Source organism: Sneathiella sp. HT1-7 (genome assembly GCF_020731145.1).
Classification (GTDB): Bacteria; Pseudomonadota; Alphaproteobacteria; order Sneathiellales; family Sneathiellaceae; genus Sneathiella.
This window is the reverse complement of sequence record NZ_JAJFZN010000001.1, coordinates 1-57,671: the sequence shown is the minus strand read 5'-3', so window position 1 is coordinate 57,671 and position 57,671 is coordinate 1. Positions and strand designations below refer to the sequence as shown.

The 57,671-nt window shown below is 51.2% G+C and carries 51 protein-coding genes (1 of these 51 running past the window's edge); 30 read left to right on the top strand and 21 right to left on the bottom strand.

Annotated elements, in window-relative coordinates; translation table 11 throughout:
* Nucleotides 1-561, top strand: the 3' end of a protein-coding gene (locus tag LKE13_RS00255; protein ID WP_227947677.1) for an acyl-CoA synthetase. Its footprint begins 981 nt before the window's first position; 561 of the gene's 1,542 nt are visible here — the last part of the coding sequence; its start codon lies beyond the left edge, outside the window; its stop codon occupies nt 559-561.
* A gap of 69 nt (nt 562-630) precedes the next feature.
* Here LKE13_RS00255 and LKE13_RS00250 read toward each other — a convergent pair whose 3' ends face one another.
* Together LKE13_RS00250 and LKE13_RS00245 are read right to left on the bottom strand one after the other, a co-directional pair.
* Entirely contained in the window at nt 631-1,836 is a 1,206-nt protein-coding gene (locus LKE13_RS00250) for an acetyl-CoA acetyltransferase (RefSeq protein WP_227947676.1), read from the bottom strand.
* A 2-nt stretch (nt 1,837-1,838) separates the two neighbouring features.
* Nucleotides 1,839-3,308: a hydroxymethylglutaryl-CoA synthase family protein gene (locus LKE13_RS00245; protein ID WP_227947675.1), complete on the bottom strand. Its 1,470-nt coding sequence runs from the start codon at nt 3,306-3,308 to the stop codon at nt 1,839-1,841.
* Between the two features lie 226 nt (nt 3,309-3,534).
* On the opposite strand from LKE13_RS00245, the gene LKE13_RS00240 reads away from it, so the two are divergent.
* From LKE13_RS00240 to LKE13_RS00225, 4 genes are read left to right on the top strand one after another with little or no spacing between them, the layout of a single operon-like run.
* Complete coding sequence (locus LKE13_RS00240) at nt 3,535-5,157, top strand: acyl-CoA carboxylase subunit beta (protein ID WP_227947674.1); 1,623 nt, start codon at nt 3,535-3,537, stop codon at nt 5,155-5,157.
* Between the two features lie 53 nt (nt 5,158-5,210).
* Nucleotides 5,211-7,202 carry an acetyl/propionyl/methylcrotonyl-CoA carboxylase subunit alpha gene (locus LKE13_RS00235; protein ID WP_227947673.1) on the top strand — a complete coding sequence of 664 codons (1,992 nt, stop codon included), beginning with the start codon at nt 5,211-5,213 and terminating at the stop codon, nt 7,200-7,202.
* Between the two features lie 28 nt (nt 7,203-7,230).
* The gene (locus LKE13_RS00230) at nt 7,231-8,025 is read left to right on the top strand and encodes a TIGR03084 family metal-binding protein (RefSeq protein WP_227947672.1); all 795 of its coding nucleotides are present in this window, start codon (nt 7,231-7,233) and stop codon (nt 8,023-8,025) included.
* 24 nt (nt 8,026-8,049) lie between these two features.
* Nucleotides 8,050-10,083, top strand: a complete 2,034-nt coding sequence (locus LKE13_RS00225) for an NADPH-dependent 2,4-dienoyl-CoA reductase (RefSeq protein WP_227947671.1) — start codon at nt 8,050-8,052, stop codon at nt 10,081-10,083.
* On the opposite strand, the gene LKE13_RS00220 is transcribed toward LKE13_RS00225, so the two are convergent.
* A complete protein-coding gene (locus tag LKE13_RS00220) occupies nt 10,080-11,225 on the bottom strand; it encodes an acyl-CoA dehydrogenase family protein (protein ID WP_227947670.1) in 1,146 nt (381 codons plus the stop codon). The genes LKE13_RS00225 and LKE13_RS00220 overlap by 4 nt on opposite strands.
* 154 nt (nt 11,226-11,379) lie before the next feature.
* On the opposite strand from LKE13_RS00220, the gene LKE13_RS00215 reads away from it, so the two are divergent.
* The 8 genes from LKE13_RS00215 (at nt 11,380) to LKE13_RS00180 (ending at nt 20,003) form a co-directional block, all read left to right on the top strand.
* Complete coding sequence (locus tag LKE13_RS00215; protein WP_227947669.1) at nt 11,380-12,036, top strand: TetR/AcrR family transcriptional regulator; 657 nt, start codon at nt 11,380-11,382, stop codon at nt 12,034-12,036.
* Between the two features lie 36 nt (nt 12,037-12,072).
* Entirely contained in the window at nt 12,073-12,900 is an 828-nt protein-coding gene (locus tag LKE13_RS00210; protein WP_227947668.1) for an enoyl-CoA hydratase/isomerase family protein, read from the top strand.
* Nucleotides 12,901-12,905: 5 nt separating this feature from the next.
* Nucleotides 12,906-14,717: an acyclic terpene utilization AtuA family protein gene (locus LKE13_RS00205; protein ID WP_227947667.1), complete on the top strand. Its 1,812-nt coding sequence runs from the start codon at nt 12,906-12,908 to the stop codon at nt 14,715-14,717.
* Between the two features lie 34 nt (nt 14,718-14,751).
* Nucleotides 14,752-16,848, top strand: coding sequence for an acetate--CoA ligase family protein (locus LKE13_RS00200; protein WP_227947666.1), 2,097 nt, complete (start codon nt 14,752-14,754; stop codon nt 16,846-16,848).
* A complete protein-coding gene (locus LKE13_RS00195) occupies nt 16,845-18,053 on the top strand; it encodes a CaiB/BaiF CoA transferase family protein (protein ID WP_227947665.1) in 1,209 nt (402 codons plus the stop codon). The genes LKE13_RS00200 and LKE13_RS00195 overlap by 4 nt, the downstream gene beginning before the upstream one ends.
* Before the next feature lie 49 nt (nt 18,054-18,102).
* Nucleotides 18,103-18,738 (top strand): glutathione S-transferase family protein, encoded by a 636-nt coding sequence (locus tag LKE13_RS00190; RefSeq protein ID WP_227947664.1) that lies wholly within the window; start codon nt 18,103-18,105, stop codon nt 18,736-18,738.
* A 20-nt stretch (nt 18,739-18,758) separates the two neighbouring features.
* The gene (locus LKE13_RS00185) at nt 18,759-19,421 is read left to right on the top strand and encodes a rhomboid family intramembrane serine protease (RefSeq protein ID WP_227947663.1); all 663 of its coding nucleotides are present in this window, start codon (nt 18,759-18,761) and stop codon (nt 19,419-19,421) included.
* Between the two features lie 105 nt (nt 19,422-19,526).
* Nucleotides 19,527-20,003: a YHS domain-containing (seleno)protein gene (locus LKE13_RS00180; protein ID WP_227947662.1), complete on the top strand. Its 477-nt coding sequence runs from the start codon at nt 19,527-19,529 to the stop codon at nt 20,001-20,003.
* 81 nt (nt 20,004-20,084) lie between these two features.
* On the opposite strand, the gene LKE13_RS00175 is transcribed toward LKE13_RS00180, so the two are convergent.
* The 4 genes from LKE13_RS00175 to LKE13_RS00160 all read right to left on the bottom strand — a co-directional run bounded on the left by LKE13_RS00175 (nt 20,085) and on the right by LKE13_RS00160 (nt 23,441).
* Nucleotides 20,085-20,579 carry a DUF934 domain-containing protein gene (locus LKE13_RS00175; protein ID WP_227947661.1) on the bottom strand — a complete coding sequence of 165 codons (495 nt, stop codon included), beginning with the start codon at nt 20,577-20,579 and terminating at the stop codon, nt 20,085-20,087.
* Nucleotides 20,572-22,227 (bottom strand): nitrite/sulfite reductase, encoded by a 1,656-nt coding sequence (locus tag LKE13_RS00170; protein ID WP_227947660.1) that lies wholly within the window; start codon nt 22,225-22,227, stop codon nt 20,572-20,574. Before LKE13_RS00170 ends, LKE13_RS00175 begins: the two co-directional genes overlap by 8 nt.
* 15 nt (nt 22,228-22,242) lie before the next feature.
* On the bottom strand, nt 22,243-22,557 hold the full coding sequence (locus LKE13_RS00165) for a DUF2849 domain-containing protein (protein ID WP_227947659.1): 315 nt from the start codon (nt 22,555-22,557) through the stop codon (nt 22,243-22,245).
* Nucleotides 22,558-22,691: 134 nt separating this feature from the next.
* Entirely contained in the window at nt 22,692-23,441 is a 750-nt protein-coding gene (locus LKE13_RS00160) for a phosphoadenylyl-sulfate reductase (protein ID WP_227947658.1), read from the bottom strand.
* Between the two features lie 183 nt (nt 23,442-23,624).
* Here LKE13_RS00160 and LKE13_RS00155 point away from each other — a divergent pair, with 183 nt between their 5' ends.
* Entirely contained in the window at nt 23,625-24,404 is a 780-nt protein-coding gene (locus tag LKE13_RS00155) for a thermonuclease family protein (protein ID WP_227947657.1), read from the top strand.
* Between the two features lie 7 nt (nt 24,405-24,411).
* On the top strand, nt 24,412-25,905 hold the full coding sequence (locus LKE13_RS00150) for a M48 family metalloprotease (RefSeq protein WP_227947656.1): 1,494 nt from the start codon (nt 24,412-24,414) through the stop codon (nt 25,903-25,905).
* 11 nt (nt 25,906-25,916) lie between these two features.
* On the opposite strand, the gene LKE13_RS00145 is transcribed toward LKE13_RS00150, so the two are convergent.
* Nucleotides 25,917-26,636, bottom strand: a complete 720-nt coding sequence (locus LKE13_RS00145) for a hypothetical protein (RefSeq protein WP_227947655.1) — start codon at nt 26,634-26,636, stop codon at nt 25,917-25,919.
* A 31-nt stretch (nt 26,637-26,667) separates the two neighbouring features.
* Between LKE13_RS00145 and LKE13_RS00140 the strand changes: the two genes are divergently transcribed.
* Nucleotides 26,668-26,880, top strand: coding sequence for a hypothetical protein (locus LKE13_RS00140; protein WP_227947654.1), 213 nt, complete (start codon nt 26,668-26,670; stop codon nt 26,878-26,880).
* Here LKE13_RS00140 and LKE13_RS00135 read toward each other — a convergent pair.
* The 4 genes from LKE13_RS00135 to secA form a co-directional block, all read right to left on the bottom strand.
* Nucleotides 26,856-27,353, bottom strand: coding sequence for a CarD family transcriptional regulator (locus LKE13_RS00135; RefSeq protein ID WP_227947653.1), 498 nt, complete (start codon nt 27,351-27,353; stop codon nt 26,856-26,858). The two genes, LKE13_RS00140 and LKE13_RS00135, sit on opposite strands and share 25 nt — an antisense overlap.
* A gap of 273 nt (nt 27,354-27,626) precedes the next feature.
* Nucleotides 27,627-27,965 carry a ferredoxin FdxA gene (gene fdxA, locus LKE13_RS00130; RefSeq protein ID WP_227947652.1) on the bottom strand — a complete coding sequence of 113 codons (339 nt, stop codon included), beginning with the start codon at nt 27,963-27,965 and terminating at the stop codon, nt 27,627-27,629.
* Nucleotides 27,966-28,082: 117 nt separating this feature from the next.
* Nucleotides 28,083-28,541 carry a TerB family tellurite resistance protein gene (locus tag LKE13_RS00125; RefSeq protein WP_227947651.1) on the bottom strand — a complete coding sequence of 153 codons (459 nt, stop codon included), beginning with the start codon at nt 28,539-28,541 and terminating at the stop codon, nt 28,083-28,085.
* A gap of 34 nt (nt 28,542-28,575) precedes the next feature.
* Nucleotides 28,576-31,257, bottom strand: coding sequence for a preprotein translocase subunit SecA (gene secA / locus LKE13_RS00120; RefSeq protein ID WP_227947650.1), 2,682 nt, complete (start codon nt 31,255-31,257; stop codon nt 28,576-28,578).
* Between the two features lie 325 nt (nt 31,258-31,582).
* Between secA and LKE13_RS00115 the strand changes: the two genes are divergently transcribed.
* Complete coding sequence (locus LKE13_RS00115) at nt 31,583-32,539, top strand: peptidylprolyl isomerase (RefSeq protein WP_227947649.1); 957 nt, start codon at nt 31,583-31,585, stop codon at nt 32,537-32,539.
* Between the two features lie 76 nt (nt 32,540-32,615).
* Here the strand turns inward: LKE13_RS00115 and LKE13_RS00110 are convergent, their stop codons facing one another.
* A complete protein-coding gene (locus tag LKE13_RS00110) occupies nt 32,616-33,065 on the bottom strand; it encodes a DUF1178 family protein (protein ID WP_227947648.1) in 450 nt (149 codons plus the stop codon).
* A gap of 98 nt (nt 33,066-33,163) precedes the next feature.
* On the opposite strand from LKE13_RS00110, the gene LKE13_RS00105 reads away from it, so the two are divergent.
* Nucleotides 33,164-33,676: a class I SAM-dependent methyltransferase gene (locus LKE13_RS00105; RefSeq protein WP_227947647.1), complete on the top strand. Its 513-nt coding sequence runs from the start codon at nt 33,164-33,166 to the stop codon at nt 33,674-33,676.
* Between the two features lie 2 nt (nt 33,677-33,678).
* Here LKE13_RS00105 and LKE13_RS00100 read toward each other — a convergent pair whose 3' ends face one another.
* From LKE13_RS00100 to LKE13_RS00090, 3 genes are read right to left on the bottom strand one after another with little or no spacing between them, the layout of a single operon-like run.
* A complete protein-coding gene (locus LKE13_RS00100; RefSeq protein WP_227947646.1) occupies nt 33,679-34,533 on the bottom strand; it encodes a carbon-nitrogen hydrolase family protein in 855 nt (284 codons plus the stop codon).
* An 18-nt stretch (nt 34,534-34,551) separates the two neighbouring features.
* Nucleotides 34,552-34,812, bottom strand: coding sequence for a glutaredoxin 3 (gene grxC, locus LKE13_RS00095; protein WP_227947645.1), 261 nt, complete (start codon nt 34,810-34,812; stop codon nt 34,552-34,554).
* Between the two features lie 45 nt (nt 34,813-34,857).
* Entirely contained in the window at nt 34,858-35,622 is a 765-nt protein-coding gene (locus LKE13_RS00090) for a ComF family protein (RefSeq protein ID WP_227947644.1), read from the bottom strand.
* Between the two features lie 112 nt (nt 35,623-35,734).
* Between LKE13_RS00090 and LKE13_RS00085 the strand changes: the two genes are divergently transcribed.
* Both LKE13_RS00085 and LKE13_RS00080 read left to right on the top strand, forming a co-directional pair.
* Nucleotides 35,735-36,631, top strand: a complete 897-nt coding sequence (locus LKE13_RS00085; protein WP_227947643.1) for a methyltransferase domain-containing protein — start codon at nt 35,735-35,737, stop codon at nt 36,629-36,631.
* A gap of 117 nt (nt 36,632-36,748) precedes the next feature.
* Nucleotides 36,749-37,159 carry a hypothetical protein gene (locus LKE13_RS00080; RefSeq protein ID WP_227947642.1) on the top strand — a complete coding sequence of 137 codons (411 nt, stop codon included), beginning with the start codon at nt 36,749-36,751 and terminating at the stop codon, nt 37,157-37,159.
* 213 nt (nt 37,160-37,372) lie between these two features.
* Here LKE13_RS00080 and mutT read toward each other — a convergent pair whose 3' ends face one another.
* From mutT to ubiG, 3 genes are all read right to left on the bottom strand, one after another.
* Complete coding sequence (gene mutT, locus LKE13_RS00075) at nt 37,373-37,783, bottom strand: 8-oxo-dGTP diphosphatase MutT (RefSeq protein WP_227947641.1); 411 nt, start codon at nt 37,781-37,783, stop codon at nt 37,373-37,375.
* Between the two features lie 4 nt (nt 37,784-37,787).
* A complete protein-coding gene (argJ, locus tag LKE13_RS00070) occupies nt 37,788-39,020 on the bottom strand; it encodes a bifunctional glutamate N-acetyltransferase/amino-acid acetyltransferase ArgJ (RefSeq protein WP_227947640.1) in 1,233 nt (410 codons plus the stop codon).
* A 78-nt stretch (nt 39,021-39,098) separates the two neighbouring features.
* A complete protein-coding gene (gene ubiG / locus LKE13_RS00065) occupies nt 39,099-39,857 on the bottom strand; it encodes a bifunctional 2-polyprenyl-6-hydroxyphenol methylase/3-demethylubiquinol 3-O-methyltransferase UbiG (RefSeq protein WP_227947639.1) in 759 nt (252 codons plus the stop codon).
* A 180-nt stretch (nt 39,858-40,037) separates the two neighbouring features.
* Between ubiG and LKE13_RS00060 the strand changes: the two genes are divergently transcribed.
* The 10 genes from LKE13_RS00060 (at nt 40,038) to clpB (ending at nt 54,296) form a co-directional block, all read left to right on the top strand.
* Nucleotides 40,038-41,258 carry an aspartate kinase gene (locus LKE13_RS00060; RefSeq protein WP_227947638.1) on the top strand — a complete coding sequence of 407 codons (1,221 nt, stop codon included), beginning with the start codon at nt 40,038-40,040 and terminating at the stop codon, nt 41,256-41,258.
* Nucleotide 41,259: 1 nt separating this feature from the next.
* On the top strand, nt 41,260-42,303 hold the full coding sequence (locus LKE13_RS00055) for an NAD(P)H-dependent flavin oxidoreductase (protein WP_227947637.1): 1,044 nt from the start codon (nt 41,260-41,262) through the stop codon (nt 42,301-42,303).
* Nucleotides 42,304-44,568 carry a phosphoenolpyruvate--protein phosphotransferase gene (ptsP, locus tag LKE13_RS00050; RefSeq protein WP_227947636.1) on the top strand — a complete coding sequence of 755 codons (2,265 nt, stop codon included), beginning with the start codon at nt 42,304-42,306 and terminating at the stop codon, nt 44,566-44,568.
* 82 nt (nt 44,569-44,650) lie between these two features.
* Entirely contained in the window at nt 44,651-46,069 is a 1,419-nt protein-coding gene (locus LKE13_RS00045; protein ID WP_227947635.1) for a helix-turn-helix domain-containing protein, read from the top strand.
* Between the two features lie 124 nt (nt 46,070-46,193).
* A complete protein-coding gene (gene ispG / locus LKE13_RS00040) occupies nt 46,194-47,339 on the top strand; it encodes a flavodoxin-dependent (E)-4-hydroxy-3-methylbut-2-enyl-diphosphate synthase (RefSeq protein ID WP_227947634.1) in 1,146 nt (381 codons plus the stop codon).
* Nucleotides 47,340-47,376: 37 nt separating this feature from the next.
* Entirely contained in the window at nt 47,377-48,621 is a 1,245-nt protein-coding gene (gene hisS / locus LKE13_RS00035) for a histidine--tRNA ligase (protein WP_227947633.1), read from the top strand.
* A 9-nt stretch (nt 48,622-48,630) separates the two neighbouring features.
* Complete coding sequence (gene prfA, locus LKE13_RS00030) at nt 48,631-49,719, top strand: peptide chain release factor 1 (protein ID WP_227947632.1); 1,089 nt, start codon at nt 48,631-48,633, stop codon at nt 49,717-49,719.
* 4 nt (nt 49,720-49,723) lie between these two features.
* A complete protein-coding gene (prmC, locus tag LKE13_RS00025; RefSeq protein ID WP_227947631.1) occupies nt 49,724-50,578 on the top strand; it encodes a peptide chain release factor N(5)-glutamine methyltransferase in 855 nt (284 codons plus the stop codon).
* Nucleotides 50,579-50,825: 247 nt separating this feature from the next.
* Nucleotides 50,826-51,461 carry a DUF4167 domain-containing protein gene (locus tag LKE13_RS00020; protein ID WP_227947630.1) on the top strand — a complete coding sequence of 212 codons (636 nt, stop codon included), beginning with the start codon at nt 50,826-50,828 and terminating at the stop codon, nt 51,459-51,461.
* A 246-nt stretch (nt 51,462-51,707) separates the two neighbouring features.
* Nucleotides 51,708-54,296 (top strand): ATP-dependent chaperone ClpB, encoded by a 2,589-nt coding sequence (clpB, locus tag LKE13_RS00015; RefSeq protein WP_227947629.1) that lies wholly within the window; start codon nt 51,708-51,710, stop codon nt 54,294-54,296.
* 76 nt (nt 54,297-54,372) lie between these two features.
* Here clpB and LKE13_RS00010 read toward each other — a convergent pair whose 3' ends face one another.
* Both LKE13_RS00010 and LKE13_RS00005 read right to left on the bottom strand, forming a co-directional pair.
* Nucleotides 54,373-55,605 carry an MFS transporter gene (locus LKE13_RS00010; protein ID WP_227947628.1) on the bottom strand — a complete coding sequence of 411 codons (1,233 nt, stop codon included), beginning with the start codon at nt 55,603-55,605 and terminating at the stop codon, nt 54,373-54,375.
* An 88-nt stretch (nt 55,606-55,693) separates the two neighbouring features.
* Nucleotides 55,694-57,142 (bottom strand): M23 family metallopeptidase, encoded by a 1,449-nt coding sequence (locus LKE13_RS00005; RefSeq protein ID WP_227947627.1) that lies wholly within the window; start codon nt 57,140-57,142, stop codon nt 55,694-55,696.
* Between the last annotated feature and the right edge of the window lie 529 nt (nt 57,143-57,671).

Genomic DNA, 57,671 nt, shown 5'->3' with positions numbered 1-57,671 from the left:
AAACCGGGCTCTGCGGGGAAACTTGCCTTGAATGCGGAGGCGCGCGTTGTCGATAAAAATGGCGAGGACGTTCGACAAGGAGAAACCGGAGAGCTATGGGTGAAGGGGCCGAACATCACTCCCGGATATTGGAACCGACCCGACGCTAATGCCGAAACAATAACGAATGGATGGCTGCATACCGGCGACGCCTGCAGAGTGGATGAGGAAGGGCATTACTTCATCGTTGATCGCTGGAAAGATATGTATATCTCCGGCGGAGAGAATGTGTACCCGGCGGAAATCGAGAGTACCTTGTTCAAAATGCCGGAAATCGCTGATCTGGCGGTCATTGGTGTCCCGGATGATCGTTGGGATGAAGTAGGATGTGCCGTCATCGTTATCGCGCCGGACAAGCAACTATCCGCAGACGACGTAATCCACTATTGTCAGGATAAACTCGCCCGATACAAAATCCCGAAGCATGTTGTCTTTATGGAGGAACTGCCGCGTAATGCGACCGGGAAGGTTCTGAAACGGGTTCTGAAGGACGAAATCGGCGACCTTCGCGTTCCCATCTGAAATCATACTCAAATAATCTTCAGGCCGCCCGGGAGTAGAAGGCGGCCTGAAGGGGTCCGGAGAAAGAGCTTAAGCGCCTTCTTTTCCGACAATGGTGATGGAGCAGACATTCTGATGCGGGAAGCCGCCGAGGTTATGTGTCATGCCAACCACGGGCTCTTCCTTTCTCTGACGATCTCCTGCGCGGCCCTGCATCTGCAGATACATCTCGTAAATCATGCGCAGGCCCGATGCGCCAATCGGATGGCCGAAGCATTTAAGCCCGCCGTCGATTTGGCAAGGGATCTTGCCGTCAGCATCATAGAAGCCATCCATGATATCGTTGACGGCATTACCTTCTTCGGAGATGAAAAGATCTTCCATGGTGACAAATTCCGTTATGGAAAAGCAGTCATGTACTTCGAACAGGCTGATCTGATCCCGCGGCTTGGTAATCCCCGCTTCCTTATAGGCGCGATTAGCAGCTGCGCGGGTGGTCACGAAATGACTGCCATCCCAGGAGTTATGCTGCGCTTCCCGACCGTTAGAGGCCGCGAGTTGCATAGCTTTGACCGTTATCAGATCCGATTTTCCCAGTGATTTCGCAATTTCTGGGGTCGTGACAATGGCACAGGCCGATCCATCGCTTACACCGCAGCAATCGAAGAGGCCGAGGGGCTCTGCAATCATTGGGGCGTTCATCACCTTATCTTCGTTGATTTTATTACGAAGATGCGCCTTTGGATTTTTGGATCCGTTGTCATGGCTCTTGACGGAGATATGGGCCATCGCCCGCTTCATGTCATCTTTATTGACGCCATGCTTCGCAGAATAAGCCGAAGCCAACTGCGCAAAAGAGCCGGGAGCCGACGCATTCGCCCAGAAGAGGTCATTGACGGATCCGCGGTTACGTTGCGGCAGGCCGCCATATCCTGTGTCCTTCAATTTCTCGACACCAAGGGCGAGCGCGATATCGCACGCGCCGGAGGCAACAGCATAGACGGCACCACGGAAAGCTTCTGAACCACTGGCGCAGTAGTTTTCAACACGGGTAACGGGGATGTTGGGAAGCCTTAGCGCCATGGAAAGCGGTACGGCGGATTTGCCCACATGCTCTTCCTCGATACCGGTGCCAAACCAGGCGGCGTCAATCGAGCTCTTCTCGATCCCCGCGTCTGCCAGCGCCTCGACATAGGCCTCGATCATCAAATCTTCTGCGTTGTCATTCCAGCGTTCGCCAAATCGTGAACAACCCATACCCAAAATAGCAACTTTATCTTTAATCCCTGCAGCCATTTTTATTCTCCTTTATTTGAAGCGTCCGCGGGGGTCGCTTTCCAGAAATAACGCCTGAACCCGCGCTTGTTGTCATAGTCTTTGACCCTAAACATCATCCGCATGGGCATTCCTACCTTGATATCCGTTTCAGGCGAGATATCGGTAAAGTCACTCATCAGGCGACCGCCTTCTTCGAACTGGATCATGCCGTAATAGGCGGGCGGATCCGGTGAATAGGTAAGCCGGTCCGCGGTAAAGGAGTTCACTTTTGAAATTCTCTCCGCGAAGGGGTAATCCTCTTGCGTACCGATGGCGCCGCAATTTTCATTAACGCACATATTGGACTTCGGAAACTGCGCCGTACCGCATTGGGAACATTGACCACCAATCATGGCCTGGGTCATTCCCTTGTTGCGATAAAGGGTCGTCAGGCCGGTTTTCTTGTCGGTCTCTGCGCGGATACCACGTTCCAAGTTAACCAGATCATGGAACGCGAGGAACTTGTTGTAGTTCGTTTCCGCATAGCGACGAGCGAGATAGCCCGAAACGCCTTTGCGGGGAGAAAGCGATTTGATTTCCTCAGTCACTTCGAACAGGAGAGCATCGCTGCCCTGACCGAAGCTTGCGACAAGGATTTTATCGCCCGGCTTACTATTTTCCAACGCATGGGACAGCATTACCATGGAATGGGCAGTCCCAGTCTCACCGCAGTTTGCCTGAAGATTATCTGCAACGGAACTCTCGGGTATACCGAGTTTCTTCGCAAGCATTCCAGCGACACCGCGCGCGGCTACCGGGAAGCAGAAGGTTGTAACATCTTCCGCTTTAACTCCGGTTTCCGACAACAGGGCGGAAATGGCACTTGGTACAATTTTGAGATATCCCTCATCGCGGATCCAGCGTTCTTCCCAATTGTAGTCATAGGCTTCGCCTTCGCCACGGAAGTGATCGACGAAATCAACGGCTTCTGTATGGCTGCCGAGAAGGCGGGCAATGACTTTGCCCTGACCGACCAGAAAAGCGGCCGCCCCGTCGCCGGATGTGAATTCCAGCGGGCTTGCCGCCTTCGTCTGGCGTTTTTCCGCAGCAGTGAAAAGAATTGGGCCGCTGCCTCCTTTGGCTACCTGAAGGGCTGTCGCCAATCCCGCGCTACCTGCTCGCTGGGAGGAGGCGAAATCGAGGGTCTGCAGGCTGCTGTTCAGGTTCAGCGCATCAGCAACGATGCCTGCATTCTGCCGATCCATAAACGGAAAGCTGGTTGAGGCCATATAAACAGCGGAAACATCATTGCGGTCAGAGTCTGCGAGACAATCCCGCGCAGCTTCGACGGCCATGGTGACGCTATCTTCGTCCCAATTTGCCATTGCTCTTTCGCCCTTGGCAAGGCCGTTAAGCCCTGGATTAAACCAGCTGTGAGCTTTTGCGATTTCACTACGTTGCAATCGGCTTTGCGGGATATATCCCCCGTAGGCCAATATTCCTACTTCCATTTGGAAAGGCTCCTTTTTTATTATTTCTTAGTGCCACTTATATGATGCAGGGCGCGTAGCATTATATCCCGCGATTTATTTCCTGCAGAATGACAGTTTAAAACGACTGTCGGCGTAACGCCAGAAAATTAAATTATGCCACGGTCGCTCACGTCATTTTTTTTCTTAACGGCGCGAACTTTCCTATGCTATCAATAAAGAAAAAAATAAAAATCGGGAGTTCCGAATGGCCGTTTTCTCATCCAAAATCGTTGCCTCTTCTGACAGCTTTGCCACCAATCGGCAGGAGATGCTGGCACTTGTCGATGATTTACATGCGTTAAAAGATCGCGCGAAACAATTATCTGAGCGTCGGCGCGCCAGATTTGAGGAGCGCGGTCAATTGACCCCACGTGAGCGGTTGGTCCGTCTTCTCGATCCGGGTATGCCCTTTCTGGAGCTGTTCGGCCTCGCCAATTATATGGTGGATACGAATGATCGGGATAAAAGCATTCCGGGGGCAAGTTCGTTGGCTGGCATCGGATTTATCAACGGTGTGCGGTGTATGATCTTCGCGAGCGATAGCGGCATCAACGCTGGCGCAATGACCCAGAAGTCCGGGGAGAAAGTCCGTCGCTGTCAGGATATTGCCATTGATAAGAAGCTTCCTTTTGTACATCTCGTTGAGAGTGCGGGCGCCAATCTTCTGAAGTATCAGGTTGAATCATGGGCGCATGGGGGCGGGGGATTCCAGAGGCTCGCAAAATTGAGTGCGGCAGGTATCCCTACTTTCGTCGTTCTGCACGGCCCATCAACGGCCGGTGGGGCATATTTCCCCGGCATGAGCGATTATGTTATTGGCATCAAGGGGCGGGGGCGCGCCTCTCTCGGCGGTGCGGCTCTGGTGCGGGCTGCAACAGGTGAAATCTCGGATGAGGAGGAACTGGCGGGATCGGAAATGCATGCGACCACCACGGGGCTTGTTGAATATCTCGCCGAAGACGACGCCCATGGCCTTTTGATTGCACGGGACATCATTGGCCGCCTCGGCTGGAACGATAAATGCCCGACACCAGAGATAAAAAGTTTCAAGGAGCCGCGCTACGATCCGGAAGAGATTACTGGTGTGGTTCCGGTGGATTATCGAAAACCTTATGACGTCCGCGAAGTTGTCGCCCGGCTGGTTGATGGTTCCGATTTTGAGGAATTTAAACCACGTTACGGTGCCACCCTTGTTTGTTTGCAGGCTAATATCTTCGGACAGGCCTGCGGCATCGTGGGCAATAATGGCCCGATCGATCCGGATGGCGCGGCGAAGGGCGGACAGTTCTTCCAGCTTTGTGACCAGGCGAATATTCCGTTGATCTTCCTGAATAATATTACCGGCTATATGGTTGGCAAGGAGTATGAACAAAAAGGTATGATCAAGCATGGATCTAAAATGATCCAGGCCGTTTCCACCGTCCGGGTGCCGAAAATAACACTCTATATCGGGGCAAGCTTCGGTGCCGGTAACTATGGGATGGCCGGCCTTGCCTATGACCCGGATTTCCTGTTTGCCTGGCCAAATGCCAAGACTGGCGTGATGGGTGGTGAACAAGCGGCACTCACCATGGATCAGGTGGCGCGAAGTGGTGCAGAACGCAAAGGCATACCTGTTGATGAAGAGGCACTCGCCGCTCAAAAGGCGCGTTTGATTGATCACTTTGATAGTCAAGCGGACGCGTTTTATACCTCAGGCAAACTTCTTGACCAAGGTGTTATCGATCCACGTGATAGCCGTAAAGTCATCGGCTTCGCGCTGCAAACATGCTGGGAGGCGCGTAATCGCACCCTGCAACCGAACAGCTTCGGCGTTGGCCGACTCTAATCTCCGGTAATCAATGAATAAGAAAAAAGATATAAACAGGTGGGTCCGGAAAAATGAGAAATTTCAATAGCATATTGATCGCCAATCGGGGCGAAATTGCCGTTAGGGTAATCAAAACAGCCAAAAGTCTCGGGTATCGCACTATCGCTGTTTACTCAGAGGCGGATGCCGCGGCGCTTCATGTCCGTATCGCAGATGAGGCAATGTTGATTGGGCCTGCGCCTGTCCAGCAGTCCTATTTGGATATGACAAAGATATTGGCCGCAGCCAAGGAAACGGGAGCGGAGGCTATTCACCCGGGTTACGGATTCCTGTCAGAGAATGCAGATTTTGCACGGGCATGCGAGGATGCGGGTATTGTCTTCATTGGACCCTCTGCCGAGGCGATTGACTTGATGGGGAACAAGGCAGCGGCCAAGCGGCGGATGATTGCGGCAGATGTGCCTTGTGTTCCCGGATATGAAGACCATGACCAGTCTGACGGTACACTTGTTGCCGCAGCCAAAGATATTGGGTTTCCGATTATGGTGAAGGCCGCGGCGGGCGGAGGTGGTCGCGGCATGCGTCTTGTACATGAAGAGAAGAACCTTGTTGACGCCCTTGCCTCTGCGCGCTCGGAAGCGCTTAACGCGTTCGGTTCGGAGGAGCTTATCCTTGAAAAAGCGATAATTGAACCGCGACATGTAGAAGTTCAAGTTTTCGCGGATAATCATGGGAATGTTGTCCATCTGGGTGAGCGGGATTGCTCGGTTCAGCGCCGACATCAAAAAGTGGTAGAGGAAGCGCCATGCCCAGTCATGACACCGGAACTCCGGGAAAAGATGGGCTCAGCTGCGGTGGAAGCGGCGCGCAGTATCAACTATCGTGGTGCCGGTACCGTTGAGTTTCTGCTCGATGCCGGAAATAATTTCTATTTTCTCGAAATGAATACCCGGTTGCAAGTGGAACATCCGGTGACCGAGATGGTGACGGGAAACGATCTTGTGTCGCTACAAATTCAAGTGGCGCAGGGTGAGCCGCTTGGGATTGAGCAACAGGACGTTAAGCTGAATGGCCATGCCATTGAAGTGCGTCTTTATGCGGAAGATACCGCGCAGGACTTCCTTCCCTGTACAGGCAAGATTACGACATGGCAGGCGGCGGACGGAGACGGCGTGCGATTCGACGCCGGCATTGATTCCGGGCAGGATATCTCCCCTTTTTATGATCCGATGATCGCGAAAGTCATCGCCCATGGCGAAAGTCGGGAGATTGCCCGCCACCGTCTGATTGAGGCGCTTAAAAATACGGTAATATTTGGCCTGACAACCAACCGTGGTTTTCTAATCGATATCCTCAATGAGGAGACCTTTGCAAAAGGAGAGGCGACGACCGCTTTTATTGGCGACTTATTCGATGGCGAGCGGTTGGCTGCAAAAATTCCGGATCAGATTGAAATGGCGATGGCCGCCGTTCTTTTGTATCAGGTGGAGCGTGAACGGGCAAAATCGGCGGCGATTTTTGTGACTGAGCAGCTTATGGATTGGTCAAGCGGCGGAGAATTGCTGACCCGTTATGTGTTCCCGGCGGCTGAAGATCAAATCGATGTCACTGTCGCGCCAAAGCGCGAAGGCGGTTATAATGTTATGGTGGGTGAAGCAGCTCTGGTCATTGAGGTTTTGGAGCGGAGCGAGAACAGGGCACTGCTGACCGTCGATGGAAGTCGCAAACGCGTGCATTATGAGGCCCTTTCTGAAGGGGTGCTGGAATTCACCGATGGCGGGAAGACGTTACGGTTTATTAATGAGATAGCGTTCCCGGAGGCGACCGCATCCGCTGCGGGGAGCGGGCAGGTGACAGCGCCCATGCATGGCACCTTGTTGGAAGTCTTTGTGAAGGCTGGTGATACAGTTGATGTTGGGACCCGTCTTGCTGTGCTGGAGGCGATGAAGATGCAGCATGATATCCAGGCTGAAGTTGCCGGTGTCGTGCAGAATGTGATTGCCACGGCGGCAAGCCAAGTGTCTATCGACGATCTTCTGTTCGAAATTGAAGTGCCGGAATAATGCGGAAATAAAAAGGGAAATTCAGACAATGCTGAAAGAAGCCTATGATTTCAGAGATGAAAGCGAAGCACTCTACAGTCTCATTGAGCCGCTTGGTGAGGCGGATTACGACCGGGTAACGCTGTTCCGCGACTGGACGGTTAATGATGTCATGCAGCATCTGCATTTCTTCAATTATGTCGCTGATTTGACTCTTACGGATGAAGAAGCATTCAAGCGAGTTTATGGAGAGCTTTCCGAGCTTCGGGATAAATCCGGTTCACTTATTGATGCAACAGATAAAATGCTGGATGGCCTAAAGGGAACCGCGTTGCGGGATGCCTGGCGGGCCTATTATATGGAGATGTCGGATCGGTTTTACGCCGCTGATCCGAAGCAGCGTTTGCTTTGGGTTGGGCCGAGCATGAGTGCGCGGTCCAGCATCTCTGCCCGGTTAATGGAAACTTGGTCCCATGCGCAGGAAATCTATGACCTGCTTGGCGTAAAACGGGAGAACAGGGATCTGATCAAAAGTATTGCCGTTATGGGAATGAATACCTTCGGCTGGACTTTTATTAATCGCAAGGAAGAGGTGCCGGAACCGGTGCCGCATGTCCGGTTGACGGCCCCGTCGGGAGACATCTGGGAATGGAACCCGGAAAATACCGCGGACCTTGTTGAAGGCGATGCTTCCGAATTCTGTCAGGTTGTTACGCAGACTCGTAATATTGCGGATACCAACCTAAAAGTATCGGGTGAGATTGCGACGCGCTGGATGTCTGTCGCGCAGTGTTTTGCGGGGCCTGCGCGCAACCCTCCTGCGGCAGGAACACGCCACGCCTGAATTTGAAATGAAAGATTAGAAAAAATGACGGCACATCAGAAATATCCAAATCTTTTTTCACCTCTTGACCTTGGCTTCACGACAATTAAGAACCGTGCGCTTATGGGTTCCATGCATACTGGACTGGAAGAGCTTGAAGGTGGGTTTGAACGCATGGCTGTCTATTTCGCGGAACGGGCGCGTGGCGGTGTTGGCATGATTATCACCGGTGGTATTTCCCCAAATCTTGAAGGTGGGGCTGGCGCGAAGCTCTCAAATGACGACGAGGTGGAAGAGCATCGCCTCGTAACTGATGCCGTACATCAAGCTGATCCGGATACCAAAATCTGTATGCAGATATTGCATATGGGACCTCTCGCCAGAAATGAAAACCCAGTTGCGCCGTCTGCAATACGCTCCCGCATTGCCAGCAAGACACCGCGCGAGTTGGACGCGGAAGGTGTAGAGAAGCAAATCGCGGATATTGTGAACTGCGCGGTCTGCGCGCAGAAAGCAGGTTATGACGGTGTGGAGGTCATTGGCTCTGCGGGTTATCTCCTCAGTACCTTCCTTGTGGAGAAAACTAATCGCCGGACGGATGAATGGGGTGGGTCCTTTGAAAATCGGATGCGGTTTCCCGTCGAAGTCATGCGCCGGGTACGCGAAGCAGTCGGGCCGGATTTCATCCTTGTTTTCCGAATTGCCGCGATGGACATGTTGCAGGGCGGCATGTCCTGGGAGGAAGTGGTGCAGCTCGCCAAACAAATCGAGAAAGTTGGCGTTAATATCATGAGCACGCATTTCACCTGGCATGAATCCGCTGTTCCAACGATCGCGACGATGGTGCCCCGTGCGGCCTTTACCCAGGTAACAGGACGTCTCCGGAAAGAACTCGATATTCCGCTGATAACCAGCAACCGTATCAATATGCCGGACGTTGCAGAAAATGTGCTAGCACGTGGGGATGCGGATATCGTCTCAATGGCGCGCCCGATGCTTGCGGATTCAGATTTGGTTCTGAAAGCGTTTGAAGGGCGGGAGGACGAAATCAATACCTGCATCGCTTGTAATCAGGCATGCCTCGATCATACATTCAATGGAATGGAAGTGAGCTGTCTTGTAAATCCGCGCGCCTGCCATGAAACGGAGCTAAATTACGTGACCGCTGAAGCGCCAAGAAGGATTGCCGTCGTTGGGGCGGGGCCAGCAGGTTTGGCATACGCGACTGTAGCGGCGGAACGCGGGCATTTGGTCGCGCTCTATGATGCGTCGCCGGAAATCGGCGGGCAGTTCAACCTTGCGAAGCGAATACCGGGCAAGGAAGAGTTTTATGAGACGATCCGATATTTTAATCGCATGATCGAAAAACTCGGGATTGACCTGAAACTGAACACCCGGGTAAATGCCGAAATGCTCGCTGCGGAAGGCTACGACAAGGTGGTTATCGCCACCGGTATATCTCCACGAGTTCCAGACGTCGAGGGAATCGACCATCCAAAAGTTGTGAGCTACATAGATGTGATCAAAGGCGCAAAACCTGTCGGTAAGAAAGTTGCCATTATGGGTGCTGGCGGCATTGGATTTGATGTCGCGGAGAAGATCACTCATGAAGGTACATCCGCCTCTCTCGATGTTGAAATATTTGCGAAAGAATGGGGGATAGATTTTAAGAATCATCCGCGCGGCGGTGTAACCGATGTGGAGCCGGTTGTCGCGAAATCGGACCGGGAGGTGACTTTACTTCAACGGAAATCGTCACCGGTCGGTCGTGGGCTTGGCAAGACGACCGGTTGGACGCATCGCATCACCTTGGCGCGGCGCGGCGTAAAAATGATCAATGGCGTCGAGTATCTCAAGATCAACGATCAAGGCCTTCATCTTCATATCAATGATCAGTATGAAATTCTTGATGTTGATACAGTGATCATCTGCGCAGGCCAGCTTCCGCTACGTGAGCTTTATGATCAATTGGTTGCGAATGGCGTTGACGCGGAACTGGTCGGTGGCGCGTTCGAAGCTATGGAGCTGGATGCAAAACGCGCCATTAACCAGGCAAGTTATCTCGCCGCGGCCGTTTAATCCGGGGATATGCCCATCAGTTTCGTGATGACTTTCAGCATAACTTCATCGGCGCCGCCGCCGATAGAGGTCAGGCGGAAGTCACGGAACTTGCGAGAGATGGAGGATTCCCACATATACCCCTGACCACCCCAGTATTGCAGGCAGCTGTCCATGACTTCCCGCTGCAGCCGCCCAACCTTCAGCTTCGCCATGGAGGCTAACTTGGTGACATCCTCACCCGCGACATAGAGCTCTACCGCATGATAAGTAAGGGCGCGTAAAGCCTCTACTTCCGTTTGAAGCTCGGCGAGGCGATAGTTCACAACCTGATTATCGAGGATGGCCTTACCGAAAGCCTTGCGTTCGCGGGTATAGTCGATCGTCTCATTGATTGCCTCTTCCATGACGCGCGGGCCGCGCGAGGCGGCAAACAGTCGCTCTTCCTGGAATTGTTGCATCTGATAAATGAAACCGCGCCCTTCTTCGCCGATCCGGTTGCGCTGTGGCACTCGAACATCATCAAAAAAGAGCTGAGCCGTATCAGAGGACATCATGCCGATCTTGCGAAGTTTATGCTTGGTAATCCCGGGGCTATCCAGAGGAACGATGATCAGCGTCTTATTTTTATGGACGGGGCCATCTCCGGTATTGGTGAGAAGGCAGACCCAGTCTGCCTGCATTGCATTGGTGATATACATTTTGGAGCCGTTGATCACATAATCATCGCCGTCCTTTCGGGCTGTTGTTTTTAGGCTCGCGACATCCGATCCGGCGGCGGCTTCGGTTACGCCAACGCACCCCACCATGTCACCGGCAATGGCTGGCGCAAGGAAATCTCTCCGCAATTCATCGGAACCATGTCGGGCGAGGGCCGGCGTCGACATATTGGTCTGTACTCCGATTGCCATCGCAACCCCGCCACATGCTATATAGCCCAAAGCCTCGGAAGCGACGGCTTCATAGGAGTAGTCAAGGTCGCTTCCTCCAAATTCTTCAGGTTTACTTATGCCAAGGAAACCCATATCCCCCATCTTCTTAAACAGCTCATGGGCGGGGAATTGCTCCGCTTCCTCCCACTCATCCACATGCGGATTTATCTCCGCCTCGATAAATTTCTTCAAGCTTTCGGAAAGTTCTCGATGTTCCTGAGTAAACTGCATGATATTCCCCAATTTTTATTTTCCGGCAAGATTTGAATTGTCGGCCCGTTAAAGGGATTGTTTTTTTGATGCCTTCACACTAACGTTCATGCATGAATGTTACAAATGAATATTATGTAATCCCGGATGTGAGTGATTGTGCCGCGTGCGGCCAATGGCTCTTTCTTGTTTGGATGAGGCGACATTGGATATAACGTCACCGCAACGAAACGGAAAACGACGGCGGCAGGAAGACAGGCGAGCGGAAACTCGTCAGCGCCTTGTTGATGCAACGATTATGCTGCTGCATGAAAAGGGAGCGGGGGAGCTCACCATGGCAGATGTCGCACGCAAAGCCGGGCTGACACGCGGCGCCATTCAGTATCATTTTGATAGCCCCAAATCCCTGCTGGTCGCCAGTATAGAAGAGATTGCAAACCGTCTTAGCCAACATCTGGACGCGGCGGAGCTGACTATTTTGCCACTTAAAGAGCGGATCGACCGTATAGTCGATGACTATTGGCAGGGGTTTAGCGGATTTAACTACACGGCCTTTATTGAAATTGCAGTACGCGGGCGCCAAGACCCGGCGTTTGAGGATGCCATTACGATGGCGTTGGAGGATCTGGAAAAGGAAAGAGCGATTGTCTGGCAGGCAGTCTTTGCTGATACAGGCCGAAGTCAGGAGGAAATTCAATCCTGGCGGCAGATGCTGCTCATTACACTCCGCGGTCTGGCGCTGACAAATATAGTTGCAGGAAAAAATGAAAAAGTTTCGCTGCAAATTGATCAATTTAAGGCTATGTTTAAAAGATACCTGACCGAGGCATAATCGGCGGGGGATGCGATAAAAAGAAAGAAAAAGAAAATGCATGAGCTACCGGAGTGTGAATTTCTTAAGCTTGATGTGGTCGCGGGGAGATTGAACCTTTGGTTCAACCGGCCGGATCAGCGAAATGCCATCAATAGTCAGATGGGGGCGGAATTCGCCGCTGTTGTCGATTGGTTGGAGGCAACACCCGAGGTCAGGGTGGTGGTGCTGCGCGGTGCAGGAGGGCATTTCTGTGCGGGCGGCGATATTAAAGAACGTCGTAACATGGCCGAGGATGTCGTCACCCCCGATAGCGATCCGATTATGGAACGCAACCGTGCTGCCGGACTGGCGTTCCTGAGATTTGAGAGACTGCCTCAGACAACCATTGCTGTCGTCGAAGGATCGGCCTTTGGTGGAGGGATGGGCTATGCCTGCCTTGCCGATATTACCATTGTTGCAGAGGGTGCGCGGATGGGGATGCCGGAAACAACGCTTGGCGTGGCGCCAGCCCAGATTGCGCCCTATGTCGTTAAAAGGATCGGCTTGACTCGCGCGCGGCAGCTTGCCCTCACCGCCGAGCGGTTCGATGGCGCGAAGGCATTTGAATATGGCATTGCGCAGTATCTTTCCGCCGATGCGGATATCGACACGATGTTGGAGGACGTTGTCGCGCGAGTACTACGTTGCGGACCTATGGCGAACGCGGCGACCAAGGCGATTATGTTAAAGGTCGGCTCACTCCCTGAAGAGGAAATGGTGAGTTTCTCCGCTGCGAAATTTTCTGAGTTGAACAGAGGTGCGGAGGGTAAGGAGGGGCAGTCAGCCTTCGCCGAAAAACGAAAACCCGCCTGGCAGATGCCGGACAGTAGTGCGAAAGGGTGAATGATATGACTAATTCAAAAACCATTCGCATCGGCGGCGCGTCGGGGTATTGGGGCGACTCGCAGGAGGCACCGCGCCAACTCGTCCTTAAAGGCAATCTTGATTACCTCGTCTTTGACTATCTGGCGGAAGTCACCATGTCTATCCTCGTGCGGGCGAAGCAGAAATCGCCGGATCTTGGCTATGCGCGGGATTTCGTCGATCTCGCCATGAAGCCGCTTCTTCATGAGATCAAGACGCGCGGTATCAAGGTCGTGGCCAATGCTGGCGGCGTCAATGTGGCGGCATGCGCGTCTGCGCTCGCTAAAGTCGCAGAGGAAGCTGGTGTCGATCTTAAAATCGGCACGGTGGAGGGTGATAATCTGACGGAGGAAATTGAAAACCTTCGTTCTGAAGGAATAACCGAGATGTTCTCCGGCGTACCGATGCCGGACGGGATGATCAGCGCCAATGCCTATCTCGGGGCTTTTCCGATTGCTGCTGCCCTCGATGAAGGAGCGGATGTGGTGATCACAGGTCGATGCGTTGATAGTGCCGTTACCTTGGGGCCCTTAATCCATGAGTTCGGTTGGACCGTCGATGATTATGACAGGCTCGCCTCGGGTAGTCTCGCTGGTCATATTCTCGAATGCGGAGCGCAAGCGACCGGGGGTAATTTTACCGATTGGCGGGATACTGTTGGTGGCTGGGATGATATGGGCTATCCCATCGCTGTCTGCCGGGAGGACGGGAATTTCGCAATTACCAAGCCAGAGGGCACCGGTGGCCTTGTCTCCCGCCTGACAGTGGGTGAGCAGATCCTCTATGAGATTGGAGATCCCGAGGCCTATATTATGCCGGATGTAATTTGTGATTTTTCTGGAGTAACCTTAACGGAAACGAAGAAAGATTGGCTGGATGTAGCGAATGTCAAAGGCCGTGCGCCAACATCAACTTATAAAGTTTCGGGTACGTATAAGGATGGATATCGCGCGACGGCCGCGACTGTCATCACAGGCTTTGATGCAGTAGAGAAAGGGCGGGCTTTTGCCAACGCCTTGCTGAAGCGGACCCGTCGTCTTTTTGTTGAGCGAAATTTAGGCGACTATCGTGACACGGCAGTGCATGTCATTGGCTCGCAAACCCTCTGGGGCAATAATGCGGACGACCATGCCGCCGTTGCACGGGAGGTCGTTACCCAGATAGAAGTCAAGCATGATGAACGCGCGGCGCTCGAACTTTTCTCTAAGGAGACGACGGGTGTTGGTCTATCCATGACGACGGGGCGCTGCTCGGCAGGGGCGGCAGGTCGGCCGAAGATCACGCCGGTAGTTGCGCAGTTCGCCTTCCAGATCGATAAGGCACGTATCCAGCCCAAAGTATTCATAAACGATAAACCGGTTAAATATAAAAGTATGGTTCCGAGGAAGTATTCAAGTTTCCCGGAATCACACCACTCTGCACCGGAAGCCACTTTGAATTCGACCTCTGATGTTTTGGTTGAAGTGCCCCTCATAACATTGGCCGCCGCGCGGAGCGGTGATAAAGGGAACAATGCTAATGTCGGTGTTATTGCCCGCAAACCTGATTATCTTCCATGGATTAAGCAAAGCGCGACAGAAAAGACCGTGAAGAAATACTTCGGGCATGTCGTTGAGGGTGACGTCATGCGGTTTGATTTACCGGGTATGAATGCGGTGAATTTTCTGCTAACGAACTGTCTGGGAGGCGGTGGAACCACCACTCTTCATCTTGATAATCTGGCGAAGACATACGCTCAACAGCTTCTCGCATTGCCGATCAAAGTACCGAGCGACCTGATTGAAAATCAATCGTAAAAATTTCGACTGAGGGATAAAAAAGGAAATAAGAATGACCCATCCACTTGAGCCAATGTTGCGGCCGCAATCTGTGGCGATTATCGGTGCCTCGAACACACCCTCCCGGATTGGAGGCAGGCCAATAAATGCCATGAAGAATGCAGGCTTCAAAGGCAATATTTATCCGGTAAACCCGAACTATGAAACTATTCAGGATTTGCCCGCATATGCCAGCATAAAGGATGTCCCGACGGGAGTTGATTGTGCGGTCATTGCCGTTGCGGCAAAAGTTGCGGTTCAAACCTTGCGTGATTGTGCGGATCAGGGTGTTAAAAGTGCGGTCATGTTCACCTCTGGTTTTGCCGAGCAAAGCGATGATGGTGCCCGCGCTCAACGCGAGATTACGGGGATTGCAAAAGAAAGCGGGATGAAGATTATTGGCCCCAATTGCCTGGGTGTTTTCAATATCAGTGCGGGCTGGTACGGCACCTTCAGTAATGCGCCTGGAGCCTTACTACACCCACCTGGATCGATTGGCATCGTCAGCCAGAGCGGTGCTTATGGAGCCCATGTCTTTGCCGTTTCTCAACTGCGGGGCGTTCGGTCGAACTATTGGGTGACTACAGGCAATGAATCGGATGTCGATGTTGCCGAAGTGATTGAATATTATGCTCAAAACCCTGAAGTCAAGGTTGTACTCGCCTATGCGGAAGGCATGAAGGATGCAGACCGGGTCTGTCGGGCGCTTGAAATGGCGCGGGATGCGCAAAAACCGGTCATCTTTATGAAAGTTGGCAAAACTGACGCTGGTGCGGCGGCTGCGGCGTCCCATACGGCGTCGCTTGCTGGTGCAGATGCGGTTTATGATGCACTGTTCAAGCAGTATGGCGTCTACCGCGCGGAAACTACCGAAGAATTTGTAGATATTGCCTATGCTTGTCAGTTTGGTAATTATCCAACAGGTCGCAAGATCGATTTGCAGACAATTTCAGGCGGTGTTGGCGTGCAGATGGCGGATGCTTCGGTGAAATATGGCTTGGATGTCGCTCCGCTTCCACAGGCGACGCAAAAGAAGTTGAAAGAGTTGATCCCGTTTGCCGGGGTTAATAACCCGGTCGATTTCACAGCTCAGGCTTTGAACGATCCAAAATTGATGGAAGCAAATATTGAGATGACGATTGAGGAGGCCGATTTCGACAGCCACATCGTCTATCTTGCGGGTGTGCCGGCATCGCCATTTACCCGTGATGCCTGTCGAGATATTTTCTCCAATATTCGCAAGAAGTATCCCGATGAAATGATGATGATGAGTCTGATCGGGCCGCAAGACATTATTGAGCCATTTGAAAATCTCAACATCCCTTGCTTCGAAGATCCGTCCCTTACTGTGAGGGCCATGGCAGCGCTTACCTATTTCGGGGAGATATACAAGCGCGGTCGGCCGGATGCTCCGCCTGCATTGCCCGATGGGACGTTGCCCGCCCCAACGGAACCAATCGCAGAACATGAAGCGAAGAAAGTTCTGAACAGTATCGGCGTGCCCGTTACCCGTGAAGAACTGGTTCAATCTGCGGAAGAAGCCGTCAAGGTATGGAAAAATATCGGCGGCGCTGTAGTTATGAAAATTGCATCGCCAGATATCCTTCATAAAACGGAAATTGGCGGAGTGCTTCTCAAGCTCAACTCCGAACAAGAAGTGGCGGAAGGGTATGCAACGCTTATTGAACGCGCGAAAAAAGCGAAGCCGGATGCGAAAATTGACGGCGTTATTGTCGCGGAAATGGTGTCCGGTGGTGTCGAGACGGTGATGGGCGTCGTTTGCGACCCGGTCTTTGGTCCTGCCGTTATGTTCGGGCTTGGCGGTGTCTTTGTTGAGGTTCTTAAAGACGTGACATTCCGTCTTGCGCCTTTTGGAGTGGATGAAGCATATCGAATGATCGATGAAATTCAAGGGCGCGCCATGCTGGATGGGGTGCGGGGTGCACCGCCATCTGATCTGAAGGCGCTGGCGGAGGCCCTCTCCAAACTCTCCGTCTATGCGGCGGACAATGCTGACAAAATCGAAACTATCGATGTCAATCCGTTTATTGTTCTTCCTGAAGGGGCCGTTGCAGTTGATGCGCTGATCGTTCCCAAGGGAGATGCATGATGAAGGCATATGAAGGTCTTAAAGTCGTAGATTTTACGCAAGTATTGGCAGGTCCGATCAGTACGCAGATGTTTTCTCTTCTGGGGGCGGATGTCATCAAGATTGAGGCTCCGGTAAAAGGCGATCAGCTTCGGACTACGCTCACGGATGCGGAGATGGTCGCTAAACGCCTGTCACCTGCATTTCTGACGGTTAATCTTGGCAAGCGCAGTCTTGCCATTGACTTGAAGTCGGAAGAGGGGCGGAAAATTGTCTATCGCCTGATTGATGATGCCGATGTCGTCGTTGAGAATTTTCGGCCCGGCGTAGCAAAGAAACTGGGGATCGATTACGAGAGTGTGAAACAACGCAAACCCGAGATCGTTTATTGTTCAATCAGCGGATATGGCCAGAAAGGTCCGCGGAGTGGTGACAAGGCTTATGATTCTGCCATTCAGGCGGCATCCGGCCTGTTTACCCTAAACGGCAGTGAGGAGTCAGGTCCGATGCGTATTGGCATCATGGTGATCGATATGTTCACTGGAATGAATGCCGCGTTTGCGATCTCATCCGCGCTCTACCGTCGTGAAAAGACAGGTAAGGGGCAATATGTAGATGTTGCGATGTACGATAGTGCCCTTATGTTGGCTGCGGCGCAAATGGCTGACTTTATGGTGCGCGGCAATGTCCCTCCGCTGATAGGCAACGAATCTCCGACGCGTCAGCCCACTGCCGGGGTGTTCGAGACACTGGACGGAATAGTTCTAATTGCCACGATTACGCCAGCCCATAATATTGCAATGCTGAAGGCTGCGGGATTGGAACATTTGCTAGAAGATCCGCGCTTTGCGACCTATGAGGCGCGGCAGGCGCATCTGCGCGAGGGGCTGGAGATTGTCGGCCAGTCAATGAAGACCAAGACGACGGCAGACTGGATCAAGATTATGAGTGAGGCTGGCGTTGTCGTGCAAGCGGTCCGGACCTTGGCAGAGGCCACATCCGATCCGCAATTGGAACATCGCGGTATTGTGGTCGAAGCAAAAGATGTGAGGGGATTTGATAAAGCATTGCGATTAGTTGGCGCCCCCTTTATTGCAAATGAAGATAGCCCGCAAAATGCCGTATCGCCGCCTGGAGAGGTGGGGCAACATACGGAGGAAATCTTGCGTGAACTCGGGTATGCTGATGACGATATCGCTAAGATTATAGCTCCAAAAGATGCCTGAAGCCTGTCTTGGGCGGACCTGATTACTGATTAAAAAAGGATAGCTGATCATGATTACAGTTCACCATCTCAACGACTCCCGCTCTCAACGGATATTGTGGCTTCTGGAAGAGCTTGGTGTCGATTATGAGGTGGTGCGCTATGAACGTGACGCAACCACCAGACTTGCACCAGACGAACTGAAGGAAATCCATCCGCTTGGTAAATCTCCCGTACTGGTGGATGGGGAGCTTCGGCTTCATGAATCCGGAGCAATAACTGATTATCTGATCCGGACATATGGTGCAGGGAAATTTGCGCCAGAACCTGGCAGTGCTGAGCACGAAGCATATTCAGAGTGGCTACATTATGCAGAAGGCTCCGCAATGCTGCCACTCCTCCTTCGGCTTTATACAAGTCGTCTTGGCGATGCGGCGGCACCGCTGATGCCGAGGATTGATAGCGAGACGGAAAATCATTTTTTCTTCATGAATAACGAGATGACGGGCCGGGAATATTTTGTCGGTTCCGATCTTACCGGCGCAGATATCATGATGTCCTTTCCTCTCGAGGCGGCTCGTGCGCGCGGTATCCTGAGTGCGTATCCGGCGCTTGCCGCCTTTGTTGAGCGTATTCAGGCCCGTCCGGCATATACGCGCGCGCTTGAAAAAGGCGGGCATTACTCTTATGGTCCGGCTGCTGATTGATTTAACCGGACAATATCTGCGTGACAAATGAATACCAGGGCCGGGAGCCGGTCTTCAATGTGCCACCTGCGACGATGTATATGGTTGCCGCCATTATTGGCGTGCATCTGCTACTTACGATCACGACGCCTGAGACATTGAACTGGGTCTATAGTAACTTTTCTTTCCGGCCGGCGATTGTTTCCGTCCTCCTTGAGCAGCGCTCCTTGAGCGGGTTTTTACATATTTTTATCACGCTCAACAGCCATATGTTTCTTCACAATGACTGGAGCCATATGGTCCTTAACGCCGGGATGCTGCTGGCCTTCGGGACTATGACAGAGCGCCGGTTCGGCGCAATTCGCTTTCTGATCCTGTATTTCCTGTCGGGTTGGTTCGGGGCGTTTGTTGAATATTTGATTGCCGAGCCAAACGTGAATATCACTCTTTACGGCGCCTCCGGGGCTGTATTCGGCGCGATGGGGGCGACGATGATTGTCCTTTTGCCCCGCTACCGTCTAAGGGGCGTTGTGACTCTGATTGCCGTACTGCTTGGCATAAATTTAGTGATCGGCGCAACACCACTTGGCACGCTTCTGGTCGGTCCGGGGGTGGGAATAGCCTGGGTTGCTCACCTCGTCGGTTTTGCCGTTGGACTGGTCATTGCCGTTATATACTCAAGAAAACGAGTATCTTCCTCTTAGCTGTTCACGCCATTGTTATTGAAAGTGGCTGGCGATAGAGTGAGAAATAATTATCTTGGTGAGGCTAGGAAGTCCTTTTCTTTCATTTAAGGGAGGAATATCAAGATGATGACTCGGTTGATCAAACTGCAAACTGTGGCGATTGCGTTGTTTGTCGCAATTCTCTCTTTCTCAACTGTCCAGACAGCTTCCGCAGAAAAGCTTTACTACAGCACAATTTTTGGAACAGCTGTTGAAGGCTATGACGTTGTTGCCTATTTCACCGACGGAAAGCCTGTTGAAGGTAGCAAGGACCATAGCGTTGAATGGAAAGGTGCTGATTGGTATTTCGTAAGCAACGAGCATAAGAAAATGTTCGAAGCCAACCCTGAAAAATACGCTCCCCAATATGGTGGATACTGTGCCTGGGCCGTCAGTCAGGGCTATACCGCTTCAACGGTACCTGAGGCATGGAAGATTGTAGACAATAAGCTTTACCTCAACTATTCCAAGGGTGTTCAGAGCACTTGGGAAGAAGATATTCCCGGCAATATCAAGCTGGCGGAAGCCAACTGGCCAGTCATTGCCAAGGATTTGAAATAAAAAAGCACCTGGCTGCGGGGGAGCGAGAACCAGGTGCTTTCAAAAGAAGCCGCATTGTGCGACCTTCTTATTCTTAACCGTTTATTTCGGGCGGCGCCAGAGGGGAAGTTCCTCATCTGAGGCGGGTTGATAGGTGACGGTCATCTCATCAAATGCCTTCAGTGAATGGGATGCATTCTGATCGTCGCGTAGCTCAAAACCGTTCACGCCGCAACGCTGCATATAGAACAGTTGATCATAAAGAACATCACCGGTTGCCCGGATTTCCCCCTTGTACCCATAGCGCTCACGAAGAAGGCGAGCCTGAGTAAACGCCCTTCCATCCGCCATTTTCGGAAATTCGAGAACAACCAAATCAAGCCGCTCCAAATCGTCCTTGATAATTTCCGGATCATCGGTGTTGCGAAGCGCGACGCCTAACCGGCCGTTTCGCGTGAGCAATGTTTCACGAGCATTCAACCATTCTTCCAACGGGACATAAATATCCCCGGTCGGAAGGGAGTCGCCATCCTCGAGACCGGTGAAGGGCATCCACTCATCGCTGTCAACCTTGCGGTCTTTGATATAGTTATCCATAGAGCCGCTCCTTAAAAGGGGCCTGGCCGAGCCGCCGGTATGTCATAAGGAAAGTCTCCTCAGGCTCCTCTCGGCTTTCAAGGTAGACCGCAAGAACCTTACCAACGGCGTCCACAATCTCGTCTGCCTCAAACGCGGGGCCAATGATTTTGCCGATGGCCGCATCCTCACGGGCGCTGCCGCCGAGGGTCAACTGATAGACTTCCGTCCCCTTCTTGTTGACGCCGAGGATGCCGATATTGGCAACATGATGATGCCCGCAGGCGTTGATGCAGCCGGAAATATTGATGCTAACATCGCCAAGATCATTGATGAAGTCATAGTCATCAAACCGCGCCGTAATTGCCTGCGAAATTGGAATTGAGCGGGCCGTTGCAAGCGCGCAGTAATCCAGCCCGGGGCAGGAGATGATATCGGTCACATGGTTGTAGTTGGGCGTTGCAAGATCAAGCGCCTTCAACTCTTCCCAAAGGGCCGGTAAGTCCTTTAGCGGCACATCCGAAAGAACCAGATTTTGCCGATGCGTCGTGCGAATATGGCCGAGGCTGTATTTGTCCGCAAGGTCGGCAATCGCATCCATCTGATCGGCCGTCACATCGCCCGGTGGTTGATGCGCAGTTTTAAGGGACAGGTAAACAATGCGATAGCCGGATTGTTTGTGTAGCTCGATATTCTTATCGACCCAGCGGGCGAACTCCGCATTGCTGAGCATAAGATTCTCAAAGTCTGCATCACTATCGGGCAGAGATTCATATACCGGATCGTTAAAGAACCCTTTGACCCAATTAAAATCCTCATCCCTCAGGAAAAGGCCGCCAGCCTTAATTTTCTCCCACTCAGTTTCGACAAGCTCACGGAATCTTTCTTCGCCTGTTTCATGGACAAGGATCTTGATGCGTGCTTTGTAAATATTATCGCGCCGACCGAGCATATTATAAACCCGCAAGATCGCCTCTAGATAGGTGAGCATGTCCTGCTTCGGAAGATATTTTCGAATGATCTTGCCGAGCATCGGTGTTCGGCCAAGCCCACCTCCGACATAGACTTCAAACCCGGTCTCCTCTGATGTTTCGCTTTTTACCAGACGAAGGCCAATATCATGTACGGCAACTGCCGCCCGATCGTGGGTGGCGCCGCTCACCGCGATTTTAAATTTACGTGGCAGGAAATTAAACTCGGGATGGAAGGTCGACCATTGCCGTATCAGTTCGCAATAGGGGCGAGGATCTTCAATCTCATCGCGGGCGACGCCGGCAAGTGGATCGGATGTTGTGTTGCGAATGCAGTTACCGCTGGTCTGGATGGCGTGCATCTCGACCTTTGCTAGGTCATCTAGAATATCCGGCACATCTTCTAACTTCGGCCAGTTATACTGGATATTTTGACGTGTGCTGAAATGACCGTAACCCTTATCATACTTTCGGGCTATGTGCGCGAGGGTGCGCATCTGTTCCGATGACAGCAGACCATAAGGGATGGCGACCCGAAGCATATAGGCATGGAGTTGTAAGTAGAGGCCATTCCGTAGCCTTTGATGCTTGAATTCTTCTTCCGACAGCTCGCCTTTAAGGCGGCGGTCAACCTGCCCACGGAATTGGGACACGCGCTCCAGCAGGAGCTGGTGATCCTGTTCAGAATATTTATACATGGCGGACCTTAAAGTTTATGCGGCCTGACGGCTCTCGCGTGTCGTATCCTGCGGTAGCTCGATTGTCGGTCCTTCAGCGCGAATCTGTTCGCGCTTTGTCGTGGCGACAATACCATTTTCTGTCTTAAGAACGTCAATCGCATAGGGCGCGACGATAATATTGTCCTGTTCCGATTGCTCCGCAGCTTGCTTAAGGTCGTCCAGCGTAGCCATTTCGCTAACTGTTGCCTGATGAATATCGGATGTCCAAGACGGACGGCCATTCTCGAGAGCGAGATATGCAACAAGTCCCTCTTTTAGAAGAGAAGCCGTGTAAACCTGTAGTGCCATTATTGTTCTCCTTTGAAAAGTCTCAACAGCCAGCCGGACGTGAGGCAATTTCTATCTGTCTCTTATAATTATGTATTTATATTAATATATCAATAAAAATGTGAGTTATATTAATAATACAGTAAAAATATGTATTATATAGCTGTCGTCATATCAGTCCGCTTCGACAGATGTATGCCACATTCCGTTTTATCTCGGCCTGCCCAGCGGCCGGACCGGGGATCGGCACCTTCGGCGACACGGCTTGTGCAGGGCATGCAGCCGATAGATTTGAAGCCATCGGCAACGAGTGGATGGGGCGGTAAATTCTTTGCAAGAAAGGCTTGCTTGATATCGTCATTCGTCCAGTTGGCGAGAGGGTTAATTTTGACGAAATCGGTGTCGGCTTCAATCGTTGGAAGGGCTGTGCGGGTTGCCGCCTGGAATTGCTTCCGGCCGGTAATCCAGGCCTTGTATCCAAAATTACCCATTTTATTCAGTATGTTATCAAGAGGAGCGACTTTTCGAATATGGCAGCATTTATCTGGATCATCACTGAACAGCATATCTTCAGGATCGAGCCGCAACAGAACGCCATCATCGGGCCGGATAATTCGGACATCTTCCAGACCGAGGTGATCAGTGAGGGTTTTCTGATAACGGAGTGTTTCTCCAAAAAGCCGTCGCGTATCGAGAAAGATAACGGGTATTGCCGGATCAACCTGCGCGACGAGATCCAGAAGGACAGAAGATTCAGCGCCAAATGACGACGAGAGCATAACTTCCCCCTTGAGTTCGTTATGTACAAGCACGTCGAGTAATTCGAGGCCGGAAAGGTGACCATAAAGACCGCGGAGGCGGGCGGCTTCTGATTCGGGGCAAAATTTAACGGCGGTATTGGTCATCTTTTTTCCCATAAAAATTGATCTAGAATAATATTTATGGGGTATAAAATATAATATCAACTAAAAATGTATAAAAAATATTACACAATAAAATAATGTGAAATATGAAAGAGCGGAGCCTGATACTCTTTAATATAATTGATCGCGGACCATTATTTCATCAAACTGAGGTCAGGAGGGATCATGCGCTTTTCAGCTTTCGCGGCGGTGGTAATTTGCATCGGAACCATGTCTATGGCATCCGCTGGATCGGGGATTCAAACACTTGTGGCGGACAGGGTTGAAGTTGATCGGGTAGTTACCGTGAATAATATGCATGTTGCACTTTACGGTGTGCGCCTTGTTGAAGAGGCGCAAGACCCTGAGCTTTACCGAGACGCACAGAGTTATCTTCAGCGGTCATTTAACCCGCCTTCCTTTAAGCTTGATGTTCAGCCCTTTAGGGAATCCGGCAGTGCGCGAAATCGCTATGGAGATATTCATGGTAAAATATTGCTGACCGATGGGACGTGGCTGCAGGAACAGCTTGTTGCGCGAGGCTTTGGGGTGTGGAGTGGGGCGCCGGACTATCCTCCCGCCCTTCGGCAGCGACTCGTGCAAGCGGAGAAGGCTGCAGAAATTGAAAATCTTGGAATTTGGCGTCATTTCAAGATCGTTAATGCGAATCGTCCTGCACGGCAGTACTGGAATGGCCAGTTCATCGTTGCAAAAGGCATAGTTCGGGAAGTTTATCGCGGGGGTAGCGCCACATATCTTAACTTTGGGGAGGATTGGCGCAATGACTTTACGGTCGCTATATCGTCGCGGTCACGCAAAAAATTTGGACAAGGGGACTGGAAGATTGAGGATCTAAAGAATAGATCAGTTATTGTAAGGGGGCTGGTGCGTTTTTATAACGGACCCTATTTGGAGCTTGATTTCCCCGAGCAGCTCGAACTTAGCGACGCGGCGGGTGAAGGATAAGGATAGAATGAATATCAAATTTGGATGCGAGATTTGGAAGCTTATGAGGCATGCGCTCATACCGTTGTTCGTCATGGGGTCTTTGCCATTCAGCACGCCAGCCAAGGCCGACTTGTTTGATAATCTCTTTTCTATTTTCGAGCCGAGCGACGATAGGGAGATTGGTGCCAAGCAGCATTCGCAAGTCGTTGCCCAATATGGCGGCGAATATATGAAGGAAGGCTTGAATGACTATGTGTTGGATATTGGACTGCGCCTTGCCTTTGTCTCTGAAATGCGGGATTTGCCATGGCGATTCACTATTCTGAACTCTCCGGTGGTCAATGCCTTTGCTCTTCCCGGTGGCTATGTCTATATCACGCGCGGCCTTCTCGCCCTCGCCAATAATGAGGCGGAGGTCGCAGGCGTTCTTGCGCATGAAATCGGCCATGTTACGGCCCGCCATGGCGCCGCCCGCCAATCGCGTGCGACAGGAATCGGGTTAATCGGCGCCCTTGCAGCTGTCCTGACGGGGAGCTCTGTTGTGCAGGAATTAGGGCAGCAGCTAGGCGGGCTCTACGTCGCGGGCTATTCACGCGATCAGGAATATGAAGCGGATCAGTTAGGCGTGAAATATTTAGGCCTTGCCGGATATCCTCGCGAAGCTATGGCCGATTTTCTGAAAAGGATGGACGCGCAGACTGAATATATGGCGGCGCTCACGGGGAATTCGGCCGGTGGCAGTTTTGATTTTTTTGCATCCCACCCTCAAACAGATGACCGGATCGGGCGCGCCTCGGCATCGGCGGCTGCAAATTCTGATGACCTTGACCGGGAATATGGGCGCAGTCGGTATTTCGGTGCCATTGACGGTATGCTCTATGGGGATGATCCAAAAGAAGGGATCATTCGAGGGCGAGAATTTCTGCATCCAGAATTGCGATTCAAATTTTCCGCCCCGGAAGGCTTCCAGCTTATTAACTCCTCGCGCGCTGTTTATGCCGTTGATGGTACGGGCAACCAAATGGTCTTCGACCTTGGGAAGTTAAGTAGCCCAGGGCAATCAATGGCGGATTATCTAAAGAATGTGTGGTTGGCAAAATTGCAGGTTCCATCTGTCTCTACGACCGAAGTGAGAGGGGCGCCGGCGGCAGTTACGCGTCTTATCCTCGAGCAGAGTGGACAAAAAATTTACCTGACCGCCGCCGTGATTGACTTTGGCGGTGACCGCGTTGCACGGTTCATTTATCAGACAACAAATCCGGGTAATGCTCTCCAAAATAGCTTCACAGGGAGTTACAACAGTTTTCGCCCCCTCGATGCCGCGGAAGCAGCAGCGATAAAGCCGGTCCTGATGAAGATTGAAACAGTTTCTGAAAAGACAGATATAGGCGCCATACTAGCCGGGATGGCCGATGTGACTAAGGATAAAAAGGCACTGTTTATCCTACTCAATCCATCATTTGAAAATGGCATGCCGCCGGTTGGACAACCTTACAAAAATTTGCGAGGCGGAAGTTAGCATGTTTGTTCTCAGGCTGGAACGCTGACCTGGTCGGCGATTGTTCCATCGAGGGAAAAACACGCGGCCTCCAGCGTGCCGCCGAAGCCGCTACCTCCATCAAGCGTGACCGTATAAGGTTTAATAGTGACGCCTCCATGCTCCTTCTCGTATCCCCTGATGACGCGTCTAAATCCGAAATAAGGCGAGCTAATTTCATTAAACCGGCGATTGCCCCACCAAAAGCTGTCATTTTGCTCGATGACCGGAAGTGCCGGATCCAGCCCGGCATGAACAAAGAGTAATTCACCATCCTCTGTATAGGCGGCCCGGCGCAGTGCGATAAAAATATCATTATGACCTGGATAGGATCGCATTTTCTCACGTAGACGGTTTGTCCATTTGGTCGTTGCGAGAATGCCTTCACGAACATATTTGCGAACCTCATCTGGAGTTTCATCATACGCCGCGAGTGAATGGCCAACGTCATTCGCGACCATCCAGTCGAGAACTTCTGTGGGTTGCGGTGCGAGCTGGAGTTGCAGCAGGCTGCGCCAGATTTCCTCCTGCGCGCCGCGCAGGTATACAATATCCTCCGGGATCATGCCCGGAAGACATAGGCGATTTATACGAAAGGATAAAAGTTCGTCGAAAACTTCCCGGACTTTCGCGCCGCGGCCGAGATAATTTCCAAGATATACGATTCGGTCACCATGCCGCCACCGCCGGGAAATTTCATCATGTATGGCCATGAGGGCATCTGCTTCCCCATGGATTGAGGCAATGGCCCATACTCTTTTAGAGGCGGTTAAGCATCCAAATTTTTCTTTGTATTTTCTGGATTTCATAGTTGGTTACAATGAAACCTATGGGGGAGCTTGGCAAGTCCAACAAAGAAAATTACGACAAATTTATACAAAAAAAGCCCGGAATTTCTTCCGGGCCCTTTTTGAATATTATGTCATTGAAAGTCAGGCAGCTTTTAGTACCTTCTGAACCTTCTCCGTGGCGGCATCCGCCTCGATCTGTTCAACGACAGCAAGCTCACGTGAGAGCCTTACAAGAGCCGCTTCATAAATCTGGCGCTCGCTGTATGATTGATCGGGTTGATCCTCATTGCGATGCAAATCCCGAACAACTTCTGCAATCTGTACTGGATCGCCGGAGTTGATTTTTGCTTCATACTCCTGAGCGCGGCGGCTCCACATTGTGCGTTTGATACGGGCGCGGCCTTTGAGTGTATCCAATGCACTCTTCATCTTCTTCGGTGTCGACAAGGGGCGCATTCCGACGTTCTTGGCCTGTTTGATCGGTACGCGGAGCGTCATCTTCTCATGGGCAAAATCGACGACATAAAGCGTCAACGCCATTCCGGAAATTTCCTGCTCTTCGATACTGATAACTTGTCCAACGCCGTGGGTCGGATAAACCACATGATCGAGTGGTGCAAAATCCATTTCTTTTGTCATTTAAGTCCTTCTCATCAACCGCGGAAATTCATATTTTTGCATTAACGCAAAAAAAACCGCTGCATTTACAGCGCTGCAAATACTCACACTAAACATCAAAATCAGGCCATGATACATTTTGCGCTAATAGGCCAAGCAAGCCATTTATACGCTATTCTCACTAAGCAAACCTGAAGTATGGCAAGGAATATAGCACAATTTTGCGCGAAAAGCTAATATTGTTACATAGATCGTGGCGACTTAAAGAGTGCCAAGGGCGGGCGGCCCGCTCCATTATCCCTCAGCGCCGGGTTTCGGGCTGAATTCTTCGGGATACTTATTAGGCTTTCCGTCCCATTCCTCTGAATCTGCCGGCGGTTCGCCTTTCTGCGTAATGTTAGGCCAAATTTCCGAATACTCTCGGTTAAGGTCGAGGAATTTTTCAGCGGTTTCTTCCGTATCAGGTAGAATGGCTTCAGCAGGACATTCAGGTTCACATACACCGCAATCGATACATTCGTCGGGATGTATCACCAGCATATTGTCACCTTCATAGAAACAATCTACCGGACAGACTTCCACGCAGTCCATATATTTGCAGCGGATGCAATTTTCGGTAACAACGTAGGTCATTTAGATTCTCCAGCCAGTTCATCAAAGCAATACGCATAAGACATCATTAATGTCATATTACGGATTATCGCTAATAACGGGGAAAAACAACCCCAAAATATGTAGGTTGTCGAAAAATCAATCCTCTTTGATTCCAAGACGGGCGATCACCCTTTTGCGGGCATCGCCGCGTTCACGGTCACTGACGTAAATGAGGCCAGCAATCCGGCGGACTAGATTGGCCTCAAATTTACTCACCACCCCGTCCGCATAGGCAATTTCCCAAAGCATCTCGATCATTTGCACGCGGGTTTCAGCAGGAAAGCTGTCTTTGACGGTCCTTGTAAAATAAAAGAGCTGCTCCGACGCGGCCTGTGCTTGTTCGGCTTCATGCACCAGCTCCCGCGCATCCGTATCCGATATACTGTAATGACGGATCAGCACGTTGACGATAGCATCTCGCTCCACGTCCTGATAATCGTCATCCGACAAGGCCGCCTCAATTAATAGCGCGGCTGTCGCGATATGAGCCTCATCCTGCGTCGCAGGTTTGGTTGCATTGTTCTCAGATAGAAGTGACTTTAAAAACGAAATCATTGTCAGCCTTGATACAGCGTTACTTGCTTTTTCTTCAAACTCGTCCGTGGCATTGCTTGAATTTCTTACCGGAACCACAAGGGCAGGGGGCATTCCGGCGCACTTTGCCCCAGTTTTCCGAGTTGGTTCCCTCCGGGTTTAGTTCCGCCGTCTCAAACTCGTTTTCGCCGGTTGTCGGATCGATATGAGTGGTGGTCATTTCACTTTCGTCCGGTTCCTCGCGCTGCAGTTGCTCGGTGGGATTTTGAAGCTGAACATGAGATAGATAGGTCGTCACGGTCTCGCGGAGCTGGTTCAGCATCATTTCGAACATGTTGAAGGCTTCGCTCTTATACTCATTGAGCGGGTCTTTCTGGGCATAGGCCCGAAGTGATACGCCCTGGCGAAGCTGGTCAAGTTGCAGAAGGTGATCCTTCCACGCTTGATCGAGGATTTGCAGTAAAATACTTTTCTCAACCATGCGCATGACTTCAGAGCCGTAGCGGACGGCTTTTTCGGCCATTTTGCGCTTTGTTGCATCCTTCAGGCGGTCTCGGATTTCCTCGTCAGCGATCCCTTCTTCAGCAGCCCATTCGTCGATGGGCAGGTCCAGCGCAAGTATTCGCTCAACGGCCTGCTTAAGACCTTCGGTATCCCATTGTTCTGGATAGGCTTTTGGAGGAATATGGGCGTCGACAAGGTCGTCAATCACTTCTTCCTGCATCGTGTTGACCGTCTCGGATACATCCTGAGTATCCATCAATTCAATGCGTTGTTCATAAATGACTTTCCGCTGGTCATTCATGACGTCATCGAATTTCAACAGATTCTTACGGATTTCGTAGTTGCGTGCCTCAACCTTTTGCTGTGCTTTTTCAAGCGCCTTGTTGATCCAGGGATGAATGATCGCCTCGCCGTCTTCAAGCCCCAGCTTGCGCAGCATGCCATCCATGCGTTCCGAGCCAAAAATGCGCATCAGATCATCCTGCAGGGACAGGAAGAAACGTGATGTGCCCGGATCACCCTGTCGCCCGGAACGGCCCCGAAGCTGATTATCAATCCGCCGCGATTCGTGTCGCTCTGTTCCGATAACGAAAAGCCCGCCCGCGGCGAGGACCTGCTTGCGTTGTTCCTCGATTTCCGCCTTCAATTCGACCGCAACTTTGGCAATTTCCGTCTCATCCGTGAGATCTGCGGTTCTGGCTGCAATCATCATTTCTTCGTTGCCACCAAGTTTGATGTCCGTACCACGGCCCGCCATGTTGGTTGCAATCGTCACGGCGCCAACGCGTCCGGCTTGACTGATGATCTCGGCTTCCTGTTCATGGTAACGGGCGTTCAGGACCTTATGAGGGATTTTCTTCTTTTTGAGAAGTTCGGAAAGCATTTCCGATTTCTCAATGGAGACCGTCCCGACGAGAACTGGCTGACCTCTTTTAGCGCACTCTTCAATGGTGACGACGATGGCATCATACTTTTCTTCTGCCGTCCGGTAAACCTCGTCATCGGCGTCAATACGGGCGACAGGAACGTTGGTCGGAATTTCAACGACCTCAAGGCCGTAGATTTCATGAAACTCATCTGCCTCTGTCGCGGCAGTACCGGTCATCCCAGCGAGTTTGTCATAGAGGCGGAAATAATTCTGGAAGGTAATTGACGCGAGGGTCTGGTTTTCCGGCTGAATGGTAACCTTTTCCCTTGCTTCAAGTGCTTGATGAAGACCCTCGGAAAAACGGCGGCCCTCCATCATGCGCCCAGTGAATTCGTCGATGATGATGACCTTGTCATCCTTGACGATATAGTCCTTGTCTTTTTCGAACAGTTTATGCGCGCGCAGGGCCTGGTTCAGGTGATGGACAATCGTGACATTCTCGACGTCATAAAGATTACTGCCTTTAAGTAATCCGGCGGCTTCTAGCACTTGCTCGATATTTTCCGTTCCATCTTCGGAAAAGCCAACGGTTTTTGCCTTTTCGTCGATCTCGTAGTCATCTTCCTTTAAGCTGGGGATAAGGGCGTCAATAGCAAGATAGAGATCGGATGAATCTTCTGCGGGGCCTGAAATAATAAGTGGTGTTCGGGCTTCGTCGATCAGGATGCTGTCCACCTCATCGACGATGGCAAAATTAAATCCGCGCTGCACCATGGCGGATTTTTCAAATTTCATGTTATCGCGAAGATAATCAAACCCGAATTCGTTATTCGTACCGTAGGTGATATCGGCCGCATAGGCCGCGCGGCGTTCTGCGTCGTCAACACCATGAACGATACAGCCGACCGTGAGGCCGAGCTTGGCAAAGACTTGCCCCATCCACTGTGAATCGCGGCTGGCGAGGTAGTCGTTCACCGTCACTACATGAACACCCTTGCCGGTCAGGGCATTGAGATAAGCGGGCAAGGTGGACACAAGTGTCTTACCTTCACCGGTTTTCATTTCTGTAATCTTGCCCTGATGCAGCACAATGCCACCAAGGAGTTGGACATCGTAATGCCGCTCACCAAGGGCGCGCCAAGCGGCTTCCCGAACACAGGCGAATGCCTCGGGCAAGAGGTCATCCAGTTTCGCTCCGGCTTCGATGCGATCCCTAAATTCTTGGGTTTTCGCTATAAGTTCGGCGTCACTCAATGGCTTGATTTTTTCCTCAAACGCATTGATCTCGTCAACTTTGGTTCGAACGACCTTAAGAGCCCTGTCATTCGGTGATCCGAACAACTTCTTGGCAATAGAACCGAACATATCTGACTAAACTCCAGTCGTGGGTTGCTTTTCTGGATACGCGATTTTGCGCAGGCATAATGTAAACATAGTCTCTTCTATCAGGAAAAAACTATTTTAAAGGATATGCTGACAGATAAGGGGCCAGCGCGGCCATGTCAATCTATCCGGCGCGCTAGAGGCGAAAAGCACCGTATTTGATGGCAAAAATAAGGAAAAAAATCCTCCCGCCGGAAGAAAGGTTGTTCTGATGTGAAATATTACTATATTCGCTTGAACTCTTGGCGCGCAGGAAAGCCGCTTTGGCTCATTCGAGTGCGTAAATACAAATTAGGATTTTAAAATTATGAAATCATTGCATTATTTTTCACTGGCCGTTGTTGCAGTGCTCTGCCTGGTTATTGGCTATTACGTTGGCGCGCAAGGAGGTTCATTGCCTGGTGCTGAAATGATTGCCTCTGAGACCGCAGAGATGAAAGCTGACGAAAAATCAGCTGAGACCGACAGTGAAGTTCTGGCAACGGTGAACGGCAAGAATATCACGTCGTCGGATGTTCAGGCGCTCTACGCCTCATTGCCGGCGCAGTATCGTCAGGCACCAATGGAATTCATTAAGGATCAATTGCTGCAGCAAATGATTAGCATGGAAGTAATTTCCCAAGCTGCCGAAGCAGAAAAAATGGGAGACCAGAAAGAGTTTAAGGATCGTATGGACACGGTTCGCAATCAGTTGATGCAGGAGTTTTACATCACGAGCAAGATTGATGAACTGGTAACAGACGAGCTTTTAAAAGAAGAGTACAACAAGAGCGTTGCCGATTTTACGCCCGAAGAACAGCTTCATGCCAAGCATATTCTGCTCAAGACTGAAGAAGAAGCTAATGACATGATTAAATTGCTCGATGATGGCGGCAATTTCGAGGAGCTTGCGAAGGAATATTCAACTGGTCCGTCCGGTCCCAATGGCGGCGACCTAGGTTATTTCACAAAAGGAAGCATGGTGCCGGAATTTGCTGATGCCGCTTTTGGCCTAAACCCCGGGGAGTATACAAAGACCCCGGTGAAAACACAGTTCGGATATCATGTCATCAAATCTGAAGACAAGCGGAGTACGGAAGCTCCATCCTTTGAGGAGAAAGAGGCGGAATTGCGCTCGAAGGCCAGTAGCTCTGTTATCGACAAGTTGCTTGAAGAATTGAAGGCGGATGCCTCAATTATTCTGATGTCGCCGACTGAAGAAGAAAAAGCGAAAGAAGACGGCAATAAGGAAGAAAGCAAAACGGAAGAAACCAAGACTGAATAGTCCGCTTTATAGTTTCCCGTTTCATTCAAAAGGTCCGGAACTTTCCGGGCCTTTTTATTTTGATCTGTATAAAAGTTCAGGCATCGGTCGTCGGTAGCCAAGGTATTTCGGCAACCTCTACACCTTCTTCGCGGAGTTCACTGCTTTCCTCGGGCGTGGCCTCTCCGTAGATGCCATGTTGCTCAACTTCACCATAGTGTATTTTACGAGCCTCTTCCGCGAAACGGGGGCCGACATAATCAAAATTTTCTTCTACGTTTTTGCGAAGCTGCCGAAGCTGCCGAAGCGCCGTCATAGCAATAGCGGTTTTATTCGCTTCTGCCTTTGCTGTTTCTTCGCGTTTAGAGAGGGAAGAAGTGCCTTTGCGCGGAACGGCAGGAGCCATCGGTGCTTTCTCAATGTGGGTGGATCCGCACACGGCGCACACAATATCCCCAACGCCAGCCTGCTCGTCATAAGTGGCGCTGTTCTTAAACCATGCCTCGAAAACATGGGCGTTTTCACATCTAAGATCGTATTTTATCATTCGCAAAATTTGTTATGTAAACGAAAATCCCGTACGTATTAAGAGATAATCGTTTTCCAGTTAAACACAAGTCCTTATCGGTTTGAAAAGGGAGTTTCATGCGGGCTATATCACCTTGGATCGAGAAATATGCGCAGCTGATACCAAAGGAAAAGCCAGTACTGGATCTTGCTTGCGGCGGGGGGCGACATAGCCTTTATCTGCTTGAGACCGGCTATAAGGTGACTGCCGTTGACATCGACACATCGTCTGTCGCGGCTTATGAGGGGCGGGAAGGCCTCTCGATTGTCCAGGCTGATCTGGAAAACAATAGTTGGCCATTTTCTAACGGTTCTTTTGCGGGTATTGTTGTAGTCAATTATCTTTGGCGACCATTGTTTGCCGATATCGCAGCGGCGCTATCACCGGGCGGAATTTTACTATATGACACATTTGCACGGGGGAATGAAAAATTCGGTCGCCCGAGCAATCCAGATTTCCTATTAGCGCCGGGAGAGCTTGCTGAGGTTTTTAGTCGTGACCTCAATGTAATTGATTTTTTCGAGGGGCGCGTAGACGTGCCAACCCCTGCTTGCCGTCAATCCATCGTCGCCCGAAAGCCGATTGAGTAGGGCTATTCTGCTGCGTCCGCAACCGAGTCAGGAGCGTGCATGGAAAAATCCCGGATATTTCGCAAATTCGGGATTTGTTGCCGCCGTCTGGTGACCTCTGCCATGTTGATCTCAGCCGTAACAAACCCGGGTTCTTCTCCGGCTTCCGCCAGAATCTTGCCCCATGGGTCGATAATCAATGAGTGGCCATAGGTGTGTCGTTTCTCTGTATGCTGGCCGCATTGAGCCGGGGCTATCACAAACGCACCGTTTTCAATTGCCCGGGCGCGGAGAAGGATATGCCAATGTGCTTCTCCCGTCGTTGCGGTAAAGGCCGCCGGCACTGTCAACACACCCGCGCCGGCAAGGGCAAGTTTTTGGTACAAATGAGGAAAGCGCACATCATAGCAGACTGACATTCCAAACATGCCCCACGTCGTTTCAGCCAGTTGTGCCGCATCGCCCGGTGCATAAGCACGACTTTCTTTGTGAGATTCTCCTGTATCCAATTCTACGTCGAACATATGGATCTTGTCATACTGCGCCGCTATGTCCCCGTCAGGGCGTATCAGGAAAGAGCGGTTGGCGAGGCGATCATCATCCGGGTTTTTGATCACAAGGGAACCTGCGAGAATCCACTTTCCAGTTTCTTCCGCGAGGGCACGAAAAGCCTTGAGGGTGATATCATTTTCCTGAAATTGGGCCTTGGCACGGGCTTCTGACTTATGAGGTTCCAGCATGTTGGTAACCTCAGGCGTTGCGATAAAGTCCGCTCCGGCGCTTGCGGCCTCTCTAATCAGGGCCGTCGCAAGATAAAGGTTTTCCTGAACGTTGCCCTTGCTCGTCATTTGCACGCATGCTGCCGTAAACGATGACATCTTTCTCTCCCTTCGGGGTCAGTTAATCCCCAAAACTTTATCAAGTTTTCCATTTGCATCAAGCATATGGATATAGTCGCTATCGCCAATATGATCGCCATCGACAAATATCTGCGGGACAGTATATGCGCCGCCCGCGCGCTTTGTCATTTCTTCGCGAAGATCGCCCGCGACTGTGACATCTATCTCTTTATAATTCACGCCTTTGCTTTTGAGTAGCTTCTTCGCACGCGAGCAGAAGGGACAAAACATCGTTGTATATATTTCAACATTTTTCATGGGTTACTTCTTTACTTAAGAGAATTTTACGCGCCCTTGTTCGTACTATATAGCCGTGTTTGAGGCGCGAACAACCCGGCTGAAGGTCAGAACATCAACTTTTGCAGCACCTCCCTCTATGAGGCTCCTGCTACAGGCGTTGACAGTCGCACCAGTAGTTAAAACATCATCGATCAATAGCACGACTGTTCCGTCCAGTGAGTTTTTTCGGGCGGGAGTAATTTCAAACACACCCCGTACATTCCGCAGGCGTGCTTTTGCGCTCAATCCTCCCTGGGATTTTGTAGGGCGTTTTCTCGTGAGTAAATCATGAATGACCGGCTTGTCATTAAGTTTTCCGATTTCACCTGCCAGCAGGGCCGATTGGTTAAAGCGGCGCTTGATCAGTCTTTTATGATGCAAGGGAACAGGGCAAATGACGTCGCAGTCGTTGATGAGTTCAGCCCCAGCGCGCGACATCCAGTTTGCAAAGGTTGGCGCGCGATTTGTCTGGTCAGAATGCTTGTATCCCAGGATCATGTCTCGGCTTGCGTCATCATATTTAAGGACGGCGCGGGCTCTTGCAAACACAGGTGGTTGTCTAAGGCAAGTCGCGCAAACGAAGCCATCGCCTGCATCATACTCAAACGGGAAGCCGCATATATCGCAATAGGGTGCGGATATATATGTCATCTCCGGCCAGCAGCGACCACATAGATTGCCAGGTGTATCAATCGGTTCTGCACAGCTAACGCATCCTGGCGGGAAAATTGCGTCCAGGGCCGTTTTCTGTAGCTGCGTGAGTAGGCGCGTAGTGGCGGAGAGGCTCATATCCGAGAGTATAAGGCAAATATGATCAAATCAATATGATTAGTTGGTTCGAAAAACTTGCTAATTTATGTCCATGATTGTTTCCGCAGAGTGAAGGTGCCATAAACGCAAAATGAAAAGAACAATACCACATCTTCCACCTGAACAGATCCTTTTTGATCGCACACTGGTCGCTGAGCATCGTCGTCGCGCGGCTGAGCTCGATTGGCCGCATCACCGATTTTTATTCAACGAAGTGGCGGAACGGCTCGCGGAACGGCTACTCGATATCAATCATTCCTTCAGTCTCGCGCTAGATCTTGGCGGACGGGATGGTGTGTTCGGTGAAAAGCTAATTGCGATGAAAAAGGCGGACAGGGTTATTCGTACCGACCTTACAGAGGCAATGCTGGATAACGCGACAAACGCTGCCATTGTGGCCGATGAAGAATTTCTTCCGTTCAAGGAAAACTCATTCGATCTTGTGGGTAGTGTCCTTGGTCTTCATTGGACGAATGACCTGCCCGGTGCGCTGTCACAAGCGGCAAGATCGCTGAAACCAAACGGGCTTTTTCTTGGGGCGCTGTTTGGAATTGAAAGTTTACAGGAGTTGAAGGCCTGTCTGATCGAGGCGGAATCTGAAATCACGGGCGGTGTTAGTCCTCGTATTTCCCCCTTTACCGAGATCAAGGATGCCGGGTCCCTGCTTCAGCGGGCTGGTTTGGCCCTTCCGGTCACGGATACTGATTTAATAACGCTGAAGTATGAACATCCTTTTGCGTTGATGCATGAGTTGCGCGGCTTGGGAGAAACAAACGCTCTCATCTCGCGGCAGAAACATTTTACACAGCGTCGGATAATGCTCCGTACCGCGGAACTGTATATTGAGAATTATGCGGATGCGGATGGGCGCATTCCTGCGACATTCCAGATTATCTATATGTCTGGCTGGGCACCCCATGAAAGCCAGCAAAAGCCGATTGCTCGCGGTAGTGCGAAGGCTAATCTCAGGGATTATTTGGAAAAGTAACTTTTCCGGAATGCGACAAAAGAAATATTTTACTTGGTAACGGTTGTGATTCGCAGCTAAGTGACCGGATAGTGTTATCCATATTTAATGCAATGTCTGATCACGAGCGGTGTTTATATGCGTACAATTGAAGAAATTCTGGGTGGGCGGAAATTAAACGCCGAAGAGTATAGGGTTCTGAGCGATTTCTGGGCTGAAATTCGGACCATTCGGGCGCGACGGGATCCCGAGCCATCAAAAAATCGTTATCTTGTTGGCTTGGCGCTTAGTTATCGTCGTATCACTCAGAAGGAGATTGATCTGGAAACACTGGCTTCGGTTACAGGCCTTGGCCGTTCCAGCCTGCAAAAAACCCTTCAAAAAATGGTGACGAAAGAACAGGTCGTGCTTGAAAGAGATGAGAATGATCTCCGTCGCACCCTAGTGAAACCGACCCAGGAATATACAGACCTATCCATTGATATGTATGAAGAAACTCGAGATCTTATTCTAGAAGTGGCACGGCAACTTCAAAAGGCGAAGGGTTAACCTGACCACTAGTGGCAATAAAAACAGTTGCCATAGCAAGCATTTTTGTTTGTAATTTCCTTTGTACACCTAGAAGGAACGACGGGTGAGTTGGTGCCTGCCCGGAGTTCTGGCTCTTTTTAGGGAGAGTTAGGTTGCTCGGGTCGGCTTTTGGATGAGGAGAAAGTCCAAATGCCGACCTTTTTGATTCTCTGCTCTAATCGACCGTTTGTCTTAAAGTAAATCTCGCAGCATCGCGATCAGCGGGACATCGGCTGGCGGCATCTCATACTCATTAAGCCGATTGGCGCGCACCCATTTAAGGGTTTGCCCTTCCGCCGGACTTGGTATGCCGTGCCAGCGGCGACAAACATAAAGCGGCATCAATAGATGGAATTTCTCATAAAGATGGCTGGCGAAAGTAAAGGGGGCAAGGCAGGCCTCCGTCACATCGATGGCGAGTTCTTCCTGTAGTTCACGGATCAGAGCGATCTCTGGTGTTTCCCCGGGCTCAACCTTGCCTCCCGGAAATTCCCAAAGCCCGGCCATACTCTTGCCTTCGGGGCGCTGGGCAATGAGGACGCGATTCTCATCATCCACAAGGGCGACGGCGGCCACGAGGATTGTCGGTCTGGAAGTCATCATCGGATTAGCTTCGGTAATCGGCATTGATCTCGATATAACCATGGGTGAGATCGCAGGTCCAAGCGAAGGCACTTCCGTCGCCGACCGCTACATCAACGTCTATCTCGATTTCCGTGCCTGTCATGTGAGGTATGACGTCTTCTTCTTGATATGTCGTGGCGCGAGCGCCATTTTCGGCAATGATAACACCTCCGATTTCAAGGCTCATTTTGTCGCGATTGGCTTTTTCTCCTGATTTTCCCACAGCCATGATAATCCGGCCCCAGTTGGCATCTTCGCCCGCGATAGCCGTCTTCACCAGAGGGGAATTCGCAATGGCCAGCGCAATTGTCTTGGCCGATGCATCGCTTTCTGCGCCGGTGACTTTGACGGTAATAAACTTGCTGGCCCCTTCGCCGTCTCTCGCAACTTGCTGGGCGAGGTTTGCCATCACATCAAGCAAGGCGCGTTTAAAGTCGCCAAGGCTGCCATCCATCGCGGTTGCGGGTATTTCGTTCTGCGCACGTCCGGTAGCGAAAACCAGAACAGTGTCGCTTGTTGACGTATCAGAATCGACCGTGACGCAATTAAAGCTTTTCTCATTCGCTTCGCTCAATAGCTGCTGAAGGATTGGCGCAGGGACCGCCGCGTCTGTAAACAGAAAAGCAAGCATCGTCGCCATATCGGGGGCGATCATGCCTGATCCTTTAGCAAAGCCGCTAATCGTAACTAACCTGTCACCAATTTTTGCGGTAGCGACAGCGCCTTTCGCAAATGTATCAGTTGTTAAAATGCAATTCGCGGCGGCTTCGCCGGCATCCGCTGAAAGGTCTTCTGCGAGGCGAGGTAGCAGATTTGTTATTTTCTCGGTCGGAACAAGGTCGCCGATCACACCCGTGGAGGCAACGTAGATATGTTCAGGTGAGGCGTTCAGCAATTGTGCGGCGGTGGCGGCGGTATCTTCCACCGTCTTTTTGCCTGCAGCACCGGTAAAGACGTTCGCTATTCCAGCATTAACAACAAGTCCGCGTGCCTGTCCCGCGGGAAGTATTTTCCGTCCCCAGTCAACGGGAGCACCGGGCATGGCATTTTTCGTGAAGACGCCAGCAACAGTTGTCTCGGGGTCAAACTCTGCCAGCATGACATCGTCGCGCCCTTTATAGCGCATACCGGAGTTGCCACTTGCAAATCTAACACCAGAAATTTCCGGTAAGTCAGGAAATGCCCCGGGCGCGAGGGGGGATTTTTTCAATGCCATAAGAAATCTCTTCGTTAAAAAGCACACCCAAATAAGGCATATAGCATTGGCGGGTCAATCAGGATTTACAAGGGGTTATTACAATTTTGCTGCAGCAATCATGTAATTGACACTGAGATCCATGCTCAAGTGCCAGCGATTTTCAAAAGGATTGTAGGTTGCACCGGAAATATCGCGGACGGATAGATTATTATTGCGAACAAGCCGTGCAACTTCGGATGGTTTCAAGAATTTTTTCCAGTTATGCGTGCCTTTGGGCAGCCAGCGGAGGACATACTCTGCACCGACAATTGCGAAGGCAAAGCTCTTGGCCGTGCGGTTCAATGTCGCAATAAACATGATACCGCCGGGCTTGAGCATGGTGGAGCAGGCCTCAATAAAACCTTCAATATCGGCGACATGCTCTATCACTTCCATATTCAAGATGACATCAAACTGCTCCCCTGCGTCCGCAAGATCCTCGGCTGTTGTGTGCCGATAATCGATTTGCAGGCCGGATTTTTCCGCATGCACTTTTGCAATCTGAATATTTTTCTCTGACGCGTCCGCCGCGACGACATCCGCGCCGAGGCGCGCCATCGGTTCAGACAGTAAGCCGCCTCCACATCCGATATCAAGGATACGCAATCCCTGAAAGGGCTTCAGCTTGACAATGGCATCATCTGTTTGCAGGCGGAAATGGTCAATTACAGTATCACGGATGTAGCCGATCCGAATCGGATTGAACTTGTGAAGTGGTTTGAACTTGCCGTTTTCATCCCACCATTCATCCGCCATCGCGGCGAAATTGGCAATTTCTGCCGGATCTACTGATTTCGCCTTGACTGTGTTATCCATAATTACCTCGTCGTCATATGCCTTAATAAAAGTTGTTCTTTTACAATAAAAACCATCGCAGTGCTTGCCCCGCACCCCTTGTTAAGTATAAGTATACGCTCCTTTAAGACCAAAGGGTAATTGTGACTTCTAGATAATATTTAGGCCCTCGCGACAGGCGGGGGGAGAGGTAATGCGGCCATGGCACGGCTGGTAATGAAATTTGGCGGCACTTCTGTTGGTACGGTAGAGCGGATCAAGAATGTTGCGCGCAAAGTAAAGCGAGAAGTAGACGCCGGCCATGAAGTAGCAGTGGTTGTCTCAGCTATGTCGGGTGATACTAATCGGCTCGTCGGGCTCGTATCTGAAATTTCCAGTCTGCATGACGCCCGGGAATATGACGTCGTTGTTTCCAGTGGAGAGCAGGTTACCATCGGCCTTTTGTCACTTGCGCTGCAGGATCTCGGAATTTCGGCCCGGTCCTGGCTTGGCTGGCAGGTTCCTGTAAAAACGAATGCAGTTCATGGCGCAGCACGGATTGAGAGTATCGATTGTAGCGAAATTATTAAACGCTTTGCCGAGAAGCAGGTGGCCGTTTGTGCAGGCTTTCAAGGTGTTGGCACTGACAATCGCATTACCACCCTTGGTCGAGGTGGCTCTGATACGTCGGCAGTGGCATTGGCCGCTGCACTGGATGCCGATCGATGTGATATTTATACAGACGTTGACGGTATCTATACCGCCGATCCGCGGATCGCGACAAAAGCAGCGAAACTTGATAAAATTACTTATGAGGAAATGCTCGAACTGGCGTCCCTCGGCGCAAAGGTTCTGCAAACGCGATCTGTCGAGATGGCGATGAAGCATCGGGTGAAGTTGCAGGTGCTGTCCAGTTTCGAAGATAAACCTGGAACATTGGTTGTAGATGAGGAAGATATTGTGGAACATCAGGTTGTAAGCGGCGTTACCTACACTCGTGACGAAGCCAAGGTAACACTGCAGCAGGTTGCAGATCGACCGGGTGTGGCGGCGCTGGTCTTCGGGACGCTGGCGGATGCGAATGTCAATGTCGATATGATTGTCCAGAACGTATCGGAAGATGGTCGGGCAACAGACCTGACCTTCACGGTTGGCCAGAAAGAGATCGATCAGGCCATGAGCGTGCTGGAGAAGCTTAAAGGCGAAGTTTCTTGCAAGGCGATTGTCCCGGACTCGAATGTCGTCAAGGTTTCTATCGTCGGTATGGGAATGCGCAGCCATGCGGGCGTAGCCAAAACGATGTTTGCCGCTCTGGCAGAGAAGGGGATCAATATACAGGTTATCTCGACTTCTGAAATCAAAGTGAGTGTCCTCTTGGCCGAGGAATATACAGAGCTAGCCGTAAGAACCTTGCACACGGCCTTTGGACTGGATGCGGATTAATATGGGTGATCTTGTAATAAATGGCGCGGAACAGCTGGACGCTGGCTGGGCGCGCGGTTGTGAGTTTCTTGGAACGAAATACGCTATACTTGGCGGGGCAATGTCCTGGGTCTCTGAGCGGAACCTTGTGGCCGCAATCTCTAATGCCGGCGGGTTTGGCGTTATCGCCTGTGGGGCCATGACGCCCGATCTTCTGGAAGCGGAAATCAAGGCAACGCAGGCGCTAACCGATAAACCCTTCGGCGTTAATCTGATTACCATGCATCCGGACCTTGATAAACTGGTTGATGTTTGCTTGGCGCTTAATGTGGGCCATGTGGTTCTCGCTGGTGGAGTGCCGTCAAAAGAAACCATTCTAAAAATCAAGGAAGGTGGCGCGAAAACCGTTTGTTTTACACCAACCTTAGCGCTCGGGAAAAAGCTTATCCGCACTGGCGCTGATGCGCTGGTCATTGAGGGGATGGAGGCGGGTGGTCATATTGGACCAGTTTCGACAAGTGTTCTGGCACAGGAAATTTTGCCGAATATTACAGACGTTCCTGTTTTTGTTGCGGGCGGCATTGGCCGCGGTGAGGCAATCGCTACCTATCTTAGGATGGGCGCGGCTGGTTGCCAGCTAGGCACCCGGTTTGTTTGTTCAAATGAATCCATTGCTCATCCGGCATTCAAGAAGGCCTTCATGCGGGCGAATGCTCGCGATGCCGTGACGACGGTGCAGGTTGATCCGTTGTTTCCTGTAATTCCTGTCCGAGCGCTCAACAATGAGGGCGGCAAGAAATTCATAGAAACGCAACATGAGATGATCGCAAAATATAAGTCAGGCGAAATGGACCTGGAAACGGCCCAGCTTGCTATCGAGCATTTCTGGGCGGGAGCCTTGCGCCGGGCAGTTATTGATGGTGATGTTGAATTTGGATCTGTCATGGCAGGCCAGAGCGTCGGCATGGTCAAGAAAGAACAATCAATCGAGGAGATTATGGAAGAACTCGTGAGTCAGGCGCGTGACTCTTTCGAAAATCATGGAGATCAAAGGGACAGTTCATAAATGAGCGGTCTGGGGATCAGTGCGCCGAGATTGCTGCTACGCAAACTCCATCAGGTTATGGCGGGGAGGGGAGATGCGGAACAGCGTCTAAATGAAATTGTCCGACTGATCGCCAGTAATATGATCGCCGAGGTTTGCTCCTGCTACTTGCGTCGGGCAGGGGATGTGCTCGAACTTTACGCGACTGAAGGCCTCAAACAAAATTCCGTTCATCACACTCGCCTGCGCTTTGGCGAAGGTCTCGTCGGTGATATCGCCGCGCGTGCACGACCTCTCAATCTATCTGATGCGCAGTCGCATCCGCAATTTGCGTATCGCCCGGAAACAGGGGAGGAAGAATATCATTCCCTCCTTGGTACGCCTATCCTGCGCGGCGGACGGGTTATCGGCGTACTAGCGGTACAGAACAGAACACGGCGATCCTACACTGATGAGGAAGTAGAGGCGCTGCAGACCGTTGCCATGGTCGTAGCGGAGCTGGTCAGTTCCGAACAGATGGTCGCGGCGACAGAATTTTCGGATGCTGCCGGAAATGCAACCTTACCTCACCATATTAATGGGCGGGTGTTGGCGGAAGGGCTTGGCGCCGGCATCGCCCTGCTTCATGAACCCCGGATCGAGGTCGTTCATGCTATCTCAAGCAATCGTGCAAAAGAGCTTGCCAGGTTAGATTCTGCTGTTAATGCCCTGCAAAGCTCGGTCGATAAGTTACTCGTTGCCACGAATACTCTCTTCAAGGATGAATCCAAGGAAATTTTTGAAGCCTATAAAATGTTTGCCCATGATAAGGGCTGGCTAAAAAAATTGCGGGAGGCAGTTAACACCGGTCTAACCGCGGAGGCCGCGATCAAGCGCGTTCAGGACGATACTCGCGCACGGATGAAGGAAATCATTGACCCGTACCTTCGCGAGCGGTTATCGGAACTCGAAGATCTTGCCAATCGGCTTTATCTTCATCTGGACGGGCGTTCACAAATTGATCGGCGAAATCTAGAAAAAGATACGGTCGTGGTCGCGCGGAACATGGGGGCGGCCGAATTGCTCGACTATGATCGCCGCCGCCTGAAAGCTGTTGTGCTGGTAGAAGGGACTCGATCCAGCCATGTTGCGATCGTGGCGCGGGCTCTTGGTGTTCCGGTAGTTGGCCAGTGCGCGGATGTGCGAGAAAATGTGGAGCAAGGAGATTTGATGCTCGTCGATGGGGAGCATGGTCAGGTATTCCTGCGCCCCGGAGATGATGTCCAGCAGGCTTTCTCTCGAAGCCAGCGTCAGCGTGCACAACAGCAGGCAAAATATGCGGCTCTTCGTGACAAACCGAATATTTCTAAGGATGGGGTGCCGCTTAGTTTGAATGTTAATGCCGGGCTGCTCATCGATATCGATCATTTCCCGGAGCTTGGTGCCGATGGAATTGGTCTGTTTCGAACCGAGCTGCAATTTATGGTTCGTTCGCAGATGCCGAAGGTCGACGAACAGACGGAGCTTTATTCGCGTGTCCTGGACAAGATGGACGGAAAGCCAGTTGTTTTTCGTACGCTTGATATCGGTGGAGACAAGCTTCTGCCATATCTTAAAACCAAGCCTGAAGAAAACCCGGCGCTTGGCTGGCGCGCTATTCGGATCGGGCTTGATCGTCCCGCTTTGCTAAGAAGTCAACTTAGGGCTCTGGTTCAGGCTGCGGCTGGACGCGAGCTGTCGCTTATGTTTCCGATGATTGCGGAAGTGGCTGAGTTTGTTGAGGCTAAGGCAATCCTCAATAAGGAGTTAGAGCGCGCTGTGCAACGCAAAGCCGGGCCGCCGACGAAGGTAAATGTTGGTACCATGATTGAGGTTCCCTCAATTGTTTGGCAACTGCCGCACCTGTTGAAAGAAGTAGATTTCATTTCTGTTGGATCAAATGACCTGATGCAGTTCTTTTTTGCGGTTGACCGCGGTAATCCGAAGATAAGCGATCGCTATGACACACTGAGCCCTAGCCTTTTGTTACTTTTGCGTAATATCGCGGAGCATTGCGAGCAGGCGGGAAAGCCATTTTCCATATGCGGAGATATTGCCGGTCGCCCTCTGGAAGCGATGGCTTTGCTCGGCTTGGGGTATCGGAATTTTTCCATGTCGTCTGAAACTCTGGGGCGGGTGAAGGAGATGGCGTTGAGTGCAGATATCAATAAATTGCAGAATTTTGTCCGCGGGCTTTGTCAATCCCGGGATCATTCAGTACGTGATCAATTGCGCGCCTTTGCCCGTGATCATTCAATAATAATATAGAGATTGAACTTTCCTTATTTTCGCCGATAATGGCGAATAAGCTGTTGAGACGAGTTAATAAACGGTAATTTGGCGTTCCATTATGGTGAAAGACAGCAACCGACGAGATGTCGTAACCCAGCCTAACCTGTTCGGCAGAAATGCGTCCAAGAAAACAAGGCTGTCGTTAAAGACCCCTGAAGAAAATAACGATCAGCCAGAAGCGGAGGATGGCCCGCATTCTGTTGGTTCTCAACTGCGTGATGCGCGTGAAGCAAAAGGGCTTTCCCTGCATCAGGTCGCGGATATTCTGCGACTTCGCGCAAGTCAGGTTCATGCGCTGGAGGAGGGTAACTTCAATAGCCTTCCTGGACAGACATTTGTCACAGGGTTTTTGCGATCCTATGCGAATTTACTCGATCTTGATGCGGTGGCGATTGTCGAGCTCTATAAGAATGAGGAAGGTGCAGGAATACATGTGCAATCCCTTGCCTTTCCAGAGCCTTCTTCCGGCGGGCGTATTCCGGGAGCAGGTATTATGCTGGGGACATTTGTCGTCGCACTGGTCCTGCTGGCTGGTTGGTTTTTATATCAGGAAAGCGAAAGCCTTGATTTCGAGAGAGTGGCAGAGTTGCCAGAACATCTGGCGAGCAAAATTCGAGATCTTGAAGATATACAGTCTCAAAATACAGCAAATGAGCCCGATCGCGATAGGGCATTGAAAGGTCCGGAAAACTCGTCCGAAACTCCCGCTATTGCGTCAATAGCAGCCCCTGAAAACAAAGACGTGGAAAATACTACTTCTGAAACTGAAAGTGTCGCAGCGTTAAGCGAGAATGAAGCGATGGCGGAAGAGGGCGTCGCAATAGAAAATCCTGAAGGATCGAATACGCTGGCAGTCCCGGAGACGGAGATTGTGGAAGATACGGCGACTGCCATAGCATCGGATATAAACATTGCGCCTTCATCGCTGGAAGAAACGGCGGAGATAGATCCCCCTAAGACAGAAGATGAAACGACAACAACGCCGGTGGCGGAGCTACAGCAAGATCCCGTAACCAGCAACACACTAACGGCGACCGTGGCAGAACCAGTGGAACAACAGGCCGCTGCCCCGGAAACGACTCAACCCGCAACGGAAACTCCAGCGAACTATCCACAGGACAGGTTGGACACGGCCGCCGCCGCGCAATTTCAGACAGCAGATACGCCCGAAAATCCGTTACCTCGGACATTTGGTGTTGAAAATACGGACGCCCGCGTGGTTGTCCGCGCGACAGAGGAAAGCTGGGTTGAAGTGAAGGCAACGGATGAAAAGCCGGTGCTCTCAAGAGTGCTTAAGCCTGGCGATGTTTATATGGCGCCGAATGCACCGGGCTTTATCCTTACTACGGGAAATGCGGGCGGGCTTGAAATCCGGGTTGACGGCAAAGAGATCAAGGCCCTCGGTGGGGCGGGAACAATTTTACGCGAAGTTCCGTTGGTTGCGGAGAGCTTGCTCGTGAATACCGGTTTGCAATAGCCGCAGTTTTCGGATTGAAAAATCGGCGACAATTGTATCACTTGTAATTTCTGCGATTTGCAGCCATTTTAGGCGAAATTCGCGACTGCGGCATTTTTGCCGCTAATTTAAAAAGTATGATCCCATGAGCATCAGACCTTACCGAGAGATTATCCGCCGGAAATCGCGCCAGATTTTTGTCGGCGATGTGCCTGTTGGCGGAGATGCGCCGATAACCGTACAGTCAATGACCAATACTCTGACGTCCGACGCCAAGGCGACTATTGGGCAGATTCATGCGCTGGAAGAGGCCGGCGCGGACATGGTCCGGGTTTCCTGTCCGGATGAGGCGAGCACGGCAGCGCTGAAAGAAATTGTCCGGGAGACGAGCGTTCCCATTATTGCGGATATCCATTTCCATTATAAACGCGGCATTGAGGCGGCGGAGGCCGGCGCGGCATGTCTCCGGATCAACCCCGGTAATATCGGATCGGCCGATCGCGTACGCGACGTGGTGAAGGCGGCTGTAGATCATAACTGCTCCATGCGGATTGGGGTGAATGCCGGAAGCCTTGAGCGTGAGCTGTTGGAGAAATATGGCGAACCCTGCCCGGAAGCGATGGTGGAATCGGCAATGAACCACGCTCGCATTCTTGAGGACAACGACTTCTTTAATTTCAAGATCAGCGTGAAAGCATCCGATGTTTTCCTGTCTGTTGCGGCCTATCAGGGGCTGGCGGAGGTATGTGACTATCCGCTCCACTTAGGTATTACTGAAGCTGGCGGATTGTCATCCGGTACGGTGAAATCCTCTATCGGTCTTGGCATGCTGCTCTGGTCGGGGATTGGCGATACAATCCGAGTGTCCCTTTCGGCCGATCCGGTTGAGGAAATCAAGGCAGGCTATGAAATACTGAAAAGCCTGGGACTGCGCCGACGGGGTGTCACGATTATTTCCTGTCCGTCCTGCGCGCGGCAGGCCTTTCCTGTAATCAAGACAGTTGAATTGCTTGAAGAGCGGCTGGCCCATATTCACACACCGCTTACCCTCTCGATTATTGGCTGTGTCGTGAATGGCCCGGGAGAGGCACGGGAGACTGATATCGGTCTGACAGGCGGCGGTAAGGATAATCATATGGTTTACTTGAGCGGCGTTACGGATCATAAAGTGGCGACTGGGGATATGGTGGATCATATTGTCGAACTGGTCGAAGCAAAAGCCGCCGAGTTGGAGGCCTTGAACGATAGCGGTGATATGACTGAATCCCACACTGCCAAGCGCATCGCTTGACCTCACCTTAGAAGAATTTACTAGACGGAGAAAAGACGTGTCATTACCACAGCCAGTCCGCGGCACCCATGACCTGTTGCCTGAGGATTTTGCGCGCCATGCACATGTGCGGAAAACGGCGCGGGAAATGGCGGCGCGCTTTGGTTATGCGGAAATGGCCACGCCGATCTTTGAGTTCACAGAAGTTTTTGCACGGACGATGGGCGAGAGCTCCGATGTTGTTTCGAAGGAAATGTATTCCTTTGAAAGCCGGAGCGGGGAAAGTATGACGTTGCGGCCCGAATACACCGCTGGAATTTGCCGCGCTTTTATAAGTAATGGATTACAGCAGAATGTCCCATTTAAGGTGTTCGCAGCGGGTCCGATGTTTCGCTATGAACGTCCGCAGAAAGGACGGCAACGGCAGTTCCACCAGATTGATGTGGAATGCATAGGCGCGGCGGAGGCCAAGGCGGATATAGAAGTGATCGCCGTTGGTGCCTCGATCCTTAAAGCGCTGGGCGTCCTGGAACATTGTAGCTTAGAGATTAATACCCTCGGCGATCAGGAAAGCCGTCAGGCATATCGTACGGCGCTTGTCGAATATTTCAGCGATCATAAATCGAACTTGTCGAAAGACAGTCTGGAACGGCTGGAGCGGAATCCGCTTCGTATTCTTGATAGTAAGGACAAGGGCGACCGGGTCCTTGTCGAAAAGGCGCCCCTGTTCAACGACTATCTCAATAGTTATTCGAGTGAGTTTTTCGCCGATGTGCTGGAAGGAATATCGCTTCTCGGGATCGAGTATGAACTCAATCGGCGCTTGGTCCGCGGTCTTGATTATTATACACATACTGCTTTTGAATTCGTGACCACAGCGCTTGGCGCGCAAGGGGCGGTGATTGCGGGTGGTCGCTATGACGGGCTGATTGAGACGCTTGGCGGCAAATCAACTCCTGGCATTGGATGGGCTGGCGGAATAGAACGTCTTGCCATGTTGATCGAGAATGTACCGGCATCTATACGTCCCGTTGCCATTGTGCCTGTCGGAGAAGCTGCGGAGTCCGTTGCGGCGAAGCTAGCGCATCAACTGCGGCAGGACGGGCTTTGTATTGAAATGGCCTTTAAGGGCAATGTCGGGAAACGCATGAAGCGGGCCAATAAATTAAATGCCCGTGCGGCGGTACTGATCGGGGAGGATGAACTTGCCCGAAACGTCTGCACGCTTCGCGATCTAGATCAGGGCGAGCAGAGCGAAGTCCCTTTGTCGGATATTTCCGTAGCGCTTGGCGCTCTCAGTTAAGGTCAAAATATGCTTCCCGAAGATAAGCTCAAAATGATACAGGCCCGCTCTGAGGAGCTGGAAGCCGCCATGTCCGGTGAAATGGGTGAGGTGGCGCCGGACGACTTTGTCCGCATGAGCCGGGAATACTCTGAAATAAAGCCTCTGGTCGAGGCTATACAGCAGTATCAGTCGACCCGCAGTGAACTCGGTGATCTTGAAGAAATGCTCGACAGCGAAGACACAGACGCGGAAATGAAGGAGATGGCGGAGCTGGAGATTGAGGAGCTTAAAACCCGTCTTCCCGATCTGGAGCATTCCATCAAGTTGCAACTACTGCCCAAAGATGACGCGGACGAGAAAAACGCGATCCTGGAAATACGCGCGGGTACTGGCGGGGAAGAGGCGGCGCTTTTTGCAGGCGATCTATACCGGATGTACCAGCGCTATGCCGAAGGTCAGGGCTGGAAATGTGAAACCATGTCCTTTTCAGAATCTGATCTTGGCGGGGTTAAGGAAGTGGTCGTCAAAGTGACGGGGCGGAATGTTTTCGCCAATCTCAAATTTGAGTCCGGTGTACATCGGGTGCAGCGTGTGCCGGAGACAGAAACTGGCGGGCGGATTCATACATCGGCCGCTACCGTCGCCGTGCTGCCAGAGGCGGAAGAGGTCGACGTGCAAATTGCCGATAGCGATATCCGGGTTGATATTTTTCGCGCGTCCGGTCCGGGTGGGCAGTCCGTTAACACGACAGACTCAGCGGTGCGCATAACCCATATTCCGACCGGTATTGTTGTGCAGCAGCAGGATGAGAAGTCCCAGCATAAGAACAAGGCAAAAGCGATGAGCGTGCTGCGCTCCCGCATTTATGAGGCGCAACGGGCGGCGCTTGCAGCAGAACGGTCCGCAGAGAGAAAAGGGCAGGTCGGGTCGGGCGATCGATCAGAACGCATCAGAACCTATAATTTTCCGCAAGGGCGCGTGACAGACCATCGGATTAATCTCACGCTCTATAAGCTTGATAAAGTGTTGACAGGCGAAGCTCTTGGCGAAGTGATAGAGGCGCTGATCTCTGAGGATCAGGCCGCACTCCTCTCCGAGATCGAGGGCGGCAGTTGACCAGATGACAGCTTCTCTTCGATCGGCGGTTTTGGAAGCCGGCGAAATTTTGAGGCAATCTGATGTAAGCGATGCGAAACGAGATGCGGCATTGCTTCTAGCAAATGTGCTTGGTGAAGAAGTGACTTACCTCTACCGGGAACCGGATCGAGTCCTCACAGATGAAGAACACAAGAAATTCAATAGTCTTATTACCCGACGCGCGGCACGGGAGCCGCTTTCTCATTTGACGGGACATCGGGAATTCTGGAGCCTAGATTTTCTGGTAAACAAAGATGTTTTGGATCCGCGGCCGGATAGTGAAACCCTGATTGAGGCCGTACTTTCATCGCAAAACCAAGAATTTAATCCACGGCGGGTACTGGATCTTGGGACGGGTAGCGGGTGTTTGTTGCTGACGATTTTGAGCGAGATACCATCTGCGACGGGTGTTGGAATAGATTGTAGTGATGCCGCCCTTGCCGTCGCCCGAAAAAATGCGAGCCGGTTAGGTTTGGAGCTCCGCACAGAATTCCATCGCGGCAGTTGGGATATTGATCTTGGGGAAAAATTTGATCTTGTGATCAGCAATCCTCCCTACATCCCGACGCGCGATATGGCGGGGCTTCAGCCGGAAGTACGTGATTTTGAACCGCATCTCGCGCTGGATGGAGGTGTGGATGGACTTGGCAGCTACCGTGATATACTTTCAAATATACGGACTTTGTTGCGCCCAAATGGGCAACTAGTGTTCGAAGTCGGTATAGAGCAGGCGCAGCAAGTTGGGCAAATGATGCAGAATTCAGGTCTGTCGTTGCCGCAATTTCATAGGGATATTGCGGCTATTGAGCGATGCGTATCAGCTTTTCTTCGTGATTAGCGCATTTTTTTTGAAAAAAAGGTTGGATTATTGCGCGAACAGATTGTAGGCTTTCTAGAGATCATATGTGAAAAACAAGACCTGATCTTAAGGTCAATGATCGATATTTAATTAAAATTCAGGCCTGAGCTTCCGGATTAAGGACATCTTGGTAGCGCGCGAGCGGGGTTTTTTGCAGGTGCCTGAATTGAAAGAATTTTACAATAAGTGAAATTTTGAACTTTAGATTGGCGGAATCATTGCAGTTATGAGAGTAAGTAGTAATAGACGTCCCCGTGGCGGACGAACGAATTCTGGCGGGAATCGACCCGGGTCAGGAAACAATCGTCGGCAGAATGGCGGTAACCGTAACTATGACAGCAATGGTCCCGACGGGAAAATCCGGGGAACAGCAAATCAGGTTTACGATAAATACACGGCCCTCGGAACCGACGCCCAGACTTCGGGTGATCGTGTTGCCGCTGAAAACTATTTCCAGCATGCAGAACATTATTTCCGGATAATTGCCGCGAATACGATTCCGCCGAAGGAAAAACAACCAGTTGAAAGTTCCGAAAATACGCCTGTCGCGCCTGAGAATGAAAACGCAACACCGGCGCCGCGTAAGGCAAGAAATCGCAATAATGAAGAGCAGGCTTCTGGGAGCAATGAGCAAGATGAAGCTCAAAGCAATCCTGTAGTTGATCTGGGCACAACTGAACAGCCCGTCATTGAACTTGCGAGTGAAAACGACGCGCCCAAATCTTCCGAAGCTTCGGATGGCGAAGAAGACGGCGAGGTAAAACCGAAACGCAAGGTTAGCCGGACGCGAACCTTACGGCGTCGAACATCCAGCAGGAATGTTGGTGAAGAAGATCCAAAAGAAGCCAACACGACAGATTAAGGTGTGTTTTGGCTTCTGGAGATAACTTCTGGATAAATAAAAAGGGGAGGTCTGGATCGGACCTCCCTTTTGCATTTGGATGCAATATCCCGGAGTGTGTAGTCTCAAATATTCTCTTGAAATCACCCTCAATCCGCCCACATATATATCAGTGATGAAGCCGTTGGCGGGTTCGCGTTATGATTGCCTTTTAGGGATCAGATAGAGCCGCGCAAAGAAGCAACGGTCTATGTGTCGAGGACGAGCATGGATATTGAAAAATACACAGACCGGTCGAAGGGGTTTATCCAATCGGCCCAATCATTGGCGTTACGTGAAAACCACCAAAGACTGACGCCTGAACATCTCTTAAAAGTACTTCTGGATGACAAAGAAGGACTGGCGAGTGGGCTGATTGCGAAAGCTGGCGGCGACGCAAGCGTTGCGCGTCAGGGAATTGAGGCTGCGATGGCCAAACTTCCGCAAGTGACGGGTAGCGGCGCCGGACAGGTTAACCTGTCGCCAGAACTCGCGCGCGTTTTTGCCTCTGCCGAGAAACTTGCGGATAAGGCCGGTGACAGCTTTGTGACGGCGGAACGGCTCCTTCTTGCTCTCGCGTTGGAAAAGGGAACGGAGTCCGCAAAAATCCTCAACAATGCGAAGGTTACCCCCAATAGTCTGAACGAGGCGATTAATGACCTGCGTAAAGGTCGCACGGCTGATAGCAGTGGGGCGGAAGCAAGCTATGATGCCCTTAATAAGTACGCGCGGGATCTGACCGAAGCGGCCAAAAAGGGCAAGCTTGATCCAGTGATCGGCCGCGATGAAGAAATCCGCCGAACAATTCAGGTGCTTTCTCGACGGACAAAAAATAATCCGGTCCTGATCGGGGAACCCGGCGTTGGTAAAACGGCCATCATTGAGGGGCTGGCCCTTCGGATTGTGAATGGCGATGTGCCGGAGAGCCTCAAAGACAAGAAACTGATGAGCCTTGATCTGGGGCAGTTGATTGCCGGGGCCAAATATCGCGGTGAATTTGAGGAACGGCTTAAAGCCGTTCTGTCCGAAATTTCTGCAACGGGCGGCGAAATCATTCTCTTTATCGACGAGTTGCACACACTTGTCGGGGCAGGGGCCGCGGAAGGGTCGATGGACGCCTCCAACCTGTTGAAGCCTGCTTTGGCGCGCGGGGAGCTGCATTGCGTTGGCGCAACGACACTTGATGAATACCGCAAATATATCGAAAAAGATGCAGCATTAGCGCGACGGTTCCAGTCAGTCTTCGTCTCCGAACCGACCGTTGAGGATACGATTTCCATCCTGCGTGGCCTAAAGGAGAAGTACGAGGTTCATCACGGGGTGCAGATTTCCGATAGTGCTCTTGTCGCCGCTGCAACCTTATCCAATCGATATATCACGGACCGCTTCCTTCCCGATAAGGCTATTGACCTTATGGATGAAGCGGCCAGCCGTCGGCGTATGGAAGTTGACAGCAAGCCTGAGGAAGTCGATGAGCTGGATCGCAAGATTCTGCAAATGAAGATCGAGGCTTCGGCGCTTGAGAAAGAAACGGACAAAGCCTCGAAAGAACGTCTTGAAAAGTTGAAAACCGAGTTGGTTGAGCTTGAGAAACAGTCTGCAGACCTCACGGAAAGCTGGCAGATGGAGAAGGAGAAGCTCAATCGTGCCCAGAGCGTTAAAGAGCAACTCGATGCGGCACGCAATGAACTCGCAAATGTTCAGCGGCAGGGGAACCTGCAACGCGCAGGTGAGCTTGCCTATGGTGCTATTCCGGAACTTGAAAAGCAACTTGAAGAAGCCGAAGAAGCGGAAGGTTCTTCCATTGTACGCGACAGCGTCAAGGAAGAGGATATAGCCGGTGTCGTGTCACGCTGGACAGGTATCCCGGTTGATAAGATGCTTTCTGGTGAGCGCGAAAAGCTGCTGAACATGGAAGAAGAGCTTCGTAAACGCGTTGTCGGTCAGGAAGAGGCGCTTGTTGCTGTTTCCAATGCGGTTCGACGTTCCCGCGCGGGTCTTCAGGATCCGAACCAGCCGATTGGCTCATTTCTGTTCCTCGGGCCGACCGGTGTGGGTAAGACGGAGCTCACCAAGGCATTGGCGGGCTTCCTGTTCGATGACGAACATGCCTTGCTCCGTGTCGATATGTCAGAATTTATGGAGAAACACAGCGTTGCGCGTCTCATTGGTGCGCCTCCAGGATATGTCGGCTATGATCAAGGAGGCGTCATTACGGAGGCTGTACGACGGCGCCCGTATCAGGTCATCTTGTTTGACGAGGTTGAAAAAGCGCATCCGGATGTCTTCAATATTCTGCTTCAGGTGCTTGATGACGGTCGTTTGACGGATGGTCAGGGCCGGACGGTGGATTTCAAGAATACACTTATTATCCTGACGTCCAATCTCGGTAGTGAACATATGTCCGCCGGTGACGATGTGGATGACGAGCTTGTGCGCCACAAAGTAATGGAAACCGTGAGAGCGTCTTTCCGGCCGGAGTTTTTGAACAGGCTGGATGAGCAGATCATCTTCCATCGCCTGAGCCGAGAGAATATGAACGATATTGTCGACATTCAACTCGAGCATCTGCAGACATTGCTGGCAGATCGCCGAATTGATCTTGATCTTGATCCGTCGGCTTATGAGTGGATTGCCAATCGCGGTTATGATCCGATTTATGGCGCTCGGCCTTTGAAAAGGGTGATCCAGCGGTATTTGCAGAATCCGCTGGCGTCACTGATACTCGAAGGCAATATCGATGACGGTGCAAAAGTGAAAGTAACCGCCGGTGAGGATGGGCTAATGATTAATAACGTTCTTGCTGACGCTGCATAAGTTCGATTTGCGTTAAGATTTAGAAAGGCGGTTGCCATGCTATGGCTGCCGCCTTTTTCGATCGGTATTTATGTATCTACGCAGGTATTTTATAAGGCTGGAGTATTTTCAGGCCGACCGCAAGAGCGCTTGCAATGACCATTCCGATAATGGAAAGAAGGAATGGTAACTCAAGAAAAATATTCATCAACTCTTCGCCTGCGATAGAAACAACTCCGCCTCCGAAGGTGAATAGAGAAATTGATATGCCCATTACCCACCCTTGTTTGTCTTCAGACACAGCATCGGAGAAAATCGACAGGCAGTTTGTATAGGCAACCCCATAGGCCATCAATAGCGGTAACATGCTTGCCACGGCGATGTATTCATTGCCACTGAGTAGGAAAATTCCTTGAAAAAGAGCCATGGTGAGCAGGGAGCCGCTGACAATCTTATCTTGCGTAAACCGGTCTGCCAGAGGTTTGATCAGATATCGGCTGCCAACGGCGAGGCCGATCCCAATTACGAACATTGCCGCACTGTTTTCAATGGTCGTAAATGCAAATTTTCGAAAGAGGTAAACGATGGAATAGATGTAAAAAAGCGTGAGCGAGAAAACACAGATAAAGAAGACAATGGAAATATTCCGAATGGCCTGTGTTTTTGCGGCGGCGGCAAGCTCGGTAAAAGCCGAAAAAATGTTAAAGGTGAAATTTCCATCGGTCTCCCGCACATCCTTAAAATACTTCAAAACAAGGATCAGATTTAGGAGCAAGCATGCCGTGATAATATAGACGGGAACGGTGACATTTAACTCAGGCCACAAGGTCTTGTCGGAGAATACGCCCCCGACAATGGGGCCGAAGGCAAGCCCCGCTGCTAAGGCTGCAACAAGGCGCCCAAGATTCTCGGTGCGATTTTCATCGGTGCTAATATCAATGATGGCTGCCTGCGAAACAGACTGGCTGCCAGCGGTAAATCCGGCGATGATCCGCCCGAGTACAAGCAGACTAATACTCTGCAAATATATCCCAATAATTGTCAAGATATAGCCGAGTGCTGATCCAATCAGGCAGATCACCAGAGCTATCTTGCGTCCAACATCATCGGAGTAACTTGCAATCATTGTGGCTCCGAGAAACCAGCAAAAGAAGAAACTGCCTGTGATCAAGCCATAATAGAAGTTCCGGGTTGAGGCCGTTGTTCCTTCTGGCAAAAAGTGACTTGTCGGATTAATGATCAATGTTGTTAAGGCCGGAAATAAAATTCCCTGCCCGGCAACGTCGAGCATCACAACAAAGTACAATGTGAAAAGAGCTTTATTATTCAAAACAACACCGACCTGCTATTCGCCTACGGTGGTTAAAACTATAGCTTAATCTGACAGCCGCTTCGTTACTTTCGAACGATAGACAATGTTACTTTATACTTGCCAGCTGCGTTTCCAATTCGACGCCGGCAACTTCCTGACGGACTTGTCCGGTATATGCATTGAAAGCCGCCAACATTTTTCCACCGAGCTTACGGCCCGCAGGCAGCTTGACTGAAAGCGGATTAATTTGCCGACCGTCTTTATGTACTTCATAATGCAGATGAGGTCCGGTGGAACGCCCTGTTGTGCCGACATAGCCTATAACCTGGCCCTGTTTCACGCGCGCGCCCTTACGGACACCTTTCCCGAATTTACGCATATGGGCATAGGCGGTTTTAAATTCACTGTTATGGCGAATGCGGACATAATTCCCGTAACCGCCATTGCGCGCCGCGAACTCAACCGTTCCGTTACCTGCTGCCATAATTGGCGTGCCACTGCGTGCGCCGAAATCGACACCGCGATGCATTTTAGTATAGCCGAGAGTCGGGTGTTTACGCTTTCCAAATCCGGATGTGAGACGAGCGCCATCAATCGGTGTGCGCATCAATGTCTTTTTAACGCTGCGGCCTTTTTCATCATAATAGTCGGTAAAGCCATCGTCATCGGTCTTGAAACGATATACTGAAAACTCCTTACCGCTTAAAGTCATGGACGCCCAGAGGATGGAACCCTCTTTCAGGATAGTACCGTTCTCATCCGCGAATCGTTCGAAATAAACCTCGAAGCTATCGCCGGGCTGGATTTCACGTTGGAAATCGACGTCATAACTAAAGATCCGGATCAGGTCGACGATGGTTTTCGTCGGGATTCCGGCCTGTGCCGCAGATAGAAAAAGGGAGCTTTGAATAACGCCGCCAGCCCGGACCATTTTCCGATCAAGCTCAAGTACGGTTTCTTGGGCTGTGAAGCCTTCACCCGGAGTACGGACGGCGGCTAGCTGCCGGTCGACATCTTCTTTAAGAGAGACACGAATGAGGCTCGGGGCGGTGGCATCACTTTCTCTGGCGTCATCCATGCCGAAATAAAGCGTAACATCTTGCCCGATCTTCAGGCTGCGCGGATCAAATATTTCATTAAGGGCGGTTATGGCCTCATAACTTTCTGTCCGGTCGGCACCGGCGCGGGTCAGGACCTTCATCAAGGTATCGCCCTTGCTAACAGAGACCGTCTTCGTCAGTTCGTTCAGATTTTTTGCAGCAGGGGCGACATAGGCCGCGACGGCAACTTCGCCCTCTTTTTCGGAAATTTCTGCAGTTGCCTCTTCTGTCTCAGTCGGGGCTGCAGCTGCATTCTCTGTTGCCTGAGTACCAGGTGTCGTCTGCGTTTGAGTTGTGCTTACTGTGAGATCAGTCGGCGCTTTGTCAGGCCCGGTCAAAAAGGTGGTTACCAGCAGGGCGCCGACGGCACCGCCGGCAACTGTTGTCAAAACAGGCATCAGCAAAGACTTGCCAATCGCACCCGTCTGGGCGCTTGATTTAATTCTCTTCAGCACTCGTTGAACCACCCGTTGTAATATGTTGATTTAGAAGCCGTTAACCATACTCATTGCGACAAAAGATGCTGTCAGAGTGCAATTTTGTCAAGTATTCCTCAATTTTTCCTTAAGTTCTTCGAATCTCATTTTCCATTGATGGTGGGAGATTGCTTCAATCTTCCGGCCATTCGTCTTTGTGTCACCTATCATAGTTGATATTGCCGGGCGTTCGAAAAGCTGTTTGTTTACATCAGGAATAGCGGTTTATAGGGGAAGTTTGCGGCATAAACATGGCTTGCCGAAAAAACTTTAAAATAGTCGTTGACGTTGTTGGATGATGGTCCTATAAACCGCGTCACGCCGACGGGGCGGGTCTGGTTTTGGGTTTTGTTTTTGGCCTAATTTGCTTGATTTGTCTGGTTGGTTTTTTTGTCCGGAATTTTTGATTTTGGGCGGTTTGATTTTTGACATTGTGGATAAAGATGAGAAGGGATGCCTGGGCGGCGGGGTTGTTGAATGACGACTTTTTGTTGCAACGGGTATCTTG

Bases quoted from the DNA above. Each gene is read 5' to 3' on its own strand.
- LKE13_RS00250 (WP_227947676.1), bottom strand. From the start codon at position 1,836: ATGGCTGCAGGGATTAAAGATAAAGTTGCTATTTTGGGTATGGGTTGT.
- LKE13_RS00245 (WP_227947675.1), bottom strand. From the start codon at position 3,308: ATGGAAGTAGGAATATTGGCCTACGGGGGATATATCCCGCAAAGCCGA.
- LKE13_RS00240 (WP_227947674.1), top strand. From the start codon at position 3,535: ATGGCCGTTTTCTCATCCAAAATCGTTGCCTCTTCTGACAGCTTTGCC.
- LKE13_RS00235 (WP_227947673.1), top strand. From the start codon at position 5,211: ATGAGAAATTTCAATAGCATATTGATCGCCAATCGGGGCGAAATTGCC.
- LKE13_RS00230 (WP_227947672.1), top strand. From the start codon at position 7,231: ATGCTGAAAGAAGCCTATGATTTCAGAGATGAAAGCGAAGCACTCTAC.
- LKE13_RS00225 (WP_227947671.1), top strand. From the start codon at position 8,050: ATGACGGCACATCAGAAATATCCAAATCTTTTTTCACCTCTTGACCTT.
- LKE13_RS00220 (WP_227947670.1), bottom strand. From the start codon at position 11,225: ATGCAGTTTACTCAGGAACATCGAGAACTTTCCGAAAGCTTGAAGAAA.
- LKE13_RS00215 (WP_227947669.1), top strand. From the start codon at position 11,380: ATGGCTCTTTCTTGTTTGGATGAGGCGACATTGGATATAACGTCACCG.
- LKE13_RS00210 (WP_227947668.1), top strand. From the start codon at position 12,073: ATGCATGAGCTACCGGAGTGTGAATTTCTTAAGCTTGATGTGGTCGCG.
- LKE13_RS00205 (WP_227947667.1), top strand. From the start codon at position 12,906: ATGACTAATTCAAAAACCATTCGCATCGGCGGCGCGTCGGGGTATTGG.
- LKE13_RS00200 (WP_227947666.1), top strand. From the start codon at position 14,752: ATGACCCATCCACTTGAGCCAATGTTGCGGCCGCAATCTGTGGCGATT.
- LKE13_RS00195 (WP_227947665.1), top strand. From the start codon at position 16,845: ATGATGAAGGCATATGAAGGTCTTAAAGTCGTAGATTTTACGCAAGTA.
- LKE13_RS00190 (WP_227947664.1), top strand. From the start codon at position 18,103: ATGATTACAGTTCACCATCTCAACGACTCCCGCTCTCAACGGATATTG.
- LKE13_RS00180 (WP_227947662.1), top strand. From the start codon at position 19,527: ATGATGACTCGGTTGATCAAACTGCAAACTGTGGCGATTGCGTTGTTT.
- LKE13_RS00175 (WP_227947661.1), bottom strand. From the start codon at position 20,579: ATGGATAACTATATCAAAGACCGCAAGGTTGACAGCGATGAGTGGATG.
- LKE13_RS00170 (WP_227947660.1), bottom strand. From the start codon at position 22,227: ATGTATAAATATTCTGAACAGGATCACCAGCTCCTGCTGGAGCGCGTG.
- LKE13_RS00165 (WP_227947659.1), bottom strand. From the start codon at position 22,557: ATGGCACTACAGGTTTACACGGCTTCTCTTCTAAAAGAGGGACTTGTT.
- LKE13_RS00160 (WP_227947658.1), bottom strand. From the start codon at position 23,441: ATGACCAATACCGCCGTTAAATTTTGCCCCGAATCAGAAGCCGCCCGC.
- LKE13_RS00155 (WP_227947657.1), top strand. From the start codon at position 23,625: ATGCGCTTTTCAGCTTTCGCGGCGGTGGTAATTTGCATCGGAACCATG.
- LKE13_RS00150 (WP_227947656.1), top strand. From the start codon at position 24,412: ATGAATATCAAATTTGGATGCGAGATTTGGAAGCTTATGAGGCATGCG.
- LKE13_RS00145 (WP_227947655.1), bottom strand. From the start codon at position 26,636: ATGGCCATACATGATGAAATTTCCCGGCGGTGGCGGCATGGTGACCGA.
- LKE13_RS00140 (WP_227947654.1), top strand. From the start codon at position 26,668: ATGGCCCATACTCTTTTAGAGGCGGTTAAGCATCCAAATTTTTCTTTG.
- LKE13_RS00135 (WP_227947653.1), bottom strand. From the start codon at position 27,353: ATGACAAAAGAAATGGATTTTGCACCACTCGATCATGTGGTTTATCCG.
- fdxA (WP_227947652.1), bottom strand. From the start codon at position 27,965: ATGACCTACGTTGTTACCGAAAATTGCATCCGCTGCAAATATATGGAC.
- LKE13_RS00125 (WP_227947651.1), bottom strand. From the start codon at position 28,541: ATGATTTCGTTTTTAAAGTCACTTCTATCTGAGAACAATGCAACCAAA.
- secA (WP_227947650.1), bottom strand. From the start codon at position 31,257: ATGTTCGGTTCTATTGCCAAGAAGTTGTTCGGATCACCGAATGACAGG.
- LKE13_RS00115 (WP_227947649.1), top strand. From the start codon at position 31,583: ATGAAATCATTGCATTATTTTTCACTGGCCGTTGTTGCAGTGCTCTGC.
- LKE13_RS00110 (WP_227947648.1), bottom strand. From the start codon at position 33,065: ATGATAAAATACGATCTTAGATGTGAAAACGCCCATGTTTTCGAGGCA.
- LKE13_RS00105 (WP_227947647.1), top strand. From the start codon at position 33,164: ATGCGGGCTATATCACCTTGGATCGAGAAATATGCGCAGCTGATACCA.
- LKE13_RS00100 (WP_227947646.1), bottom strand. From the start codon at position 34,533: ATGTCATCGTTTACGGCAGCATGCGTGCAAATGACGAGCAAGGGCAAC.
- grxC (WP_227947645.1), bottom strand. From the start codon at position 34,812: ATGAAAAATGTTGAAATATATACAACGATGTTTTGTCCCTTCTGCTCG.
- LKE13_RS00090 (WP_227947644.1), bottom strand. From the start codon at position 35,622: ATGAGCCTCTCCGCCACTACGCGCCTACTCACGCAGCTACAGAAAACG.
- LKE13_RS00085 (WP_227947643.1), top strand. From the start codon at position 35,735: ATGAAAAGAACAATACCACATCTTCCACCTGAACAGATCCTTTTTGAT.
- LKE13_RS00080 (WP_227947642.1), top strand. From the start codon at position 36,749: ATGCGTACAATTGAAGAAATTCTGGGTGGGCGGAAATTAAACGCCGAA.
- mutT (WP_227947641.1), bottom strand. From the start codon at position 37,783: ATGATGACTTCCAGACCGACAATCCTCGTGGCCGCCGTCGCCCTTGTG.
- argJ (WP_227947640.1), bottom strand. From the start codon at position 39,020: ATGGCATTGAAAAAATCCCCCCTCGCGCCCGGGGCATTTCCTGACTTA.
- ubiG (WP_227947639.1), bottom strand. From the start codon at position 39,857: ATGGATAACACAGTCAAGGCGAAATCAGTAGATCCGGCAGAAATTGCC.
- LKE13_RS00060 (WP_227947638.1), top strand. From the start codon at position 40,038: ATGGCACGGCTGGTAATGAAATTTGGCGGCACTTCTGTTGGTACGGTA.
- LKE13_RS00055 (WP_227947637.1), top strand. From the start codon at position 41,260: ATGGGTGATCTTGTAATAAATGGCGCGGAACAGCTGGACGCTGGCTGG.
- ptsP (WP_227947636.1), top strand. From the start codon at position 42,304: ATGAGCGGTCTGGGGATCAGTGCGCCGAGATTGCTGCTACGCAAACTC.
- LKE13_RS00045 (WP_227947635.1), top strand. From the start codon at position 44,651: ATGGTGAAAGACAGCAACCGACGAGATGTCGTAACCCAGCCTAACCTG.
- ispG (WP_227947634.1), top strand. From the start codon at position 46,194: ATGAGCATCAGACCTTACCGAGAGATTATCCGCCGGAAATCGCGCCAG.
- prfA (WP_227947632.1), top strand. From the start codon at position 48,631: ATGCTTCCCGAAGATAAGCTCAAAATGATACAGGCCCGCTCTGAGGAG.
- prmC (WP_227947631.1), top strand. From the start codon at position 49,724: ATGACAGCTTCTCTTCGATCGGCGGTTTTGGAAGCCGGCGAAATTTTG.
- LKE13_RS00020 (WP_227947630.1), top strand. From the start codon at position 50,826: ATGAGAGTAAGTAGTAATAGACGTCCCCGTGGCGGACGAACGAATTCT.
- clpB (WP_227947629.1), top strand. From the start codon at position 51,708: ATGGATATTGAAAAATACACAGACCGGTCGAAGGGGTTTATCCAATCG.